At 72.2% G+C, this 57,473-nt stretch carries 46 protein-coding genes and 1 pseudogene (1 of these 47 running past the window's edge); 25 read left to right on the top strand and 22 right to left on the bottom strand.

Annotation, left to right across the window (positions count from 1 at the left end):
- Together ACZ61E_RS13155 and ACZ61E_RS13150 are read left to right on the top strand one after the other, a co-directional pair.
- Positions 1-575, top strand: partial view of a glycoside hydrolase family 130 protein gene (locus ACZ61E_RS13155; RefSeq protein WP_469699745.1) — the 3' portion only. The gene continues 442 nt to the left of window position 1, outside the view; the window shows 575 of its 1,017 coding nt (coding positions 443-1,017); the start codon falls outside the window, past its left edge; the stop codon is at positions 573-575.
- A complete protein-coding gene (locus tag ACZ61E_RS13150) occupies positions 572-2,227 on the top strand; it encodes a glycoside hydrolase family 13 protein (protein ID WP_469699720.1) in 1,656 nt (551 codons plus the stop codon). The genes ACZ61E_RS13155 and ACZ61E_RS13150 overlap by 4 nt, the downstream gene beginning before the upstream one ends.
- Before the next feature lie 67 nt (positions 2,228-2,294).
- Here ACZ61E_RS13150 and ACZ61E_RS13145 read toward each other — a convergent pair whose 3' ends face one another.
- Positions 2,295-3,089: a nucleotidyltransferase domain-containing protein gene (locus ACZ61E_RS13145; protein ID WP_469699719.1), complete on the bottom strand. Its 795-nt coding sequence runs from the start codon at positions 3,087-3,089 to the stop codon at positions 2,295-2,297.
- A gap of 235 nt (positions 3,090-3,324) precedes the next feature.
- Between ACZ61E_RS13145 and ACZ61E_RS13140 the strand changes: the two genes are divergently transcribed.
- Positions 3,325-4,395, top strand: a complete 1,071-nt coding sequence (locus ACZ61E_RS13140; protein ID WP_469699717.1) for a glutathione S-transferase family protein — start codon at positions 3,325-3,327, stop codon at positions 4,393-4,395.
- Positions 4,396-4,514: 119 nt separating this feature from the next.
- Here the strand turns inward: ACZ61E_RS13140 and ACZ61E_RS13135 are convergent, their stop codons facing one another.
- A complete protein-coding gene (locus ACZ61E_RS13135; RefSeq protein WP_469699716.1) occupies positions 4,515-5,237 on the bottom strand; it encodes a Clp protease N-terminal domain-containing protein in 723 nt (240 codons plus the stop codon).
- Between the two features lie 189 nt (positions 5,238-5,426).
- Here ACZ61E_RS13135 and ACZ61E_RS13130 point away from each other — a divergent pair, with 189 nt between their 5' ends.
- Positions 5,427-6,194 carry a MerR family transcriptional regulator gene (locus ACZ61E_RS13130; protein ID WP_469699744.1) on the top strand — a complete coding sequence of 256 codons (768 nt, stop codon included), beginning with the start codon at positions 5,427-5,429 and terminating at the stop codon, positions 6,192-6,194.
- Positions 6,195-6,272: 78 nt separating this feature from the next.
- Complete coding sequence (locus tag ACZ61E_RS13125; RefSeq protein WP_469699714.1) at positions 6,273-6,608, top strand: YnfA family protein; 336 nt, start codon at positions 6,273-6,275, stop codon at positions 6,606-6,608.
- 185 nt (positions 6,609-6,793) lie between these two features.
- On the opposite strand, the gene ACZ61E_RS13120 is transcribed toward ACZ61E_RS13125, so the two are convergent.
- Both ACZ61E_RS13120 and ACZ61E_RS13115 read right to left on the bottom strand, forming a co-directional pair.
- Positions 6,794-7,558, bottom strand: a complete 765-nt coding sequence (locus ACZ61E_RS13120; RefSeq protein ID WP_469699712.1) for a TetR/AcrR family transcriptional regulator — start codon at positions 7,556-7,558, stop codon at positions 6,794-6,796.
- Between the two features lie 27 nt (positions 7,559-7,585).
- A complete protein-coding gene (locus tag ACZ61E_RS13115) occupies positions 7,586-8,806 on the bottom strand; it encodes a Cmx/CmrA family chloramphenicol efflux MFS transporter (protein ID WP_469699710.1) in 1,221 nt (406 codons plus the stop codon).
- A 414-nt stretch (positions 8,807-9,220) separates the two neighbouring features.
- Between ACZ61E_RS13115 and ACZ61E_RS13110 the strand changes: the two genes are divergently transcribed.
- Positions 9,221-13,963, top strand: coding sequence for a HEAT repeat domain-containing protein (locus tag ACZ61E_RS13110; protein ID WP_469699708.1), 4,743 nt, complete (start codon positions 9,221-9,223; stop codon positions 13,961-13,963).
- 59 nt (positions 13,964-14,022) lie between these two features.
- On the opposite strand, the gene ACZ61E_RS13105 is transcribed toward ACZ61E_RS13110, so the two are convergent.
- Entirely contained in the window at positions 14,023-14,652 is a 630-nt protein-coding gene (locus ACZ61E_RS13105; RefSeq protein ID WP_469699706.1) for a histidine phosphatase family protein, read from the bottom strand.
- Between the two features lie 185 nt (positions 14,653-14,837).
- Between ACZ61E_RS13105 and ACZ61E_RS13100 the strand changes: the two genes are divergently transcribed.
- Positions 14,838-15,935, top strand: coding sequence for a medium chain dehydrogenase/reductase family protein (locus ACZ61E_RS13100; protein ID WP_469699704.1), 1,098 nt, complete (start codon positions 14,838-14,840; stop codon positions 15,933-15,935).
- Positions 15,936-16,008: 73 nt separating this feature from the next.
- Here ACZ61E_RS13100 and ACZ61E_RS13095 read toward each other — a convergent pair whose 3' ends face one another.
- The gene (locus tag ACZ61E_RS13095) at positions 16,009-17,037 is read right to left on the bottom strand and encodes a LacI family DNA-binding transcriptional regulator (protein WP_469699703.1); all 1,029 of its coding nucleotides are present in this window, start codon (positions 17,035-17,037) and stop codon (positions 16,009-16,011) included.
- A 273-nt stretch (positions 17,038-17,310) separates the two neighbouring features.
- Between ACZ61E_RS13095 and ACZ61E_RS13090 the strand changes: the two genes are divergently transcribed.
- The 7 genes and pseudogenes from ACZ61E_RS13090 (at position 17,311) to ACZ61E_RS13060 (ending at position 26,076) form a co-directional block, all read left to right on the top strand.
- On the top strand, positions 17,311-18,687 hold the full coding sequence (locus tag ACZ61E_RS13090) for an ABC transporter substrate-binding protein (RefSeq protein WP_469699701.1): 1,377 nt from the start codon (positions 17,311-17,313) through the stop codon (positions 18,685-18,687).
- A 211-nt stretch (positions 18,688-18,898) separates the two neighbouring features.
- Positions 18,899-19,969 (top strand): carbohydrate ABC transporter permease, encoded by a 1,071-nt coding sequence (locus ACZ61E_RS13085; protein ID WP_469699699.1) that lies wholly within the window; start codon positions 18,899-18,901, stop codon positions 19,967-19,969.
- 18 nt (positions 19,970-19,987) lie between these two features.
- Positions 19,988-20,914, top strand: coding sequence for a carbohydrate ABC transporter permease (locus tag ACZ61E_RS13080; RefSeq protein WP_469699698.1), 927 nt, complete (start codon positions 19,988-19,990; stop codon positions 20,912-20,914).
- Positions 20,915-21,052: 138 nt separating this feature from the next.
- Positions 21,053-22,498, top strand: a complete 1,446-nt coding sequence (locus ACZ61E_RS13075) for a GH1 family beta-glucosidase (protein WP_469699696.1) — start codon at positions 21,053-21,055, stop codon at positions 22,496-22,498.
- A 104-nt stretch (positions 22,499-22,602) separates the two neighbouring features.
- Complete coding sequence (gene tap, locus ACZ61E_RS13070) at positions 22,603-24,840, top strand: telomere-associated protein Tap (protein WP_469699695.1); 2,238 nt, start codon at positions 22,603-22,605, stop codon at positions 24,838-24,840.
- A 5-nt stretch (positions 24,841-24,845) separates the two neighbouring features.
- Entirely contained in the window at positions 24,846-25,403 is a 558-nt protein-coding gene (gene tpg, locus ACZ61E_RS13065; RefSeq protein WP_469699694.1) for a telomere-protecting terminal protein Tpg, read from the top strand.
- Positions 25,404-25,471: 68 nt separating this feature from the next.
- A pseudogene (locus ACZ61E_RS13060) lies at positions 25,472-26,076 on the top strand (HAD-IA family hydrolase).
- Here ACZ61E_RS13060 and ACZ61E_RS13055 read toward each other — a convergent pair.
- Complete coding sequence (locus tag ACZ61E_RS13055; RefSeq protein WP_469699692.1) at positions 26,051-26,767, bottom strand: class I SAM-dependent methyltransferase; 717 nt, start codon at positions 26,765-26,767, stop codon at positions 26,051-26,053. The pseudogene ACZ61E_RS13060 and the gene ACZ61E_RS13055 overlap by 26 nt on opposite strands.
- Positions 26,768-26,852: 85 nt before the next feature.
- On the opposite strand from ACZ61E_RS13055, the gene ACZ61E_RS13050 reads away from it, so the two are divergent.
- Positions 26,853-27,443, top strand: coding sequence for a helix-turn-helix domain-containing protein (locus tag ACZ61E_RS13050; protein WP_469699691.1), 591 nt, complete (start codon positions 26,853-26,855; stop codon positions 27,441-27,443).
- On the opposite strand, the gene ACZ61E_RS13045 is transcribed toward ACZ61E_RS13050, so the two are convergent.
- Positions 27,382-28,203, bottom strand: coding sequence for an SGNH/GDSL hydrolase family protein (locus tag ACZ61E_RS13045; RefSeq protein ID WP_469699690.1), 822 nt, complete (start codon positions 28,201-28,203; stop codon positions 27,382-27,384). The genes ACZ61E_RS13050 and ACZ61E_RS13045 overlap by 62 nt on opposite strands.
- 65 nt (positions 28,204-28,268) lie before the next feature.
- On the opposite strand from ACZ61E_RS13045, the gene ACZ61E_RS13040 reads away from it, so the two are divergent.
- Entirely contained in the window at positions 28,269-28,838 is a 570-nt protein-coding gene (locus tag ACZ61E_RS13040; protein WP_469699689.1) for a PadR family transcriptional regulator, read from the top strand.
- A gap of 6 nt (positions 28,839-28,844) precedes the next feature.
- On the opposite strand, the gene ACZ61E_RS13035 is transcribed toward ACZ61E_RS13040, so the two are convergent.
- Positions 28,845-29,393: a TetR family transcriptional regulator C-terminal domain-containing protein gene (locus ACZ61E_RS13035; RefSeq protein WP_469699743.1), complete on the bottom strand. Its 549-nt coding sequence runs from the start codon at positions 29,391-29,393 to the stop codon at positions 28,845-28,847.
- 314 nt (positions 29,394-29,707) lie between these two features.
- Here ACZ61E_RS13035 and ACZ61E_RS13030 point away from each other — a divergent pair, with 314 nt between their 5' ends.
- Positions 29,708-31,609, top strand: coding sequence for an RICIN domain-containing protein (locus ACZ61E_RS13030; RefSeq protein ID WP_469699688.1), 1,902 nt, complete (start codon positions 29,708-29,710; stop codon positions 31,607-31,609).
- 74 nt (positions 31,610-31,683) lie between these two features.
- Here ACZ61E_RS13030 and ACZ61E_RS13025 read toward each other — a convergent pair whose 3' ends face one another.
- Together ACZ61E_RS13025 and ACZ61E_RS13020 are read right to left on the bottom strand one after the other, a co-directional pair.
- On the bottom strand, positions 31,684-31,980 hold the full coding sequence (locus ACZ61E_RS13025; RefSeq protein WP_469699686.1) for a hypothetical protein: 297 nt from the start codon (positions 31,978-31,980) through the stop codon (positions 31,684-31,686).
- Positions 31,977-32,168, bottom strand: coding sequence for a toxin-antitoxin system HicB family antitoxin (locus tag ACZ61E_RS13020; RefSeq protein ID WP_229701224.1), 192 nt, complete (start codon positions 32,166-32,168; stop codon positions 31,977-31,979). Before ACZ61E_RS13020 ends, ACZ61E_RS13025 begins: the two co-directional genes overlap by 4 nt.
- 609 nt (positions 32,169-32,777) lie before the next feature.
- Here ACZ61E_RS13020 and ACZ61E_RS13015 point away from each other — a divergent pair.
- Together ACZ61E_RS13015 and ACZ61E_RS13010 are read left to right on the top strand one after the other, a co-directional pair.
- Complete coding sequence (locus ACZ61E_RS13015) at positions 32,778-33,794, top strand: alpha/beta fold hydrolase (protein ID WP_469699685.1); 1,017 nt, start codon at positions 32,778-32,780, stop codon at positions 33,792-33,794.
- 287 nt (positions 33,795-34,081) lie between these two features.
- Positions 34,082-35,089 carry an iron-containing redox enzyme family protein gene (locus ACZ61E_RS13010; RefSeq protein ID WP_469699684.1) on the top strand — a complete coding sequence of 336 codons (1,008 nt, stop codon included), beginning with the start codon at positions 34,082-34,084 and terminating at the stop codon, positions 35,087-35,089.
- Between the two features lie 60 nt (positions 35,090-35,149).
- On the opposite strand, the gene ACZ61E_RS13005 is transcribed toward ACZ61E_RS13010, so the two are convergent.
- The 8 genes from ACZ61E_RS13005 to ACZ61E_RS12970 form a co-directional block, all read right to left on the bottom strand.
- A complete protein-coding gene (locus tag ACZ61E_RS13005; protein WP_469699682.1) occupies positions 35,150-35,416 on the bottom strand; it encodes a DUF6296 family protein in 267 nt (88 codons plus the stop codon).
- Positions 35,417-35,518: 102 nt separating this feature from the next.
- Positions 35,519-36,304 (bottom strand): SAM-dependent methyltransferase, encoded by a 786-nt coding sequence (locus ACZ61E_RS13000; protein ID WP_469699681.1) that lies wholly within the window; start codon positions 36,302-36,304, stop codon positions 35,519-35,521.
- 88 nt (positions 36,305-36,392) lie between these two features.
- Entirely contained in the window at positions 36,393-37,259 is an 867-nt protein-coding gene (locus ACZ61E_RS12995) for a helix-turn-helix domain-containing protein (protein ID WP_469699679.1), read from the bottom strand.
- Between the two features lie 167 nt (positions 37,260-37,426).
- Positions 37,427-39,049, bottom strand: a complete 1,623-nt coding sequence (locus ACZ61E_RS12990) for an alkaline phosphatase D family protein (RefSeq protein WP_469699677.1) — start codon at positions 39,047-39,049, stop codon at positions 37,427-37,429.
- Between the two features lie 31 nt (positions 39,050-39,080).
- Positions 39,081-41,456: a beta-xylosidase/alpha-l-arabinosidase gene (locus tag ACZ61E_RS12985; RefSeq protein WP_469699676.1), complete on the bottom strand. Its 2,376-nt coding sequence runs from the start codon at positions 41,454-41,456 to the stop codon at positions 39,081-39,083.
- Positions 41,453-42,274, bottom strand: a complete 822-nt coding sequence (locus ACZ61E_RS12980; protein WP_469699675.1) for a carbohydrate ABC transporter permease — start codon at positions 42,272-42,274, stop codon at positions 41,453-41,455. Before ACZ61E_RS12980 ends, ACZ61E_RS12985 begins: the two co-directional genes overlap by 4 nt.
- A complete protein-coding gene (locus tag ACZ61E_RS12975) occupies positions 42,271-43,191 on the bottom strand; it encodes a carbohydrate ABC transporter permease (RefSeq protein ID WP_469699673.1) in 921 nt (306 codons plus the stop codon). The genes ACZ61E_RS12980 and ACZ61E_RS12975 overlap by 4 nt, the downstream gene beginning before the upstream one ends.
- A 14-nt stretch (positions 43,192-43,205) precedes the next feature.
- On the bottom strand, positions 43,206-44,507 hold the full coding sequence (locus ACZ61E_RS12970) for an ABC transporter substrate-binding protein (protein WP_469699671.1): 1,302 nt from the start codon (positions 44,505-44,507) through the stop codon (positions 43,206-43,208).
- Positions 44,508-44,636: 129 nt separating this feature from the next.
- On the opposite strand from ACZ61E_RS12970, the gene ACZ61E_RS12965 reads away from it, so the two are divergent.
- Positions 44,637-45,731, top strand: coding sequence for a LacI family DNA-binding transcriptional regulator (locus tag ACZ61E_RS12965; protein WP_469699741.1), 1,095 nt, complete (start codon positions 44,637-44,639; stop codon positions 45,729-45,731).
- A 73-nt stretch (positions 45,732-45,804) separates the two neighbouring features.
- Positions 45,805-47,166, top strand: coding sequence for an NAD(P)/FAD-dependent oxidoreductase (locus tag ACZ61E_RS12960; RefSeq protein WP_469699670.1), 1,362 nt, complete (start codon positions 45,805-45,807; stop codon positions 47,164-47,166).
- A gap of 100 nt (positions 47,167-47,266) precedes the next feature.
- Here ACZ61E_RS12960 and ACZ61E_RS12955 read toward each other — a convergent pair whose 3' ends face one another.
- Both ACZ61E_RS12955 and ACZ61E_RS12950 read right to left on the bottom strand, forming a co-directional pair.
- Positions 47,267-50,503 (bottom strand): alpha-L-rhamnosidase, encoded by a 3,237-nt coding sequence (locus ACZ61E_RS12955; RefSeq protein ID WP_469699668.1) that lies wholly within the window; start codon positions 50,501-50,503, stop codon positions 47,267-47,269.
- A 131-nt stretch (positions 50,504-50,634) separates the two neighbouring features.
- Entirely contained in the window at positions 50,635-51,624 is a 990-nt protein-coding gene (locus ACZ61E_RS12950) for a TIGR03557 family F420-dependent LLM class oxidoreductase (RefSeq protein ID WP_469699667.1), read from the bottom strand.
- A gap of 280 nt (positions 51,625-51,904) precedes the next feature.
- Between ACZ61E_RS12950 and ACZ61E_RS12945 the strand changes: the two genes are divergently transcribed.
- The 3 genes from ACZ61E_RS12945 (at position 51,905) to ACZ61E_RS12935 (ending at position 55,382) form a co-directional block, all read left to right on the top strand.
- Positions 51,905-53,206, top strand: a complete 1,302-nt coding sequence (locus ACZ61E_RS12945) for a PP2C family protein-serine/threonine phosphatase (protein WP_469699666.1) — start codon at positions 51,905-51,907, stop codon at positions 53,204-53,206.
- A gap of 191 nt (positions 53,207-53,397) precedes the next feature.
- Positions 53,398-54,936, top strand: a complete 1,539-nt coding sequence (locus tag ACZ61E_RS12940; protein WP_469699739.1) for a sensor histidine kinase — start codon at positions 53,398-53,400, stop codon at positions 54,934-54,936.
- A complete protein-coding gene (locus tag ACZ61E_RS12935; RefSeq protein ID WP_469699664.1) occupies positions 54,933-55,382 on the top strand; it encodes a response regulator in 450 nt (149 codons plus the stop codon). Before ACZ61E_RS12940 ends, ACZ61E_RS12935 begins: the two co-directional genes overlap by 4 nt.
- Before the next feature lie 102 nt (positions 55,383-55,484).
- On the opposite strand, the gene ACZ61E_RS12930 is transcribed toward ACZ61E_RS12935, so the two are convergent.
- Complete coding sequence (locus ACZ61E_RS12930; protein WP_469699663.1) at positions 55,485-56,000, bottom strand: MarR family winged helix-turn-helix transcriptional regulator; 516 nt, start codon at positions 55,998-56,000, stop codon at positions 55,485-55,487.
- 102 nt (positions 56,001-56,102) lie between these two features.
- Between ACZ61E_RS12930 and ACZ61E_RS12925 the strand changes: the two genes are divergently transcribed.
- Positions 56,103-57,338, top strand: coding sequence for a PP2C family protein-serine/threonine phosphatase (locus ACZ61E_RS12925; protein WP_469699662.1), 1,236 nt, complete (start codon positions 56,103-56,105; stop codon positions 57,336-57,338).
- Positions 57,339-57,473: the final 135 nt, after the last annotated feature.

Below are 57,473 nucleotides of genomic sequence, written 5' to 3'. Positions count from 1 at the left end.
CGGAGCCGGTACCGGGGCCGGACGGCCAGCCCGCGTACGCGATGCTGCACCGCCCGATGTGGGACCTCGGCTGGTTCCGCCCCGGCGAGGGCGTCCACCTGCCGGCCGGGCTGACCGACGAGCGGCCCGGCATCTGGATCAGCTATGTGCCCGCGGCCGAGGTGGAGCGCGACATCACCGCCCTGACCCGGCCGCGCGACCACCGGCTGGTCGCGCTGTCCGCGTACCCCTGGGAGAGCCTGAAGATCGGCGCGGGCCCCGCCCCGATCCGCGTCGAGGAGGGCTGGCTGCTCATCCACCACGGGGTGTCCGGCAGCATCGACGACCCCTTCGCGCAGAACCAGCGGGTCAGTTACGCGGCCGGCGCGATGATCCTCGATCCCGCCGACCCGGCCGTGGTGCTGGCCCGCTCGGCCGAGCCGCTGATGGCGCCCGAGACGGAGGAGGAACGCTCGGGCACCGTACCGAACGTCGTGTTCCCCACCGCGATCGAGGAGTTCGGCGGCGTGCGGCACGTCTTCTACGGGATGGCCGACGCGCACATCGGTGTCGCCCGCCTGGAACGCGTCGGATGAGCGTCGCGGGGGAGCGGGGGCGGGAGGGGGCGGCCGGGCCGTGGTGGCGCGACGCCGTCTGTTACGAGATCCACCCCCGCTCCTTCGCGGACTCCGACGGCGACGGCACCGGCGATCTGCCCGGTGCCACCGCCCGGCTGCCGTATCTGCGCGACCTCGGCGTGGACGCCGTCTGGCTCACGCCCTTCTACCCCTCCCCGCTCGCCGACGCCGGCTACGACGTCGCCGACCACACCGCCGTCGCACCCGATCTCGGCACCCTCGCCGACTTCGACACCTTCGCGGGCCGGGCGCACGAACTGGGCCTTAAGGTGCTGGTCGACCTGGTCCCCAACCACACCTCCGACGCGCACCCCTGGTTCCGTGAGGCACTGGCGGCGCCGCCGGGCGACGCCGTCCGGGACCGCTATCTGTTCCGGCCGGGCCGTGGCGCAGGGGGCCAGGAGCCGCCCAACGACTGGGAATCCGCGTTCGGCGGCCCCGCGTGGACGCGTACGCGCGACGGCGACTGGTATCTGCATCTACACGCGCCCGAGCAGCCCGATCTCAACTGGCGCCACCCCGACGTGGCCGCCGACTTCGAACGGATACTCCGCTTCTGGCTGGATCACGGTGTCGACGGGTTCCGTGTCGACGTCGCGCACGCGCTGTTCAAGGACCCCGCCCTGCCGGACGCGGGCCCCGGTCAGCACCGGGACCCGGCGCGCAACCATCTGATGCCGTACTACGACCGTGACGAGCTGCACCCCCTCTACCGGAGCTGGCACCGCCTGCTCGCCGGTCACCCCGCCGGACCGCCGGGCTCGGCGGCGCCGGGCGAGCGGCTCCTCGTCGCCGAGGCTGCGGTCTTCGACCCGGCCCGGCTCGCGCGCTACGTCCGCCCCGGTGAGATGGGACAGAGCTTCAACTTCGCCTTTCTGGAGTGCCCGTGGGAGCCGGCCGCGATCCGCGCCGTCGTGACGGAGTCCGTCGCTGCCATGGCGGCCGTGGGCGCTCCCGTGACCTGGGTGCTCTCCAGCCATGACGCGGTGCGCCCGGTCACCCGGTACGGCGGCGGGCCTGCCGGGGTGCGCCGGGCACGGGCCGCCGCGCTGCTCATGCTGGCCCTGCCCGGTACGGCGTACGTCTACCAGGGTGAGGAACTGGGCCTGCCCCAGGTGGAGTTGGCGGACGAATGGCTGCGCGACCCGGTGTGGCGGAGGTCGGGAGGCGTCGAACGGGGAAGGGACGGCTGCCGTGTCCCGCTGCCCTGGAGCGGCGCGCGACCGCCGTACGGGTTCTCCTCGGCCGCCGCGGCCGACTGCTGGTTCCCGCAGCCGGAGGGCTGGGAGGGGCTGACGGCGGACGCCGAGGCCGACGACAAGGATTCGGTGCTCGCGCTGTACCGCGCGGCGCTGCGGCTGCGACGGCACGGCTCCCCGCGGGCGGTCGCGGACGGCGCCGCGCTGCGGCTGCTGTCACCGCCGGACACCCCGCACCTGATGTTCGACCGGGGCGACGGGCTGCTGTGCGCCGTCAACTTCGGCGCGGAACCGCTCGCGCTCCCGGAAGGGGTCGGAGCGTCGGAAGTGGTGCTGGGGAGCGGGCGGTTGACGGACGAGGGACGACTGCCGGCGGACACCGCCGTATGGCTGCGAGGGACCGGGCGCTGATCCCCTGACCATTTCCGCCGTCCCGGTCAGCCCGGGCCGGCTGGTTCGCCCGGATCGCCGGGTTCGCTCAGTACGCCGACACCGAGGCGAACAGCGCCTCGGCCTCGGCGACCGAACCGGCGAGTTCCCCGGGGTCGGTGCTCAGCTCCGACGTGATCATGTCGACGTCCCGCAGTCCCGCCCGCCGCAGCAGCGTCTTCTCGTTCGTCACCCACTCGCCGCGCGCCGCGAGGACGGCGTGCGCCGTCTGCGTCGCCGCGATGGCGAGATTGCCCACGACCTCGGTGAGCCGCCCGTGAGGGACATGATTGGCCTTCGTGTATCCGAGCGTCATCCGCGCGTTGCCGAGCCAGCGTTCGGGCGCCGTCTCGCGGAGCGCCGCCGGATATCCGGGCCGGGGCAGTTCACCTCGCAGCACCCGGTTGATGCCGAGTTCGGCGACGACCAGATAGCTGGGAATGCCCGCGAGATGGAACATCAGCGGCTCCAGACGGAAGCGGCCCTGTTCCGCCTCGGCCAGTTCGTGCCCGACCACGGCCAGATCGCGGTAGTGCACGTCGACACTGCGGCCCTCGACCGTCAGCCACGCGCCGCCGTTGAAGATCCCACCGCCCCAGCCGCCGATCTCGGAGACCTCACCGGGCCAGCCCACGGCCCGCAGATCGGCCGGGTCGAAGACCTCGGGCCCGCCCGTCTCGTAGTAGACGGCCAAGTCCCAGTCGCTGTCCGGCCGTTCGGTGCCCTGGGCGCGTGAGCCGCCGAGCGTCACGGCCTTGACGGCGGGCAGCGCGGCGAGGCGATCGGCGGTGCGATCGAGAAACGCCCGGTTGTCGTCACCGGCGGTGTCATCGACTGCGTTCATGGGACGGGGGGAACCTCTCCGGGGAGCGTCAGGAGGAAGCGATCAAGAACTGAGGAAGCGAACAAGAACTATAGACCGGGCGCCCCGCGCCACCGCCGCCCCCGTCGCCCGCGCCTCCGTACGTGTGTTTCCCAGCATTCTGGACAGCGTGGAACAGAGCCCGGCAGCCCGGTCCGCCGATGATCGGGGTACGGCCCCGGGCTCTCGGCGGGGGCCCGACCGGGGAAGGACGGCCATGAGCGACGAGACCGGCACCACGGAATCCGCCAAGGCGGACGGCAGGACGGACGGAGAGGGGACGGACGGCAACGCCGCGTACGGCAGAAAGGCTTTCAAACGGTCCAGGAGTCACTTCGCCGACCGCGTCACCGCCGACGGCCGCGACGGCTGGCCCGTCGAGGCGGGCCGCTACCGGCTCGTCGTGAGCCGGGCGTGCCCGTGGGCGAGCCGCGCCCTCGTCTCGCGCCGCCTGCTCGGTCTGGAGGACGCGCTCTCCCTCGCCGTCACCGACCCGATCCAGGACGACCGCAGCTGGCGCTTCACCCTCGATCCGGGTGATCGCGACCCCGTGCTCGGTATCCGCCATCTCAGCGAGGCGTACGACGCGCGCGAGACCGGCTACCCCGGTGGCGTCAGCGTCCCGGCGATCGTGGACGTGCCGAGCGGGAAACTCGTCACCAACGACTTCCAGCAGCTCACGCTCGACCTGGCCACCGAGTGGACGGCCCTGCACCGGCCCGGCGCGCCCGACCTCTACCCGGAGCCGTTGCGCGACGAGATCGACGAGGTGATGGACGGCATCTACCGGGACGTCAACAACGGTGTGTACCGGGCCGGTTTCGCGAACGGGCAGCGTGAGTACGAGCGCGCGTACCGCGATGTGTTCCGCAGGCTCGCCCAGGTCTCCGAGCGGCTGGCCGGCCGGCGGTATCTGGTGGGGGACACCATCACCGAGGCCGACATCCGGCTGTTCACCACACTGGTCCGCTTCGACGCCGTCTACCACGGACACTTCAAGTGCAACCGTCACAAGGTGGCCGAGGACCCCGTCCTCCACGCGTACGTCAAGGACCTTTACCAGACGCCCGGCTTCGGTGACACGGTCGACTTCGACCACATCAAGCGGCACTACTACATGGTGCACACCGGCGTGAATCCCACCCGTATCGTCCCTCTGGGGCCCGATCTCTCCGGCTGGCTCACAGCCCACCACCGTGCGGAGCTGGGCGGCCGGCCCTTCGGGGACGGCACACCGCCGGGGCCGGTCCCCGCGGGCGAGGAGGTTCCGGCGGCGGGGCGCCCCTGACCGTACGCCGCCCCGGGTGTCCCGTACCTACGCACGCCGGCCGGTCCCGGCGCACCCCCTCGATGTGCGCCGGGACCGGCCGGCCGTGAGCCGTCTCCTCACGGAGCGCCCGCCGCGGACTACTCGTCCTCCTGCGCCGCGATGACGGCGGCCAGCGCCTCGGAAGTGAACGCCTCCACGGCCGGCTTGTCGACACCGAGCCCGCTGAGCACCCCCTTGCCGTCCTCCAGCTCCAGCAGGGCGAGCAGGATGTGCTCGGTCCCGACGTAGTTGTGTCCCATGCGCAGGGCCTCACGGAAGGTGAGTTCCAGGGCCTTCTTCGCCCCCGCGTCGTACGGGATCAGTTCGGGCACGCTCGGGACGGCCGGCGGCAGGATCGCCCCGACCGCTTCGCGTACGGCCTCGGGGGTCACGCCCTGCGCGGCGATCGCACGCGCGCCGATACCCTTCGGTTCGCTCAGCAGCCCGAGCGTGAGGTGCTCCGGCCTGGTCTGGTCGTTCCCCGCGGCCCGGGACTCCTCCTGGGCGGCCATCACCACCTTCCTGGCCCGCTCGGTGAAGCGGCTGAACCCCTGACTGGCGTCGAGGTCCGTTCCCTCGCCGGGGGTCTTCGCGACGAACCGCTTCTGCGCGGCCTGCCGGGTGACCCCCATGCTGCGCCCGATGTCGGTCCATGAGGCGCCGGAGCGTCGTGCCTGGTCGACGAAGTGACCGATCAGATGGTCGGCCACGTCGCCGAGATGGTCCGCGGCGATGACCGCGTCGGAGAGCTGGTCGAGAGCGTCGGTGTGGACCTTCTTGATGGCTTCGATCAGATCGTCGAGCCGGATGGGATGCGTCATGTGTCAACCCTAGGTTGACGCTCTCGGGAGTGTCAACCCGCCGTTGACGCTGGTTCGCGTCCGGCTGGCTCCGGCTCCCCCGGGGCCGGCCCGCCTTCGGCACAACAGCGGTCGGGCGGAGGACGCCGGTCCGGGTTCCGGCTTGACCTTCGACCCGGGTCGAAGGTCTACCGTCGAGGCGTGAGCACGATGCGGATCTCCGAGCTTGCCGAGCGCTCCGGCGTTCCGGCCACCACCCTGCGTTTCTACGAGAGCGCCGGGCTGCTGCCCGCCGGGCGGACCCGGGCGGGTCACCGGGTGTACGGCGAAGCCGCGGTCGAGCGGCTTGCGTTCATCGGCGCGGCCAAGCACCTGGGGCTGCCGCTGGGGGAGATCGGCGAGCTGCTCGGGGTGTGGGAGGCCGGTGCCTGCCGGGACGTCAAGGCCGACCTGCGCCCCCGGATCGCCACCCGCCTCGCCGCGGCGGAGTCCCGGGCCGCCGAGCTGGCCGCGTTCACCGCCTCCCTGCACACGGCGCTGGGGCACCTGGACACACTGCCCGACCGTGCGAGTCCCTGTGATCCCCAGTGCGGCTTCCTCTCCCCGCCGGCTTCGCCCACGGCCGGTACGCGGCTGGTGGACGTGGCCCTGTCGCCCGGCCGCCGGGCGTCCGATGCGGAGGATTGGCGCACGGCGCCGGTGGCCTGCTCGCTGGACGGCGAGGGTCTCGGCGAGCGGACCCTTCAGTGGCACGACGCTGTCGGCGGCGCCGTACGGACGGCCCTGCCCGAGGGGATGCGGCTGACCCTGCCGATCGAGCGGACCGCGCGGATCGCGGAACTGGCGGCGGCCGAGCAGCGCTGCTGCCCGTTCATGGACTTCCGCCTTCATCTCGACGGCCCGCGACTGCACCTGGAGGTCCGCGCGCCGGACGACGGGGCCGCGCTGCTCGCCGACCTGTTCGGCCCGACCGCCTGACACGTAGCGGCCTGACCTGACCGCCTGACCGCCTGACCGCCTGACCGCCTGTCCCTTCCGCTCCGGAGAGTCCCTGTCGTGCTCGTCGCCCGCTCCCTCGCCCTGTTCGCCGTTGCCGCGCTGTTCGAGATCGGGGGCGCGTGGCTGGTCTGGCAGGGCGTCCGTGAACACAGGGGCTGGATCTGGATCGGCGCAGGTGTCGTCGCGCTGGGTCTGTACGGGGTGTTCGCCACCTTCCAGTCCGACGACGACTTCGGCCGGATCCTCGCCGCGTACGGCGGCATCTTCGTCGCGGGGTCGATCGCGTGGGGCATGGTCGCCGACGGCTACCGCCCGGACCGGTACGACGTCGCCGGCGCGCTGGTCTGCCTGGCCGGGATGGCGGTCATCATGTACGCCCCGCGTGGCCACTGAGCCGCTTCCGGGCGGATCGACCCGAGTGGCGGAGGGCGGCGGGGACGTCGGCCCGTGGCGGGCGCGCGGCGAGGCGCGCGGCGGACCGGCTCCGGCCGTTCACCGGTCGTGCGCTCGTGCGCCGGGTCGCGAAGCCGGGTGAACGGGGCGGACCGGGGACAGGCCCCTGGCCGCCGCGCGTGCTGTCACTCCCGTCGGTGCCCTGCTCCCCGGGCAGGAGGGAGATCGCGACCGGGAGCCGGGTCCTGCGGCAGCCCGAGCGCGTCGGCGAGCGCGTCGATCTCCGAGGTGAACAGGGTGCTCCCGCGGTGACCCATGCCCCCGAACTGCCCCTGGATCTCCAGGCTTACCACTCCGTGCATCCGCGACCAGACGACGACCGACCCGGCCAGGACCCGGCCGGGATCCGCGCCGGGCGCGTTCTCCCGCACCCAGTCGGCGACCGCCGGTGTGCTCCGCGCCCACGCCCGCATCTCGGCCTCCAGCGCGCCGGCCGCCGGCCTGGCGGAGCCCTGCGCCAGCACCCCCAGGAACGGGCCGAGGACCGCCCGCGCGCTGTCGACGGTCTCGGCGGGCGCCTCGTAGCCGGGCGACGGCGAGCCCGCCAGCAGCTGGTACAGGTGCGGGGCGTCGACGGCCCACCGCCGGTACACGCCGGCCAGCGCGTGCAACCGCTCCCGCGCCGGCCGCTCGGCCGTCCGCGCGGCCTCGGCCCGTACGGCGGCGGCGACGCTCTCGTACCCCTCCAGGATCAGTTCGGTGAGCAGGGCGTCCCGGCCGGCGTAGTACTTGTAGAGCGCCGGTCCGGTGACCCCCAGCTCCCGGGCGATCGCGTTGAGGCTGAGCGACGCCGGCCCGCCTTCGCCGATCTGCCGGAGCGCGGCCTCTTTGATCTCCGCGCGTACGTGGTGGCGGTAGCGCTGCCGAGGACTGTCCTTGCCGACCGGCACGGGCGCGCCTTCCGTTGTTGAGAGGGTCTAGCTTTTCATGGCGACTGTAGCTTTCGTGAAGGAAGGCGGGCAAGCGAGACGGGTGGCGGCGGCCGTGGCCAGGGCGAGGGCCGTCAGCGCCCCGCTCACCCACACCGGCGACCGGAATCCGAAGCCCGCGTCGATGGCGAGCCCGCCGAGCCACGGGCCCGCCGCGGCACCGACGTTGAAGGCGGCCGTCGCGAACGAACCCGCCAGGGTCGGGGCCCCCGAGGCCAGTTGGAACACCTGCGAGATCATCGCCGACCCCGTGCCGAACGCCAGCATCCCCTGGAGGAGGACAAGCGCGACCGTGGCCGGCGGGCTCACCGCACCCAGCGCCAGCGCGACCCAGCCCAGCGCCAGAGACGCCATGCCGGCCACGACGAACGTGCCCCGGCGCGCGTCGCCGACGCGGCCCGACAGGGTGACGCCGACGAGCGACCCCACCCCGAACAGGGCCAGCAGGGCGGGCACCCACCCGGCGGCGAGTCCGGTGACGCGGGTGGCCAGCGGTTCGAGGTAGGAGAAGGCGCAGAACGTCGCGCCCTGGACGAGCGCCATCGTCAGCAGGGTGAGCAGCACGCGTCGGCCGGTGAGCGAGCGCAACTCCGCGCGTACCGAGGGGGTTTCGGGCACGTCGGTTGCGGCGACGGCAGTTTCGGGGGCGTCCGACGTGGCGGCCCGCCCGTCCGGGACCGACGTCACGATCGCCACCAGGGCCGGCAGCGAGACGAGCGCCACCGCCCAGAACGCGGCCCGCCACCCCAGATGCTCGCCCAACAGCGCCCCGGCGGGCACCCCCACCACGCAGGCCACGGTGACCCCGCCGACCACGACGGACGTGGCACGTGCCTGTGCGCCCGGCCCGGCCATCGCGACCGCGGCGACCAGGGCGACCGCCCAGAACCCGGCGTTCGCCAGCGCTCCCACGATCCGGGTCGCGAGCAGCACCTCGTAACCGGGGGTGAGCGCGCCCACGACGTGTGCGGCCACGAACGCGGTCAGGAAGACCAGCAGAGCCCGGCGCCGCGGCCACTGACGGCTGAACAGCGCCATCAGCGGCGCGCCGATCACCATCCCCACGGCGAACGCCGAGGTCAGGAGCCCGGCGTCGGGAATGGACACATCAAGGTCGGTCGCGATGCCCGAGACGAGCCCGGACAGCATGAATTCGGAGGTGCCCTGGGCGAAGACGGCGAGCCCGAGCACGTACACGGCGAATGGCATGAAGGAACCCCATGGAAGACAGCGGGAGTCGAGCAGGAGTGCGCGAACGCGCGAGGGGGAGGCGGGCCGCACCCGGCGCGCCATGACGGTTCGTCATGGCGTGCGGCGACACGGCGGAGATCCGAGAGCACCGTCAACTGACGTGACAGCCCGGTGGGTTCACGGGCGGACAGCCGGAGGACTTGAACGGATCAGAGGACACGAAGCGTGTCGGGAGCGGCCCACGCGACGGTGGACCGGTGGCAGCGGCGCTCACCGGGCGCTCGCCCACGACCGGAGAGGTCGTACGGCGTCAACTCGACGACGGATCAGCCACCGGCGACCGGTGGCCCGGGTCTGTCGGACTCGGGGCTGCTCATGATCGGCAAGGTACCAGCCCCGCCTCTCGACCTCCAGCCCTTAGTATCGACGCTCATGACGCCGGGGGACGAAGCATTCGAGGACGCGTTCCGGCGGGCCGACGTCCGCCGGCTGGCCCGGCTGGTCGATCCGGCGGGCTGCCCGCCGGAGGTCCTCGAACGGCTTCTGCGCCACGAGGACGCGCGCGTAAGGTCGTTGGGCCTGGTGTCGCTCCACGAGCACGTCGCCGTCGTCGGCGGTCACGCCGAGGCGTGCGGGCCACCTGCCGCCACACTGCTGCCCATGGCGATGCCGGCGGCGGCCCACCCCGACCGGTCGGTGGAGGACACGCTCGTCCTGGCCGAGCTGTACGCGCGCCTCGGACCGTACGCTCCGCTGCCCTACGCCCTCGCCGACCGCGTCCCGCCGTGGCGCGCCGCCGCGCTCCCCGCACGGGTACGGATCGCCTGGCTGCGCGCCGAGATCGCCAACGACCCGGCGCTCGTACGCCGCGAGCCCGCGGGCGAGACGCTCCGCCAGGCCGTACGCGGGACGGGCATCGCGGACGTCCGCCGGCCGCGCCGGCTCGTGGCCGAGCTGTGGGAGAGCGGCGACCCGGTGCTGGTGGGCGAGTCGTTGCGGCTGGCCAGGGAGGGACTGCACGCCGGAACCCTCCCGGTCGCGTTCGTCCGCGCCCATCTGGTGCGGCTGCTCGATCCCGACACCGAACGCGCCCCGGGGTCCGCGACCGTCGTCGCCGCGCTGACCGAACTCTCCGAGCCCTGGGCGGTGTTGGAGCCCCTGCCGCCGCACCGTCCGGCCGGGTTCCTGACCGCCGCCGGGGCGGCCGAACAGCCCGAGGTGGCCGACGCCGCGCTCACCGCGCTCGCCCGGCACGGCCACGGGGGCGCGCTGCGGCGGATCGTCGAGGACCCGGACCTGCCGCCCCGGCCGCGCCGCCGGGCGCTGGAACTGCTCGGCGGGCTCGCGACACGTGACGACATCCGCGAGCTGACGGAGGTGGCCGGCCGCGACCCGCTGCTGTTCGGCGAGCCGGCCGTGGCCTGCCTGCGCGGGCTCCACCGGCGCGGCCACTTCGTGACCGCCCCCGACGTGCCCGCCGTCATCGCCCTCGCGCTGGCCGACCACGCCATCGCGCCGTCCGAGACGGCGACGATCCTGTTCACCTGCCGACAGGACATGTTCCGGCTGCTGACCGACGCCCCGGCCGACGATCCGAGCTGGCCGCGCAGACTCGCCCTGCTGGTCGCGCTGGCGGAGCAGGGCACCGGTGCCGCGGGCGAACCGGGCGAACTTCCGGTGGGCGACGCCGTCACCCGTACGCTCGAAACCCTGCCGCTCGAAGCGGCTTCGTCCCCGCGGCCGTTCCTCGACGCGCTGCGCGCGCTGCGGCACACGCCCGCCGAAGCCGCGGTACTGGCCCGCCTGGCGACCGAGCCCACGGCCGCCCTGCGCACCCTGGAGGCCGTCGGGGGACGGCGGACCGTGTCCGCGCTGCGGGAAGGGCTCGGCCTCGCCGCGGCCGACGGCGGGGGCGTCATCGCGCCGCACCTCCCGCCGGGGACGGTCGCACCGCACCTGCGCGCCGTACGGCACCGGGCACTCGAACTGCTCTGGCAGCTCACCGAGGACCCTGCGGACCGCCGTGCCCTTCTCGTACGTCTCGACCCCGCCGAACTGCCCGCACGGATCGCCGCCGATCTCGGCGGCCCCGACGAGGAAGAGCTGGCTCTGCTCGGCGCCCGCGCGAACCTGGACGAGCCGGTGGCCGCCTTGTGCGGGCTGGCCGCCCACGGCGGCGCGGGCACCGTCCCGGTCATCGGCGACCTCCTTCTGCGTATCGTCACCGAACTCGCCCTGGCGGAAAGGACATTGGCCCAACGGCCGCCGTACCGGCAGCCGGAAGGAGGGGGCACCGGCCAGGGGGCGACCGGTGAGCCCGTCGTTCCCGGAGAAGTCCTGGAAGCCGTACGCGATCTCGGCCGCAGGCTCCACGCACGGCGCAGGATCCGGCCGGTCTGCCTGCTCGACGCCGCGGACGCGGAGGCGGCGGGCAACGCGCTCGCCGCGACGACGGTCCTCGACCTGCTCGACCGTCCCGGGCCGGCCGACGGCGAGCGGGCGATCCTCCTCGAACTGCTCACCCGGATCCCTTACCCGCACACCCGGCCGCGCGTGCACCGGCTGCTCCGCCACCGCGACCCCCGGCTGCGGAAACACGTGATCGCGCTGCTCGCCCGGGACTCCGACGGCGCCGACGCTCGGGCGCTCTCGGCGAGCCTGCTGACCCTGACCGCGGCCGACGACATCCGGACCGTACGGCAGGCGCTGCTCGCCCTCGGCCACGCCCGGGCCCGGTGGGCGGCGGGCGCGATCGCCGCCTGCCTCGACCACGCGAACATGAACATCAAGAAGACCGCGGCCGGGGTGCTGGTCCGCGCGGGCACCCCCGCGGCCGTGCCCCGCCTGCTCAACTGGCTTGAGCGGCACGACAATCCGGGGTTCAGGACCGCGCTCGCCGACGCCCTGCGGGCCATCCTCGGCGACGCCTTCGAGGCGACGCTGCGCGCGGCCGTCGACCGCGCGGACGAACCGCGCGCCCGCCGGCTGCTGAGCGAGTGCCTCGCCGGGCCCACGGCGGACGGCGCGACGATCTCCCCCGGCGCCGACATCGCCGCGCTGGAGTCCGGCGGCTGGCGGCCCGCGATCGCGCTCCGGATCGCCGGGCGCGGGGGACCGCCCGCGCCCCACCGGTCGCACCGGCTGCGGCCGACGCTGGCGGACTGGCTCGCCCTGGCCGACGAGACACGGGACCCGGCGCGGACGCGGTTGGTGCGCGCGGCGCTCAGGATCTGCCCGCCGCCGCTCTCGGACGCCGAGCGGCGGACGTACGCGCGGTCCACCCCGCTGCTGCTCGGGTCTCTGACGGACGCCGCGAGCTGGGACGACGGCGGGCGGGACCTGGTGCGCGTGCTCGAAGAGGTGGCGCCCACACTGCCGGCGACCCAGAAACGGGCCGTGGCCGAAGCCGTACGCGCGCTGCCCGGCTCCGCACCCGCACGGACGCTGACCCTGCTGCGCCACTGCGGCGCGGTCCTCACCCGTACCGACCTGGACCGGGCGCTCGAAGCGGCGGCCGGCGGGTGGGCTGCCGGCGGACGGGAGACACGGGCGGGACAGCCCGAACTCGCCGTGCTGCGCGAGGCGTTCGGGATCACGGACGTGGCTCTCGCGGCGGACGCACGGGCGTGGCGCGCCCAACTGGGCGCCGCCGTGCGGGGACCGTCCGAGGCGGAGCGGTTCCGCCGGGCCGAGGAGTCACGACCGGGCGGGACGAGGCCCGACTCCCGTGCCCGACTGGCCGCGCTGGCCGACGCGTACCCCGCCGCCGACACCGTGACCCGGTCCGTGCTCCTCGACTGGATGACGGCACTCCAGCCCCTGGACACGCCGCCCTGGACCCTGGGCGAGACCGTCGCCGAGGGTGCGGCCGGAGCGTCGGCGACGAGCCGTACGGTACGCGCCGACGATCTGGATCAGCCGCGTTCGGCGGCCCTGCGCGCGCGGCTGCTGCACATGCTCGACTCCACCGACCCGGGCCGGCGCCGCACCGCCGCCCTCGCGCTGCTCAAGTGGCCCGATCCGGACCTCCGTTCGGCTGTGCTGCGCGCGTATCTCCACGGCCGTGTCGACGTCGATGTCCCTCTCCCGGCCGACGCCGAACCGCCCGGTCCGCTCGCCGCACTCGCGGACGCGGAGGGCGACGGCGCCGGGATCCGGTACGAGCGACTGGCCCGGCTGGCCGGACAGCTCGACCCGTCCGCGCTCCAGCCGCTCGTACCGCGGCTCCTGGAGTGGTGGCAGCGGGCTCCGCGAGCCGTGCGGCCCGTCCTGGACGCCGTACCGGCCGATACGCTCGCCGTCGTCCTCGGCGAGCGGATCGACGCGGGCGCCTGGGGGTACCTCGACCTGCTCGCCGGTCGTACGCTGCTCCGCACGCCCGCCCTCACCGAGATCCGCCGCAGGCTGCGCGCCGCGGGCCGGGACGCCCTCGCGGACAGCCTCCGCCTGGTCGACGGGCCGCTGCGCGACCCCGGCGCCGGACGACAGGACACCGGTGAGCGGGCGAGGTCGACGGCGCCGGTCGAAGTCCAAGACGAGCCCTCCCGGCGGGAGTTGCTGCTTCTGGCCCGTACCGGCGGCCCCGACCAGATCCGCCGGGCGCTCACCCGGCTCGCCGCGGAACACCCCGGCCGCGACGCGCGGTCACCCCGTGGGCCCGCTTCGCCGGGGACCGGCGACGACCCCGAACTGTGTGCGCTCATCGACGAGTTGCTGCACCATCCCCGGCCCCGCGTCCGGCTCCACGCGCACCGGACCTCCCGTGCGCTGTTCGACCGGGAGACCTACCTCCGCCATACGGCGGCGCTGTTGGGCGACGCGCAGCCGGACGTGGTGCGCTCTGCTGTCCGCACCCTCACCCACGCGGCCTGGGAGCCCGCCGCCCCGGCGATCGTCGCGCTGCTCGACCACCCTCACCCGGCCGTGCGCGCGGCGGCGGTCGACGGTCTCGCGCATATCGGCCGGCGGGCCGTCCCCGCGCTCCGGCACGCGGCGGACCACGCCCGCCCCGACAAGCGGTCGGCCTACACCACCGTGCTCGACCGGATCACGGCCACGGAGGAGACCACGCGGACGGCCACGGAGGAGACCACGCGGACGGTCACGGAGAAGACGCGGACGACCGCCACGGCGACGCCCACGGAGGGAGCGGGAGCGCAGGGGCGTGCGACGTGAGGCCCCGCCCGGCGAGCGGGCACCGGCACGGCTCCGCACCGGTGCGCACGGTGCGCTGATCAGACGCGGGACTCCGCCGGGAAGCCCGTCCAGCGGAGTTCGGCCGGCAGATGACCCATGTCGTTGTAGAGCAGTACCGACGACGGCCGGTCCGGCGCGTAGCGGATGACGGTCAGCGCCGCGTTGCAGTGGTTGAGCCCCATCCAGCGCCAGGGCGGGGCGTCCAGGGCGTCACGGACCAGCCAGCCGATGAGGAAGTTGTGGGTCACGACCAGCTCGTGGCGCGGCTCGTCGCCCTCCACCGGCCCGGTGAACCGTGCCAGTGCCGCCTTGGCCAGATCCGGCCCGCGCAGGCGGTCCTCGGCGGGGAACTCGGCCAGGCGCCCGAGCATGGCGGCGGCCGAGTCCGCCGGTAGCTCCGCCTCCCGCGGAACGTACGGGATGTAGTCACCGGCGGGCTCCGACGGCACCAACTCGCAGGGAATGTAGCCCAGTTGCTCCCGGATCAGCCGGGCGGTCCGCTCCGCCCTCGGCAGCGGTCCGTGATGGATCGCCGAGAGCGGGCTGCCCCGCAGCCGCTCGCCGAGCAGTACGGCCTGTCGGCGGCCGTTGTCGGTCAGGTCGCTCTCGTCGGCCGAGGCCTCACCGTGCCGCGCCAGATAGAGATGGCGGATGGCTGTTCCGGGCATGCGCGTGGTCCTCCGGCGGTGTGGTTGATCATGCGGACACGGCTGAGGGACGCGTGTCCGCCCCCGCCCGGTTCCGCCCCGTTCTCCCCGGCCCGCTCGGACCCCGCTTGACAGCGCGCGGCAATGGGCCAACACTTTGGTTATAGATTCTAACTGAAGCGTGATGATCAAAGGGGTCGAGTGTCATGAACGAAACGCGGCAGGCGGGCGACCGGGCAGTGCTGACCGAGGTCGTCCTTCCCGGGGTCGTGGAAGCGGCGGGACTCCAGATCCGGCAGCGGCCCGTACCGGCTCCCGGGCCCGGGCAGGTCCTCCTGGTGATGGAGGCCGCCGGCGTCTCCTTCGCCGAACAGCAGATGCGGCGGGGGAAGTACTTCGACCAGCCGCCCTTCCCCTTCGTACCCGGCTACGACGTGGTGGGCACCGTCGCGTCGGTCGGGCCCGGCGGGGACGCCGCGCTCGTGGGGCGCCGGTTCGCCGTACTGACCAAGACCGGCGCCTGGGCGAGCCATCTGCTCGTACCGGCGGCCGATCTGGTCGAGGTGCCCGCCGGCGTCGACCCGGCCGAGGCCGAGACCCTGGTGGTCAACGGCATCACCGCGACGCAGATGCTGCACCGCGTCGCCCGGGTCGGGGCGGGCGCGACCGTGCTCGTACTGGGAGCGAACGGCGGCGTCGGATCCACCCTCGTGCAGCTCGCCCGCCGCGCCGGCGCGCGCGTCATCGGCACGGCCTCGCTCCGGCACCTCGAAGCCGTCCGGGAGCTGGGCGCCGTCCCCGTCGACTACCGCACGCACGACCTCGCCGCCGAGGTCCGCCGGATCGCCCCGGACGGGGTCGACGCGGTATTCGACCACGTCGGCGGCGAGGGCGTGGTCACCTCGTTCGGGCTCCTCGCCCCCGGCGGCACACTCGTCTCGTACGGCACGGCCTCCACCCGCGACGTGGCGGGCTCGTCCAAGTGGCCCATCCTGAAGGTCGTCGGCCGGCTCCAGCTCTGGAACGCGCTGCCCAACGGCAGGCACGCCCACTTCTACAACATCTGGGCGGGCAAGCGGCGCGCCGACGCCTTCCGGGCCCGGCTCCGGGCCGACCTCACCGAGGTGCTGACCCTGCTCGCCGACGGGGCGATCACCGCGCGGGTGGCGGCGCGCGTACCGCTGTCGCGGGCCGCCGACGCGATGGCCCTGGCCGAGTCCGGCACCGTCACCGGAAAGGTCGTACTGGTCCCGGACGCCGCCGGGACCGGTGATGGCGGCGACGCCGGCGGGAGCCCCGCGTAGACCGGCCGGTACACCACCGCCGGGCCCCGGGCCCGGCCGGCACCGGACGCGGCCCCCGCGAACGGCCCCGCCCTCACGCCGAGTCCCGCACCACCAGCGTCGTCGGAAGCAGCAACTGCCGGTGGGCCGTCGACGGGTCGGCGATCTCCTCCAGGAGCAGTCTCGTGATCGAGCGGCCGATCGCCTCGATGGGCTGACGCACGCTGGTCAGCGCCGGTGTCGTGTGCCGGGCGATGACCGAGTCGTCGAACCCGATCACCGCCACGTCGTCGGGCACCCGGCGCCCCCGCTCGCGCAGTTCGGTCAGCGCGCCGACCGCCATGACGTCCGACGCCGCGAACACGGCGTCGATCCCCGGGGCGCGGTCGAGGAGGTCGCGCATCGCCGTACGGCCGCCCTCCTCGGTGAAGTCCGAGACCGCGACGAGCCGTTCGTCCGGCGCCGTGCCCCGCTCGGACAGCGCCTCGCGCCAGCCCCTGAGCCTGCTGTTGCCGACGTCCATGTCGAGCGGGCCGGTGATCGTCGCGATCGTCGTGCGTCCGGCGTCGATCAGGTGCCGTACGGCTGTCGCGGCGCCGCCCACGTTGTCGGAGTGGACATGGCTCAGCGACTCGTCGGGCGAGCGCCGGCCCGCCAGGACGGTCGGCATCCGCATCTCTTCGAGCAGGCCCGGCAGCGGGTCGTCGTCGTGGATCGAGACCAGCAGGACGCCGTCCACCCGGCGCGCCGCCGCGAAGCGCGTCAGCCGGTCGAGTTCGCGCCGGTCGCGCACCAGGATGAGCAGCAACTGCATCTCGGTGTCGGCCAGTTCCGTGCTCACGCCTCGGATCACGGCCGAGAAGTACGGCTCCGCCGCCAGCCGGCTCTCGGACTCGGGGATCACCAGCGCGACGCAGTCCGTCCGGCTCGTGACGAGACTGCGCGCCGCCGGGTTGGGTACGTAATTCAGCTTCGTGATGGCCGTCTCGACCGCGGCGCGGGCCTTCGCGCTGACGCCCGGAGCCCCGTTGACGACCCGCGAGACCGTCCCGCGCCCCACCCCCGCGAGCGCCGCGACTGCTTCAAGAGTTGGCCGCTGACCTCGGTGTTTACGGCTGCTCAACGCTTCTCCTCGTCTCCGCCCCGGAGGGCCGCCCTGTTCCCGCCTGCGCAGGGCACTTGACCCGCGACGCACCACGGCGCACCGGTCGGCGCCGGACATCTCCGGGCAACGGAAACGTCTTCAACTCTTGACACGGTGCGACGTTCTCCGCAGAGTCTTCCACAACCGACTGGGAGCGCTCCCATTATCCCGTTCACCGGATGCCGGGCCCGCGTCCGGTGTGTTCAGTTGAGTCACTTTCGGCGCGTCGAGCGCCCCGCAAGGAGGAAGCACATGGGCACCGCCCGTCATCGCTTCGGATCCACCCTCTCCGCTCTCCCGTCCCGCTTCCCGCACCGTTCCCGCAACCGGTCCCCGAAGCGTGTTCCGACGCTCGCCGCGGTCGCGGCGGCCGGTCTGTCCCTCGTCCTCGTCGCCGGCTGCGGAGGTGGCGGTGACACGGGCGAGGCGAAGACGAAGGACGGCAAGACCGTCATCAGCATGGGGCTGTTCGGCGTCATGGGGTTCAAGGAGTCGGGGCTCCTCGACCGGTACATGGAGGAGAACCCCGACATCCTCATCGAGGCCGACGTGGCCGGCGACGAGCAGACGTACTACACCGCGCTCCAGACCCATCTGGCGGCGGGCAGCGGCCTCAAGGACATCCAGGGCATAGAGATCGGCCGGGCCAAGGAGCTGGTCGACACCCGCTCGGACAAGTTCGCCGACCTGTCCAAGACCCCCGGCCTCGACCACTTCCTGCCGTGGAAGTCGAGCCAGGTCACGACCGAGGACGGCAAGCTGCTCGGACTGGGCACGGACATCGGCCCGATGGCGGTCTGCTACCGCAAGGACCTCTTCGAGCAGGCCGGTCTGCCGACCGAGCGCGCCGAGGTGGAGAAGCTGTGGGCGGGCGACTGGTCCAAGTACGTCGACGTCGGCCGGGACTTCAAGGAGGGCAACAAGAAGGCCAAGGTCGCCTTCATGGACAGCTCCAGCGGCCTGTTCAACGCGATGATCTACGGCGATGAGAAGCAGTTCTACGACAAGGACGGCGAACTCATCTACAACGACAACCCCGTCGTCAAGGACGCCTGGAAGCTGGCCGCCGACGCCGCCGAGTCCGGACTGACCGCCAAGCTGCGGCAGTTCCAGCCCGGCTGGGACCCCGGACTGGCCAACGGCACCTTCGCCACGGCGGTCTGTCCGGCGTGGATGCTCGCGCACATCAGCGAGAAGGCCGGCCCCGCGAACCAGGGCAAGTGGGATGTCGCCAGGGCGCCCAAGGGCGCCAACTGGGGCGGCGCGTTCCTCGGGGTGATGGAGAACAGTCCGGTGAAGGAGGAGGCCGCCGACCTCATCGCCTGGCTGACCGCGCCCGAGCAGCAGGCCGTCATCTTCGAGAAGCTCGGCAACTTCCCCTCCTCCCAGGCGGCACTGGACATACCCGAGGTCGCCAACGGCAAGTCCGAGTACTTCAGCGACGCGCCGATCGGCCAGATCTTCGGTGACGCGGCCAAGGAGATCCCGGACGAGCAGGTCCTCGGACGCAAGGACGGCACGATCAAGGACACGTTCTCCTCCGGCCTCCAGCTGATCGAGGGCCAGGGCAAGAGCCCCGACGAGGCGTGGAAGACGACGGACGAGCGCATCAAGAAGCTCACGCGCTGAGTCCACGGGGGAGGACCCGGCGGCCGGCGCCCCTGACCGGCCCGGCCGCCGGGTCACCCACCGGAGACCCGGTCCCCGCCCCTCCAGCAAGCCGCACACCAGCACCGGCACGCACCAGCACCGGCACGCACCAGCACCTCACGCATCAGCACCTCATGCACCAGCACCTCACGAACCAGCACCTCACGAACCCCAAGGAAGGACGCCCCGCGTGGCCACCTCCACCCCGGCAGCCCGCACCGACGGGCAGCCGCCCCCGACACCGGACGGCTCCACCGGGAAGGGCGGCGCCGGCCGCGGCACGGCCTCCGGCCAGTCGCGACGCAACATCCTGCACCGGCTCGACGTACGGGCGGTGCCCTACGCCTTCATCGCCCCGTTCTTCCTGATCTTCGGGGCCTTCGGCCTCTACCCGCTCATCTACACCTTCTGGATCTCGCTGCACCGCGTCGAGCTGTCCACCATGGACATGATGGAGTGGCAGGGGCTCGCCAACTTCACCGAACTCATCGACGACGAGCGGTTCTGGAACGCGCTGACCAACACCTTCACCATCGGGGTCATCTCCACCGTCCCGCAGCTGCTGATGGCGCTGGTCCTCGCCCATCTCCTCAACTACCGGCTCCGTGGCTCCACGTTCTTCCGGGTCGCCGTCCTCACCCCGTACGCCACCTCCATCGCCGCCGCCGCACTCGTCTTCACCATGCTCTTCGAGCGCGACTTCGGCATGATCAACTGGGGCCTGAGCTTCTTCGGCGTCGAGAACGTCGACTGGGAGAACCAGAAATGGCCCGCCCAGTTCGCCATCTCCGCCATCGTCATCTGGCGCTGGACCGGCTACAACGCCCTGCTCTATCTCGCGGCCATGCAGGCGATACCGAGGGACCTCTACGAGGCCGCCGCCATCGACGGCGCGTCACGCTGGCAGCAGTTCCGCCAGGTCACCGTCCCCGGCATCAGCGCCACGATCGTCTTCACCATCGTGCTCTCCACGATCGGCGCGACCCAGCTGTTCGGTGAGCCGCTGATCTTCGGGCAGGGACCGAACGGGATCAGCGGAGGCGCCGACAACCAGTACCAGACGCTGGGACTGCTCCTCTACGAAGAGGGCTGGAAGAACTACCAGATGGGCCGGGCCGCGACCATCGCCTGGGCCATGTTCCTGATCCTCGTCCTCGTCTTCGTCCTCCAGCGCGTCGCCGCCCGCGTCAAGGCGGGCCGGCCGGCACGGGCCGCCAAGGCCGCGAAGAAGGCCAAGTCCACGCCGTCCGCGACGTCCTGACCAGGGAGCAGCAGCCGCATGACCATCGACACCGCACCCGTCCGGGCGGACGCCCGCGACGGGGCTCCCGAGGCCCCCGCGATCCCCGGCCGCCGGAAGCGCCTCGCGCTGCGCCCCGGCGCCGGACGCCAGCACCACGCCGGACCGCTCGCCTACATCCTGCTCGGCATCGCCGCGCTCGTCTCCCTCTTCCCGCTGTACTGGACGGTGGTCGCCGCTTCCACCGACAACACCCGGGTGTCGCAGACCCCGCCGCCCTTCCTGCCCGGCCCGAACCTGCTCAAGAACCTCGGGATCGCCTGGCAGGACGCGGCCATGGGCAAGGCGATGATCAACAGCCTGATCGTCGCCGGCGCCATCGCCCTGTCGACGGTCTTCTTCGCCACCCTGGCCGGCTTCGCCTTCGCCAAACTGCGCTTCCGGGGGCGGAACCTCCTGCTGCTGCTGGTCATCGGCACGATGATGGTGCCGCCGCAGCTCGGAGTCGTCCCGCTGTTCATGATGATGGCCGAGCTCGGCTGGGGGCAGACACTCCCGTCCGTCATCTTCCCGACCCTGGTCAGCGCCGTCGGCGTGTTCTTCATGCGGCAGTACCTCAAGGAGGCGCTGCCCGACGAACTCATCGAGGCGGGGCGCCTGGACGGCGCGCACTCCCTCCGTATCTTCTGGAGCATCGTGCTGCCGATCGCCCGGCCGCCCATGGCCGTCCTCTTCATGATCACGTTCGTGCACGCGTGGAACGACTTCTTCTGGCCGTTCATCGCACTCGACATGACCAACCCCACGGTGCCCGTCGCACTCACCCAGCTCAGCGCGGGCTATGTGCGCGACCAGTCCGTGATCATGGCGGGCGCGCTGCTCGGCACCCTGCCGCTGCTGGCGATGTTCATCGTCTTCGGCCGTCAGATAGTCGGCGGAATCATGCAGGGAGCGGTCAAGGGCTGACTCCCCGGCTCCCGAGCCCCCGCCCCGCGCGCTCCGTGCTGCCTCCTGTCCCCCTCGCCCACACGGGCGCCACGGAGGGCACCGCGCGGCCCAACACCCGGCACACGGCACACAGTTCAACTCCTGAAAGGGGCCCTCGTGGCCACATCCCCCTCCGTCAGAGTCTTTCCGCCCGAGTTCCTCTGGGGCACCGCGACCGCCGCCTACCAGATCGAGGGCGCCGCACGGGAAGCCGGCCGCACCCCCTCCATCTGGGACGTCTACTCCCGCACCCCGGGCAAGGTCCGCAACGGCGACACCGGTGACATCGCGGCCGACCACTACCACCGCTGGCGCGAGGACACCGCGATCATGTCGGACCTCGGCGTCGGCGCGTACCGCTTCTCGGTCTCCTGGCCACGTGTCCGGCCCACCGGCACCGGCCCGGTCTCCCAGGAGGGCCTGGACTTCTACCGCCGTCTCACCGACGACCTCCTCGCCAAGGGCATCGAACCGGTCGTCACCCTCTACCACTGGGACCTCCCGCAGCACCTGGAGGAGGCCGGCGGCTGGCCCGAGCGGCGTACGGCCGAACTCTTCGGGGAGTACGCGGCCCTGGTCGCCGACGCGCTCGGCGACCGGGTCAAGACCTGGACGACACTCAACGAGCCGTGGTGCAGCGCGTTCCTGGGCTACGGCTCCGGTGTGCACGCCCCCGGCCGTACCGACCCCGTCGACGCGCTGCGCGCCGCCCACCACCTCAATCTCGGCCACGGGCTGGCGGTACAGGCGCTGCGCGACCGGCTCCCGGCGGACGCGCGGCTCTCCGTCACGCTCAACCTCCACCACGTACGGCCCCTGACCGACAGCGAGCCGGACCTCGACGCGGCCCGCCGGATCGACGGGCTCGCCAACCGGGTCTTCACGGGACCGATGCTGGACGGCGCGTACCCCGAGGACGTCATGGCGGACACCGCGTCGCTCACCGACTGGTCCTTCGTCCGGGACGGCGACACGGCGCTGATCAACCGCCCGCTGGACTTCCTCGGCGTCAACTACTACTCGCCGACGCTCGTCTCCCACCACGCGGGACCCCCGGCCCACGGGTCGGACGGTCACGGTATGAGCGACCACAGCCCGTGGCCGGGCGCCGACAACGTGGCCTTCCACCAGACACCCGGTCCGCGGACCGCCATGGGCTGGACGATCGATCCGCAGGGCCTGTACGAACTGCTGATGCGGGTACGCCGCGATCACCCCGGACTGCCGGTGATGATCACGGAGAACGGCGCGGCGTTCGACGACTACGCGAACCCCGAGGGCGAGATCAACGACCCCGAGCGGATCGACTATCTGCGCGACCACCTCACCGCCGTGCACAGCGCCATCGAGTCCGGGGCCGACGTACGCGGCTACTTCCTGTGGTCGCTGCTCGACAACTACGAGTGGGGCTACGGGTACAGCAGGCGCTTCGGGGCGGTGTACGTCGACTACGCGACCCAGCGGCGCACCCCCAAGGCCAGCGCCCACTGGTACGCCAAACTCACCCGCAGCGGCAGTCTGACCGCCGTCGCCCCGGGTGACGCGGCGGCCGCCGGACGGTAGAACCCGGCCACGCGCGCTACGATCCGGTCATGTCCCGGATCGTCCTGGCCCCGCCGTACCGCACCACCGCCGACCAGGGCTGACGCGCGAAGGAGCGAGTGCCGATGCCCAAGAAGCCCGACCCCGTCGACGCCCTCCTCAGGTCGGGGCCGCGGCGTACGCGGCTGCCCGGACCGGCGGAGCGGGCGAGGCTGCGCGGCGACTACGGCCTCACACAGGCCGAGGTCGCCGCGGCGCTCGACGTGACACGGGCGACGGTCGCGGGGTGGGAGTCCGGCCGCAGCGAGCCGCAGGGCGCCACGCGTGCCGCGTACGCGAAACTCCTGGAGGGCATGGCGGCCCAACTGGCGCCCGCGCAGCCGGAGCCGGGGGCAGAGCCGGGGCAGGGGCAGGAGCGGGTACGGACGCCCGCCCCGGCCCGCGCGACGGCCCCGGCTCCGGTACGGGCACCCGCCCCTGCCCCGGAGCCCTCGGCCGGGACAGCGCCCGCCCCGGCCCCGGCCTCCCCGGGGCCTCCCCGGCCGGCGGTCGCCCGGCAGGGGGCCGCACCGAGGAGGAGCGCGCCACGCCGGCCCGCCACCGCCCCCACCGCCGAACTCCCCGCTCCCGGGCCCCAGTTCGCCAACGGCCCGCTCGCCGTGCTCGACGGCGACAGGAGCGCCTACTGCGCCGGCGGCCTCGTCCTGAGCTGCCCGGCCGAGGACATCCCCGCGCTCGTCGAGTGGGCGCTCGGCGACGCCGCGCTCGGCGCGCCCCGGCTGGACCGCTACGGCAGGGACTCCGATCCGCTGATCGTCCTCACCGAGTCCGCCGCGGTGCGCCTCGGTCTGCCCGCCGTACTGGAGGACCGGCGCGGTCTGCGGCTGCCCGACGACCACAAGGTCAACAAGCAGCTCGCCAGGGCCAAATGGACGCTGACCAAGCGTGGCTTCGGCCCCTGGGCCCGTATCTACCGCCCGGCACGCGAAGGGCGCCGCCAGTGCGTGCAGCTCGCCGTACTCCCGTGGGACGCGCTCGACCAGCGCGGCTGGCCCGGCGCGGCGACTCTGCCGCCCGCCGAACTGGCCCATGTGCTCGGCGCGTACGCGGCGAGGGTCATCACCCCGTGCGGCTCCACCGCCGTCTCCGGACTGGAGCTGATGACCGCCCTGCGCCCGCCGACCCGGCCGGTGAAGGACGCCGCGACCGGCACCTGGACCTCCGGCCCCGTGCCCGGCTCCCTCACCCGGGCCGTGGACCCCGCGCCGCCCGAGGCACCCGACGAACACCCCGTCGTCGCCGCGCTCCACCCACGAGGCCACTGGCGCACCCCCGACGAGGTCATCGACGAGGAGGCACACGACTGGATCCGCGATCCGCAGCTGCTCACCGACGCCGAGTGCGCCAGGAAGTACGCGGTCGGCATCGACGTGAACACCGCCTTCCTCGCCGCCGCGAACCGCCTGCCCGTCGGCCTCGGCGAGCCCGTCCACCTCACCTCGCCCGCCTTCGACAAGGCGCTGCCCGGCAGCTGGCTGATCGATCTGTCGGGCATCGAGATGGACCCCCGGCTGCCCTCGCCGTTCACCCCGCGCGGCAGCCGCCCCACCGGACCTGCCTGGTATGCCACGCCGACCGTCGCGTACGCGCACGAGCTGGTCGCCACCTACGGACTGCCCGTCACCCTCCGCCCCCTCGAAGCGTGGGTGCGCCCCGACCACGGCCCGTACCTGGACCCCTGGTACAAACGGCTCGCCGACGCCTACCGGACGACGATGGCCGAACTCGGCGTCACCGGCGACCTCGACGAGCACGCCTTCCTCGCCGCGATGGAGACCCACAAGCAGACCGACCCCGCGTCGGCCGCCGTCCTCGCCGCGATCAAGTCGACGGTCAAGGGCGGCATCGGCAAGCTCCGCGAGCGCCCCCAGGGCGCCGGATACCGTCCCGGTGAGCGCTGGCCCGCCCTCAAACGCCCCACCTGGCGGCCCGACATCCGCGCCGCGGTCATCGCCACCGCGCGCGTCAACATGCACCGCAAACTCCTCAGAACCGCCGTCGCCAGCCAGTCCGCGCCGCCGCCGGCCGGACGGCTGCACTTCGCCGACGACGCGCTCCTGCCGGTCGCGCTGCTCTCCGACGGTGTCGTCTTCCTCTCCGACAGCCCGAGCCCGCTCGGTCTGCTGCCGCGCGCCGCCGACGGCAGACCGGCCCCCGGTGCCTTCCGGCTCGGCGTCAGCCCCGGCATGGTCAAGCACGAGGGCACCAAACCACTGCTCTGGGCGGCCCAGTTGCTGGACGAGGGCCTCAACCCGGCGCGGCACATCAAGGACGGCGTCGACGCCGTCGCCGAAGGGGAGTAGCGGTCGTGGGCATCGTCGGAGACAGCATCACCAAGGCCGCGGAGAACACCGCGACCCGTCCGATCCCGAAGTCGGCGGGCGCGCGGATACGGTTCCTCGTGAAGAAGGAGAAGGGTTCCACCCGCGCCGTCGCGCGCCGGCTCGGCTGCTCCCAGCGCACCGTCGAGCGCTATCTGCGGGGTGACCTCAAGCGTCCGAGGGCCGCGCTCGCCGAACGGCTGGCGGCGGAGGTGCGCAAGGACTGGCAGCCCCGCATCCGCAAGGAGGCGATGACGAAGGCCGCCACGAGCACGGGCATCGTGGTCGAGACGCGTGCCCGCTTCGGCTTCACGGCGGCGGCCGGCTCCACCGACGACCCCCGGATGCGGCGCATCACCCAACAGCTCCCGCCCCGGGTCGCCGCCCGCCTCCTCGCCGCGCACGAGACCGGCGCGAACGAGGGTGAACTGCGCGGCATCGTCGCCGAGGGGCTCCAGGAGCAGTACTTCAAGGACAACGGCCGCCGGGCGACCGGCCTCGAAGTGGAGTTCACCGACCTGGACTACGTCGAGATGGGCCTCTGACGAGGCGTACGGAGCACCCGTCGCCCGCCGGAGAACAGCCGCTCGGAGCGGCCCGGCCCTTCGACGCGGTGCTCTGTGACGTCGACGGGGTCATCCGTTTCTTCGACCTGTCCGGGGTGACCCGTCTCGAACGGGCTGCGGGACTACCGGAAGGCACCACGGCGTCCGTCGCGTTCGCGCCCCAGAACGATCTGCCGTTGCTGCTGGGGCGGATCACCCGCGAGGAGTGGGCGGACTCGATCGTCCGGGGTCTGCTTCCGCGCGTCGCGCCGTACGAGGCCGGGGCCCTGGCACGGGCGTTCAGCACCGCCGGCTTCCGGGCGGACGAGACGGTCGTGGAACTGCTCCGGCGGGTCCGGGAGCACTGCCCGCTGGTGCTCGTCAGCAACGCCCCCGGTGGCTCGACGACGATCTGGCCCGGCTCGGGCTGACCGGGCTCGCGCACAGTGTCGTCAACAGCTCACTGGTGGGCGTGGCCAAGCCGGACCGCCGGATCTACGAGATCGCCGCCGGGCGCGCGGGCGTGGCCCCGGACCGCTGCCTCTTCGTGGACGACCGGCGGGAGAACGTGGACGCCGCCGTCGCGCTCGGCATGACCGGGGTGCTGCACCGCGACGCCGCCGATCTGCGTACGGCGCTGCTCCCGGTCACCGGGCGAGGCGGCGCAGCTTGAGGGTGTTGTCCGTGCGCGTGCCCGACCGGCCGTCGGGCCTGGTCTGGATCCGCTCGTGCTCGTCGCTGAGCAGCACCTCCCACCCCCCGTCGGGCAGTTCGAGCGATTCGAGGACCTCGGCGGGCGTGGGGAGGTGCACCTCGGGGTGCGGGCGGGGCTCCCAGGACGGGAGTCCGGCGTGCCCCACGATCAGGAGCACCCCGCCGGGCGCGACGGCCGCGGCGGCGTCGCGCAGGATCCGCTCGCGGGGCATGTCGCCCGGTGAGTGCAGGAACTGCGCCGAGACCAGTTCGAACGTCCCGGCGGGGAAGGAGACCGCCAGATCGTGCCGCTGCCAGTCGATTCGGCCGGCGGCGTCCGGGTCCGCCGCGACGGCGTGCCGCCCGGCCCTGGCGAGGGCGACCCCGGAGACGTCGACGGCGGTGACCCGCCACCCTCGGGCGGCCAGCCAGATGCTGTCGGCGCCTTCGCCGCAGCCCAGGTCCAGGGCCCGGCCGGGCTCCAGTCCGGCGGCCTCCCTGACCAGGACCGTGTTGGGGTCACCGCTCCAGATCCGGTCGCTCTCGCCGTAACGGGAGTCCCAGAACTCCTGGTTGGTGCCGCCGGCCGTCCCCCTGTCGGTGCCGCCGGCCGTTCCGCCGTCCGTAGCCGCACCGGTGCGGACGTCCGCACCGCTCTGACCCTGGGCCATCGATGTCTCCTCACGTCTTTTCGGAGATGCTCGGTCCAGGGCCGGCGGATTGACAAACCTTCTTGCCGAGGTGGCAAATGGAGGGATGGCTGACGACGACCTCTCGACCGTCCTGGACGGTGTGGGACCGCGACTGCGGGCCCTGCGCCACGACCGCGGGACGACGCTGGCCCAGCTGAGCGAGTCGACCGGGATCTCGGTGAGCACCCTGTCCCGGCTGGAGTCCGGCGGACGCAGACCGACCCTGGAACTGCTCCTGCCGCTCGCCAGGGCGTACGGCGTGCCGCTCGACGAACTGGTCGACGCGCCGGCGACCGGCGACCCCCGGGTGCACATGCGCTCCTATCAGCGGCACGGCATGACCATCGTGCCCCTGACCCGCCATCTCGGCGGTCTGCACGCGTACAAGCAGATCATGCCCGCCGGACGGCAGCAGACCGGTGAGCCGGAGCAGCGGGTGCACGAGGGCTACGAATGGCTCTACGTACTGGCGGGCAGGCTCCGGCTGCGGCTGGGCGAGCACGACCTGGTGCTGGGCGCGGGGGAGGCCGCTGAGTTCGACACCCGTACCCCGCACGGCTGGGCCAACGCGGGCCCGGAAGCGGTCGAGTTCCTCAGTATCTTCGGCCGGCAGGGGGAGCGGATGCACGTACGTGCCCGGCCCGCCGGGCAGTGAACAGCGCCCCGGCCAGGGGCCGTAGGAGATGCCGGGCGATCCAGAGCGTGTGCCGCGCCCCGGAGGCGATCCGCTCGCGCAGCGGATCCGCGTCGGGGACCGCCGGCCCCGGTCCCGCTACGGCGGCGCCGCCCGCGCGCAGGACATCACCGGCGAGTGCGGCGAGATAGCGGTGGCCGCGCCGGTTGGGATGCAGCCGGTCGACGGAGACGATCCCGGCCCCGTCCACACGGGCCGCCGTGCGCGCTTCCACCATCCACGCCCCGTGGCGGCGCGACACCCGCTCGATGACCTCGTTCGCCTCGGCGGTCCGGCGCCGCAGCTCCGCCCGTCTCGCCCGTGACACGGGCAGTACGGCGGCGACGTCGTGCAGCGTCATGGTCAGCACACCGACCGTCGCCGCCCCGCTGAGCCCGGCGAGCACTTGCGCGTAGTCCTCCTCGAAGCGCGCGATGTCGAAGTGCCCGGCGATGACGTCGTTGACCCCGATCACGCATGTGATGTACGCGGGCGCGAGCGCGACGGCACGCTCCAGTTGACCGGCGCGCAGGGCGGCGACGGTGGAGCCGCTGCGCGCGAGGTTCGCGGCGAGTTCCGGCCGCGGGGCCGGTACGCCGATGTCGCCGGGGCGCCGCACCGGCTCCGTCGTCAGATAGTGGATCCAGCCCCTGAGCGTGCCGCCCCGGTTCGGATCGCCGACTCCCTCGCTGAGGCTGTCGCCGACGGCGACGAGACTCCCCGCCCGCATAGTCATATCCATGACTAATAAAGTAGGTGAGTAATCACGCTTCGGGAAGCCCGGGACCGCCCGGATAGGGTGACGCCATGTCTCTGCGGCACGCCGTGCTGGCAGCCCTGATCCAGGGCGAGGCCAGTGGTTACGAACTCACCAAGCGCTTCGACGTCGGAGTGGCCAACTTCTGGCACTCGCGGCCCCAGCAGCTCTACGCGGAGCTCACCCGGCTGCACGCGGACGGGCTGGTCCGGGCTACCGAAGTGGTGCAGGAGTCCCGGCCGAACAAGCGGCTGTACTCGCTCACCGACACGGGCACCCGGGCACTGGTCGACTTCGCGGCCGGGCCGCTGCGGCCGACGAACCTGCGCGACGAGCTGACCGTGGCCGTGCAGTGCGCCGACGTGGTCGAGCCCGAGGCGCTGCTCGCCCACCTCGGACGCCGGGCCGACGAGGCACGGGAGAAACTGGCCGCGCTCCGCCGTACGGAGACCTCGATCCTGTCGGGCCGCGACGAGGAGGAGTTCGTACGGACCACGGGCCACCTCGGGCCCTATCTGACCTGCCGGCGCGGCATCCGCTACGAGGCCGACACACGCGAGTGGTGCGAGTGGGCGGCCGGCCTGCTCCGTGCCCGGCAGCGGGCGGCGCGCCCCTCCTGAGACCCCTCAGCCCTCGGCGGGCGCGATGGACGCGAGCAACGAGGACACCACACGCTCCGTCGACGCCGCCATGTCCACCGACTCGGGCGACAGCAGCCACTGCACCTGGAGCCCGTCCATCACGGCGATGATCGCGTTCGCCACGTTCTCGACGTCCAGGTCCTCACGGGCCTCGCCCAGTTCGGCCGCCTCGCGCAGCGCGTCCGCCACGAAGGCCCGCAGCCCGGTGTACCGGTTGCGGAAGTAGTCCTGCGCGGGGTGCCGGTCGGTGACGCTCTCCGCCGAGAGCACCGCGTACAGCCGCACGATGCCCTCACGTTCGGCGTTGCGGCGGGTGGTGTCGATCAGATGGCGCAGGAAGGCGAGACCGCGGGGGCGGTCGGGGCCGAGCTGCTCTATGTCGGTCTGGTCCCGCAGTTCGAGGACGCTCGTCAGAAGCAGTTCCTTGGAACGGAAGTAGTGCAGCACTCCCGCCTGGGTGAGTCCCGCGCGATCCGCGATCTCCGCGAGTGACGCGTTGTTGTAGCCGCGCGCCGCGAACGTCTCCATGGCGATGCGCAGGATCTCCTCGCGCCGCTGCCGCGCACCCGGGCTGCGCGGCTTGCGCGGCTGGGCGGACCCTGTCGGGGCGCCGGCCCGTTCCCCCGCTCGTCTGTTGCTCACCGGGCGCAGTCTACGGCTCTCCGGATCACCGTCCGGGCCCCGGCGGGGCGCCGGGAGTCCCGTCCGCAACAAGTTCCGCACGACGACTTACTAAGTACTTAGTAAGCGTGCTTTCATGTCGCCGATGCGCCACCCCGGCCACGGCGCGGGACACCCCGGGCCGCAGGCGATTCGTTCGACACACGAACCGGCAGGAGCCCCCACGTATGCGAAGAACCCTGCACAGAAACGTCGTTCGCAAAGCCGTCGTCGCGCTCAGCGTGCTCACGCTGGGCGGCAGTCTCGGACTCACCGCGTCCGGGACCGCGCAGGCCGCCGATCCCACCGCCCAGGTGTGGATCTCCACGGCCGACGGGAGCCGCAAGCTGACCTCGGCGGGCCAGATCACCTTCAACTCCTCGCCGCAGGCGGTCGACATCAACGTCAACCCGGCCCAGCGCGAACAGCAGTTCACCGGCGCGGGCGCCTCCGTCACGGGCGCGGCCGGCCATCTGATCAACCAGCTTCCGGCCGCCCAGAAGAACGCGCTGATGGCCTCGCTCTTCTCCTCCCAGGGCGACGGCATCGGCATCAACTACCTGCGCCAGCCGCTGGGCGGCACCGACTTCAACCAGGGCGCCGCCTACACCTACGAGGACAACCAGGGCGACTTCAACCTGGGCCGTGACCACGAGGCGATCATCCCCGTCCTCAAGCAGGCCGTGTCGATCAACCCCGCCATCCGCTTCATGGGCAGCCCCTGGACGCCGCCCGCGTGGATGAAGACCAACAACAGCCTCAACGGCGGCAGTCTGCGCACCGACCGCTACCAGAACTACGCCGACTATCTGGTGAAGGCCATCCAGGGCTACCAGCAGCAGGGTCTCAAGCTCACCGACCTCACCGTGCAGAACGAGCCCGAGTTCGCGACGAGTTACCCGTCGATGAGCATGACCGCCTCCGAGCAGGCGGCGTTCTTCAAGGTGCTCGACCGCACGCTCACGGCGGCGAACCTGCCCACCAACCTGCTGGCCTACGACCACAACTGGGACCACCCGAACTACCCGCTCCAGGTCTTCTCCGAGACGCCCGGCATGAACCGCGTCATCGGCGCGGCCTTCCACTGCTACGGCGGCCAGCCCACCAGCCAGTCGCAGATCAGGCAGGCCGGCAAGCGGGTCTTCTTCACCGAGTGCTCGGGCACCGACAGCGACAACCCGGCCAACACCTTCGCCGACACGCTGAAGTGGCACGCCGAGAACCTCGTCGTGGCCAATATGCGCAACGGCGGCGAGACCACGATCATGTGGAACCTCGCGCTGAACCAGAGCGGCGGCCCCCACCAGGGCCACTGCGCCACCCGCTGCAACGGCGTGGTCGAGATCAACGGCGGCACGGTCACGCGCAACGCCGAGTACTACGTCCTCGGACATCTGACCAAGTTCGTCAAGCCCGGTGCCACCCGCATCGGTTCCACCAGCCAGGGCGCGGGCGGCGTGCAGAACGTCGTCTGGCAGAACCCGGACGGCGGAAAGGCGGCGTACGTCGTCAACGGCGCGAGCGCGGCCAGGACCTTCTCGATCACGGACGCCGGACGCTCGGCCACCTACACGCTGCCGGCGGGTGCCGTCGCCACCCTCGTCTGGACCGGGACCGACAGCGGCAACCCGGGCAACGGGAACATCGACCCGGCCACCTGGTACCAGGTCGTCAACTCCGGCTCCGGCGCCTGCCTCGACGCGACCGGCTGGGGCACGGCGGACGGTACCGGACTCCAGCAGTGGTCCTGCTCCGTCCCGGCCGCGAACAACCAGACCTGGCAGTTCAGACCCACCAGCAACGGCTACTACCAGGTCGTCAACCGGCACGCGAACAAGGTGTGGGACATCGACGGCGGCCCCACCGCCACCGCCGACGGAGCACGCGCGCATCTGTGGAGCTACACCGGCGGCACCAACCAGCAGTGGCAGCCGCAGCGGATCGGCACCACCGACCGCTACCGGTTCGCCGCCAGACACAGCAACAAGTGCCTGACCGTGAGCGCCGGCACGGTCAACGGCGCCACGCTCACCCAGCAGCCCTGCACCGAGGCGGCCGGCCAGACCTTCCGGCTGGCAGCACAGGCGTAGCGCCCGGCGGCCGGTGAGCCATGGTCAAGGGCTCACCGGCCGCCGGACGACAGAGCCCGACGACAGCCCGGGGATCAGAGGTCGAGCACCGCGCGCAGGGCCTGGCTGATGCGGTCCATCACCGCCTTGTCGACCGAACCGAGCGGCTTCGCACCGTCGAAACGGGTGACTCTCAGCTGCTGGAGGTTGACCGCGACGGCCGTGGACGGCAGTGGGTGGTCGATCACCACGGACATCGCCGTGTCGGGGTAGCGCCCGGCGTCGTGCAGGACGACGGTCAGGACCGCCCCGTACGCCTCCTCCAGACCCTCCAGCGAGACGATGAGGACGTTCCGCCCGTCGCCGAGCGTCCAGATCTCACCACGTTTCACAGGGCGTCGCCCTCGCCGCCCAGGTCCTCGCCGAGCCCGAGCGACGCCAGCCGGCGGGCGGAGTCCAGTACGGCCTGCCGCTGGGCGGCCCGCACGATGTAGGCGTTCAGGGACAGACCGGCCGCCGCCGCCCCCGCTTTGATCGATGCGTTGATCTCGTCCGGGATACGGAGCGTCATTGCGGTCATGCGACCGACCATAGCAACCGGGCGACGGTTGCACCATGCGGTGTCATCCGGTGGCACCGTGGAACGGTTCTCCGGCGGGTGGCAGGCCCGCCGCACAGGGCCTGGAGCGCGCCGTCGAACGCGTGACCGGGCGGGGCGCCGAAGCCGATCACCAGCCCCTCGCGCGGTGGGATCGTGCTGCCGGGTGCCGGAACCCCGGCGCGCGGTGAGCAACCCCTCGGCGACGAGTTCGGCGTACGCCTCGCCGACGGTGTCGCGGGGGAACCCAGATCCACGGCGACCGTGCGGTGCGGGGGCAGGCGCGTGCCGGGCGCCGGCCGGCCCGACGCGATGGCCTCCCAGGGCGAGCGTCGACCGCGCACGGCGCGATCCCCGCCCGCTCGGCTCCGGATGGAGATCCGTCCCCACGGCGGGCCCGCGTCGGCGGAATCGACCCGCCGGTCCGACAGGGGAACGCACCGTACCCAGCGGCTCGTCCGTCACCCGGGCCGGGCGCCGGCGCGGCACACGCCCCCGGAGGCGATTTGCCGACCCGGCAAGTTCCCTTGGCCGCGAAGCGACGGCCGCCGAATGATGGTCAGCGGAAACGATCACCCCGAGGAGGAGCACATGCCGGAGCCCACCACGCCGCACGCGGCAGCCCCCGCCGCCGCCCCGGCGGGCGCCGAACACCGTCTCGTGGACGTCCCCGGCGGCCGTATCCACCTCGTGGAGCAGGGCACCGGCCCCCTCGTCCTCATGGTCCACGGCTTCCCCGAGTCCTGGTACGCCTGGCGCCACCAGCTGCCCGCCCTCGCCGCCGCCGGATACCGCGCGGTGGCCGTCGACGTACGCGGCTACGGCCGCTCCTCGAAGCCCCCGGCCGTCGAGGACTACCGGATGCTCGCCCACGTCGCCGACAACGCCGGAGTCGTCCGCGCGCTCGGCGAGGAGACCGCCACGATCGTCGGCCACGACTGGGGGTCGAACATCGCCGCGAGCTCGGCGCTGCTGCGCCCCGACGTCTTCACGGCCGCGGCGCTCCTCGGAGTCCCCTACGCGCCGCGTGGCGGCCCCCGCCCGACCGAGGCGTTCGCGCGGATCGGCGGCGACGAGGAGTTCTATGTCGGCTACTTCCAGACCCCCGGCCGCGCCGAGGCGGAGATCGAACCCGACGTGCGCGGATGGCTCGCCGGGTTCTACGCGGGTGTCTCGGGCGACACGATGCCGCCGGAGGGCGAGGGCGGTCTCTTCTTCGTGCCGCCCGGCGGCAGACTCCGCGACCGGTTCCCCGCCGGCCGGTTGCCCGCCTGGCTCTCGGAGGCCGATCTCGACCACTACGCGGGCGAGTTCGAGCGGACCGGGACGACCGGGGCGCTCAACCGCTACCGCAACGTCGACCGGGACTGGGAGGACCTGGCCGCCTGGGACGGCGCCCCGCTCACCCAGCCCTCCCTCTTCATCGGCGGTGGCCGCGACGCCTCCCTCACGTGGATGTCCGACGCCGTACGGGACTTCCCCCGCACCCTCCCCGGCCTGGCCGCCTCGCACATCCTCGAAGGCTGCGGCCACTGGGTTCAGCAGGAGCGCCCGGCAGAGGTCAACGCGCTCCTGACGCGGTGGCTGGACGCGCTGCCGGCGCGCTGACCCCCGGCCGCGGGCGGGCGCGACCGTCCGGTCGCCCCCATCGACCGGTCCGATCACCCGAACGGTGGCACCCGGGCGCCACGGCTGAGCCCGGGAACCGGGCCACCCCGCGGACCCGGAACGGCGGGCCCCCCGGGGCGGTCGCGAGGCGCCGCCGGACGTTACCCGGGGTCCGGACACCGCCACCGACCAGACCGGAACGAAAGGGGGAAACGGCGCGGAACGGCGAGAATGAGCGAACCGAACGCGACTGATCAGTTCGATCAGGTCAAGGAGTGAACTCAGTGGTGAACGCCGACGTCCGGCCGACGGGGCCGGCTCTGCCGACGGGCCGTGGCGACCTCAGCTACGGAGTCGTACGAGCCCTGCGTGGCCGCCCCGGTTCCAGGACCCCCCTTCCGCCGGGCGCCGCGGCGGACGCCGCCGACCCGTACGGCGAGGACCTGCACCTCGCGCTCTACCTCTGCTACGAACTGCACTACCGCGGGTTCTGCGGCGTCGACCCCGGCTGGGAGTGGGACCCGGCGCTGCTCGCCGTCCGCGCCGATCTCGAACGCCGCTTCCTGGACGCCCTGCGGGCGGACACCAAACGCCGTACCGACGTCGGCGAGGCGCTCGCCGATCTCCTCGTCGAACCGCCGGACGGCACGAGCACGTCCCACTACCTCAAGGACGAGGGAGAGCTGTGGCACCTGCGTGAGTACGCCGCCCAGCGCTCCGTCTACCACCTCAAGGAGGCCGACCCGCACGCCTGGGTGATCCCACGGCTGCGCGGCAGGGCCAAGGCGGCGATGGCCGCGGTCGGGTTCGACGAGTTCGGCGCGGGCCGGGCGGACCGGATCCACTCGCGCCTCTTCGCCGGCCTCATGACGGACCTGGGCCTGGACACGGCGTACGGCCGGTACCTCGACGCGGCGACGGGGGAGATGCTGGCGAGCGTCAACCTCATGTCGATGTTCGGTCTGCACCGCGCGCTGCGCGGCGCCCTGGTGGGGCACTGCGCCGCCGTCGAGACGGTCTCCTCGCCCACGTCCCGCAGACTGGCGGAGGCCATGCGCCGCACGGAGGCCGGAGAGGCGGCCGTGCACTTCTACGCCACCCATGTGGCGGACGACGCCTCCCGCGGACGGCTCGTCCGCCACGAGGTCGTCGGCGGACTGCTGGAGGACGAGCCATGGCTGGAGGGGGACGTGGCCTTCGGCGTCGACGCCACCGGCGTACTGGAGGCGCGCCTCGCCGACAAGCTGCTCCCCGCCTGGCGCGACGGCCTCTCCGGCCTGCGCGCCCCCCTGTGAGCACCCCCCTGTGAACCGCGTCGTCCCCGCCCCCTCACCGAGAGGGCGGGGACAGCCTCGTCACGAACCGAGCGACCGCGCCGTGACCGGCGTGCTGAGCGCCTGCTGGCCTCCGCTGGCCAGCATCCGCACCTCGCCCCGGTCGCTGATCTCCGCGCGCACGATCCCCGTGTCGTCCTCGTAGACGGGAAACCCGCCCGCGCCGGCCCTGGCCGTACGCCGCACCGTCACCACGTCCCGTTCGACGTCCTCCCGTGGCACCGGCGGACCGGCCGGGTCCGCCGGCGCGGGTTCCTCGAACACCAGCTCGTAGCGTTCCGGGTACATGGGGCCTCCTCCCGCGATGGGCACCACCACCCATCGTCACCCCGTCGGGCGATCCTCGCCTCCGGCGCGGCGGGGGGCGGCCGGGAGCGCCCGGCCGTGCCCTCAGGAGACGCGGGCGACTCCCGCGTACACGGCGTTCTCCTCGGCCTCGGGAGCGGCCGTGTCCTTGTACCAGTCGGGCCCGGTGACGAGTCCGGGCTCGACGAGGTCGAGACCGTCGAAGAACCGCGCCACCTCGTCGCGGGTACGGAACCTCAGCTCGATACCGCCCTTGCCGTAGGTCCCGGTGATCTGGGCCTCCAGCTCCTTGTGGAAGTCGAAGGTGCCGTGCGACAGCACCAGATGGCTGCCGGGCGCCAGCGCGTCGACGAGGGTGCGGGTGATGTCGTACGGGCCGTCGCTGTCCGGGATGAAGTGCATCAGCGCGATGAGGGAGACCGCCACCGGCCGGTCGAAGTCCAGGTGCCCCCGCGCGTGGTCGAGGATCGCCTTGGGCTCGCGTACGTCCGCCTCGATGTAGTCGGTCGCGCCCTCCGGGCTGCTGTAGAGCAGCGCCTCGGCGTGCCGCAGGACGATCGGGTCGTTGTCCGTGTAGACGACCCGCGCCCTCGGGTTGATCTCCTGGACTATCTGGTGGAGGTTCGGGGCGGTCGGGATACCGGTGCCGATGTCGAGGAACTGGTCGACGCCCTGGCCGGCCAGCCACGCGGACGCGCGGTGCATGAAGGCGCGGTTCTGTCTGGCGCTGCGCTTGCCCAGATCGGGCAGCTGCTCCCCGACGGCCCGGTCGACGGGGTAGTTGTCCTTGCCGCCCAGCAGCCAGTCGTACACCCGTGCCGGGTGGGGCTTGCTCGTGTCGACCTGGGACTTGGGTGTACCTGCGTTCATGCGGTGCTCCGTTGGCTTTCTGATCCGGGGGAGGGGGGCGGGAACAGGGAGTGGCGGGCCGGCGGGGGTTCGGCACCGGGCCCGCCGGTCACAGCGTGGCGCGGAAGTCGGACAGTAGCTGCTTCGTACGGCTCGCGGACTCCGCGTGGGCCACCATCCGGTCCATGGCCTCCATGTGTTCGGAGACCTCGCTGTCCTCGTCGAGATAGAGCGCGCCGGTCAGATACTCGATGTAGACCATGTCCCGGACCTCGGGGATGCCGAAGCGGAACAGCACGAAGGGGCTGTACGTGCCGGGGTGGTGTCCCGCGGCGAACTCGGCGATCTGGAGCGTCACGTTCGGCAGCTCGCTCGCCTCGATCAGCCGGTCGACCTGCGCGCGCATCACGTCCGGCGAACCGACCCGGCGCCGCAGCACCGTCTCGTCCAGCACGGCCCAGAAGACGGGTGCGCCGGCGCCGGTCAGCAGCGACTGGCGCTCCAGGCGCAGCGCGACCTGCCGGTCGATCCGCGTCGGGTCGGACATCTGCTGCCCCAGGGCGCCACGGGTCAGGATCTGCCTCGCGTACTCCTCGGTCTGGAGAAGCCCCGGCACGAAGTGCGGCTCGTAGCACCGGATGGTCACCGCGGCCTCTTCGAGGCTGACGTAGCCGCTGAACCAGTCGGGGAGCACATCGTGGAACCGCTGCCACCAGCCGGGCTTGTTGGCCTCGTCGGCCAGCCGGAGGAAGACCTCGATCTCGTCCTCGGGGACGTGGTAGGCGGGAAGCAGGATCTGGAGGTACGGGACCTTGAGCGCGACCTCCGCCATCTCCATCCGGCGCACGGTCGCGGCCGTGACCCGCAGCAGCTGACCTGCCTGGTCCCGGGTCAGTCCCGCCTTCTCGCGCAGCGCCAACAACTGCCTGCTGAGGACGATCTGACCGATCGTCGGAGCCGACCGTGGCTCGCTCATCGCACACCCCCGAGCACCGCCGCAGCCATGGCGGACAGTGTGCCACAGCAACTGCCCACCATGGCGGGTCTGTTGATCATTACCGGTCTTCGGGCGGTCCCCAGGACCGCCGCGCTCAGTCTTTCCATTTCCTCAGCTCGATCCTGGCGTCCGCGGGCTCCGCCCGGTCATGCGGGCTTCAGTCCCGGACTACCCGCTTCCGTGACGAATGACGCCGCTCTGGTGAGTGCGGAGCCCGGTTTCGTCACGGCGGTGAGCGTGTTGAAGGTGACCGTCGCCCGGTCGTCGGTGAGTGTGAACGTGGTGTAACCCCGGCGCCCGTTGTAGTACTTCAGGTGCGGGTTGGCGGTGGTGAGGTTGGACCAGTTGGACGGCTTCTCCGCGCCGTCCATGCCGCTGCTCACCGATGTCGTGGCGATCTCCGTGCCCACCACACGGGAGCCCGGGTCGTCGAAGTCCTCCTTGAGGTCGAAGCCGTAGCCGACGTGCACATCGCCGGTGAGCACCATCAGATTGTCGAGGCCGGCCGCCTTCGCGCCGTTGAGGACGCGTGTGCGGGAGGCCGTGTAGCCGTCCCAGGCGTCCATCGAGAGCTTGAAGTCCGCGCGGGGCACGTCGCGCCGCTGGGCGAACGTCACCTGCTGGGCCAGCAGGTTCCAGGTGGCGGTCGACTCCTGCCAGCCGTCGAGCAGCCAGCGCTCCTGGGTCTCGCCGGTCATCGTGCGCTTGGGGTCCTTCGACTCGGGCCCCGGGACCTGCCAGTTGGCGCCCTGCACCTGGTTGGAGCGGTACTGGCGGGTGTCGAGGATGTCGAACCGCGCGAGCTGTCCGAAGTCGAGTCTGCGGTAGAGCCGCATGTCGGGTCCTTCGGGCCGCTGGGGGGTGCGCAGCGGCTGGTTCTCCCAGTAGGCGCGGTAGGCGGCGGCCCTGCGGAGCAGGAACTCCTCCGGCGGCACGTCGTTCTCGGGGGTCTCGTCCGCGTAGTTGTTCTCGGTCTCGTGGTCGTCCCAGGTCACGATGAACGGGTGGGCGGCGTGCGCGGCCATCAGGTCCGGGTCGGACTTGTAGAGGCCGTAGCGCAGCCGGTAGTCCTCCAGCGTGACGGTCTCGGAGTTGTAGTGCGCCGGGAGCTTGCGGTCGGTGTAGTCGCGGGCGCCGCCGGCGGACGTCACGGCGTACTCGTAGAGGTAGTCGCCGAGGTGGACGACGACGTCCAGGTCCTCGGCGGCCAAGTGGCTGTACGCGGTGAAGTAGCCGTGGTAGTAGGCCTGGCAGGAGAGGGTGGCGAACTTCAGCGCGGTGATCCGGGACCCGGCGAGGGGAGCGGTGCGGGTACGGCCGACCGGGCTGATCCATGTCCCGGCGCGGAAGCGGTAGTAGTAGACACGGTCGGCGGCCAGCCCCTCGACCTCGACGCGCACGCTGTGGTGGAACTCGGGGTGGGCGGTCGCGGTGCCGCTCTTGACGGGTACGGCGAAGAGTTCGTCGTGGGCGACTTCCCACTCCACCTCGACGCGCTCGGCGGGCAGGCCGCTGTCCGCCGCGTAGGGCTCCGGTGCGAGACGGGTCCAGAGGAGTGCGGTACCGGGCTGCGGGTCGCCCGAGGCGACGCCGAGTGTGAACGGGTCCTCGGTGATGGCCCTGGGGTTGAGCCGGCGTGCGGTCGCCGCGCCGGCGGAGGGCAGGTGCGCCGAGAAGGCGAGCACGGCCGCGGCGCCGGCGCGGGTGACGAACTGACGGCGGCCGATACGGCGCGCGGCAGCGCGGAATTCCGGAAGATGATTTGCCATTATGACGAGTCATATGCCCTGTTGTTCAGGTTTACTGACCGCGCATCAGAGTGATCTGTTCCGTCTCCCGGCATATCCGGGCGTGCAGCGCGCGTGTGTGGTCCACCTCCCGTACGGGACCCGTCAGGACCGGCCGGGCGGTGAGCCTCGTGTCGGTGCTGGAGGCGGCGAACCGCAGCTCCAACTCGCCCGGTTCCACGACCCGCCGCCCGTCGCGGCCGGTGAAGGAGGCGAGATCGGCGGGCACGGTGGCACTGATCCTGGCCGCTTCGCCCGGTTCCAGCGGGACACGCAGATAGCCGATCAGACGCTGGACGGGCTGCACGACCGAGGCGACCGGATCGTGCAGATACAGCTGCACCACTTCCGTGCCCGCCCGGCCACCGGTGTTCCGCACGGTGCAGGACAGCCGCAGCTCACCGTCGGTCGGCGCGGTGTCGTCGGCCGTCAGGCCGGACCAGGCGAAGGTGGTGTACGTCAGCCCGTGCCCGAACCCGAACTCGGGTGTCGGGTCGATGTTCGACGAGTCGCCCGCCTGCGCCAGCCTCGCCGCGAGATACGTCGACGGCTGCCCGCCGGGGCGCCGGGGAACGCTCACCGGCAGCCGCCCCGACGGCTCGACCCGGCCGCTCAGCACGCCCGAGAGCGCCCGCACGCCCTCCTGGCCGGGGAAGAACGTCTGCACGATCGCCGCCGACGCCCCGACGGCCGCACCGCCCAGCGCGTACGGCCGCCCGGCGAGCAGGGTGACCACCACCGGTGTGCCGGTGGCCAGCAGGGCGTCGAGCAACTGCTGCTGCACACCGGGCAGGGCGAGGGACTCCGCGTCGCAGCCCTCCCCGCTCGTCCCCCGGCCGAACAGTCCCGCCCGGTCGCCGAGAGCCGCGACGATCACGTCCGCGCCGCGGACCGCCCGCAGCGCGGCGGCGAATCCGTCGGTGGCCGGCGAGTCGATGCCGCAGCCGGCCGCCGTCACGATCTCGCAGCCGGGGAACTCCGACATCAACCCCTGGAGCAGCGTGGGCAGTCGCACGCCCGCCGGGGTGTCGGGGTGCTGGGACCCGACATGGACGGGGAAGGAGTAGCAGCCGAGCACCGCCGTGGGGGTGTCGGCCTGCGGCCCGACGACCGCGATCCGGACGGGCCGCTCCAGCGGCAGGACCCCGTCGTTGCGCAGCAGGATCACCGAACGCTCCGCGAGGCGGCGCGAGATGTCCCGGTGCGCGGCGGAGTCCAGGTCCACGGTGCCGCGCAGCCGGTGCGGCGCGTCGAGACCGGCGCCCTCCAGCGCGGGCGGAACCGGGCTCCAGCCGGGGTCGAGCAGACCGAGTTCCGCCTTCTGGGTCAGCACCCGGCGCAGCGCCCGGTCGACCAGCGCCTCCGGCACGTCCCCGGCGGTGATCGCCTCCCGCAGCGGCCGGCCGAACGTCTTCACGGTGGGCAGTTCGACATCGACACCCGCGGTCAGCGCCGTGGACGCCGCCTCGCCCCAGTCGGCCGCCACGCCGTGCAGCGTCCTGAGGAACGCGATGCCGAAGTAGTCCGCCACGACGGTGCCCCGGAAGCCCCAGACGTCCCGGAGCAGCCCGGTGAGCGACTCCTCGTCGGCGGCGCCCGGCATGCCGTCGGTGTCGGTGTACGCGCTCATCACCGACCGGGCGCCGCTCTCCCTGACCGCCATCTCGAACGGCGGGAGCATGATGTCGGCGCGCTCCCTGGGGCCCATGCTCACCGGGGCCAGATTGCGGCCGGCGCGGGATGCCGAGTAACCGGCGAAGTGCTTCAGGGTGGCCACGAGGCCGGTGGACTCCAGACCCTGCACGTACGCGGTGGCGATGGTGCCCACCAGATACGGGTCCTCGCCGATGGTCTCCTCGACCCGGCCCCAGCGCGCGTCGCGCACCACGTCGAGTACGGGGGCCAGCCCCTGGTGGACGCCCACGGACCGCATGTCGCGCCCGATCGCGGCCGCCATCGTCCGGACGAGCCCGGGGTCGAAGGCGGCGCCCCAGGACAGCGGCACCGGATAGGTGGTGGCTCCCCAGGCGGCGAAGCCCGCCAGACACTCGTCGTGCGCGAGAGCGGGGATGCCGAAGCGGTTGCCCGCCACGATCCGTTCCTGAGTACGCATCAGGGAGAGGGCGCCGAGGGCGGGATCGACGGGCACGGTGCCGAACGGCCGGGTCAGCTGGCCGAGTCCGTGGGGGAGCAGCTCGTCCAGGGACGGGGGCTCGTCCATGTCGTGCTGGTGCGGGGCGACTTCGGCGCCGTCCGAGGAGGCGCCCGCCCACAGACCGTACAGCTGGGCCAGTTTCTCCTCCGTGGTCATGGCGGCGATCAGTTCCTCGACCCGGGCGGCGCGGGCGGCCCGGGTGGCGGGGGCGGCGGTGGTCACGTTGTCGGTCACTTTCCTCCGACACCCATCAGCCCCTGGACCAGGGCGCGGCGGGCGAACAGGTAGACGAGCAGGACGGGCACGGTGGACAGGACCACGGCGGCCAGCAGACCGGGGATGTCGACGCCGTACTGGGTCTGGAAGTTGTAGAGGCCCAGGGTGATCACCTTGGTCTCCTCGGACTGGGTGAGCACGAGCGGGAACAGGAATCCGTTCCACGCCTGGAGCGCGGCGAACACCACGACCGTGGACAGTCCGCCTTTTGACAGCGGCAGCACGAGCCGGAAGAACACCCGTCGTGCGTCGGCCCCGTCGATGGCCATCGCCTCGAAGAGGTCGCCGGTGATGTCGCGCATGGCGCCGGTCAGGATGAGGACGCAGACCGGCATGCAGAACGCGGCCGTCGGCAGGATGACGCCGATGAGGTTGTCGTAGAGCCCGGCCTCGCTGATCACGTAGAACATGGGCACGATCACCGCCTGGGCGGGGATCGCCAGGCCCAGCAGGAAGAGCCGGAGGACGCCGGAGGTGGTCCGGCCCCGGTTGCGGACGATCGCGAACGCCAGCGGTGGCACGAGGAGAACGACGATCGCCACCACGCTGGCCGTCACGATCAGCGTGTTGACGAAGTACCGGCCGAATCCGTTCGAGAAGCTGTCGAGGTAGTTGGAGAGGGTGAAGTGGTCCGGGAGGCCCAGCGGGCCGCTCGCGGCGTAGTCGGCGCGCGACTGCACACCGGCCCCGAGCATGACGTACAGCGGCAGACCGACGACCAGCAGCCAGAGCGTGACACCCACGCCCGCCAGGTAGTTGGGGCGGCGACCGGTCACATGCCCTCCTTGGTGCCGGCCATCCTGTCGTAGCCGGAGACCCGCACCACGATCAGCGAGACGGCCGTGGCCACCACGACCAGCAGGAGCGCGATGGCGGCGCCGGCGCCGAACTCGAAGCCCTTGAACGCCTTCTGGTACATGTAGTAGGCGGTGATCGTGGTGTCGGTGCCCGGCCCGCCCTGGGTGAGGATCAGTACCGTGTCGAAGGTGGTGAGGCCGCCGACCGCCATGAGGATCACCGATGTGATGACCGCGTTGCGCAGCTGCGGCAGGGTGATGTGGAAGAACCGGCGCACCCGCCCGGCGCCGTCGATCTCCGCCGCCTGGTACAGCACGGCCGGGATCGCGCGGGCGGCGCCCTGGTAGATGAGCGCGTGGAGCGGGGTGAACTGCCAGGTGCTGACCAGGACGAGTACGGCTATGGCTCCCGTGCGGTCGCCCAGGAGGTTGCCGTCCCCGAACAGCCAGGTGGCCTGTGACGGGATGCCGAAGTTCGGCTCCAGCAGGGCCCGCCAGAGCACGGACACGGCGGTGGCCGACAGCAGCAGCGGGACGAAGAAGACCGCCGACAGCACGGCCCGGTTGCGCTGCGGGCCGGCCGCCCAGACGCCCAGCAGGATGCTCAGGGGCGTCTGTACCACCACCCCCAGGGCGGTGAGCAGCACGCTCAGCCAGAGACTCTTGATCATCACCGGGTCGTGGAACAGGGTGACCCAGTTGTCGAACCCGGCGAACTCCGGTGAGCCCAGGCCCGACCAGGTGGTGAAGGACAGCACGGCCACCAGGACCAGCGGCACGACGGCGAACAGCGCGAAGAACACGACGGCCGGCAGCGCCCAGCCGATACCGGGCCGGCCGTACCGCGCGGGGGAGACGGGGGAGAGGCGGGTGGCGGGGGAGACGGAAGAGACCATGGAGGACGTCACCCTCAGACGGTGGTGAGGGCCTGCATGGCCTTGATGAAGCCGTCCGAGTCGAGCTGTCCGTTGAAGAACTGCTGGACCGCCACATAGATGGGCGTCATGTTCTGCGGCGGATACGCCTGGTCCCACGACAGCTGGAACGCCGGTGCCTTGTCGACCAGGTCGTACTGGTACTTCAGGTACTCCGGGTTGTCGGCGGTGTCCAGGAACTCGTCCGTGTTGGTGGTGGTCGGGAGATTTCCGATGGACAGCTGCTGCTCCACGAACTCGTCCGAGTACATGAGCTTGAGGAACTCGGCGATCGCGTCGGCGTGCCGGGTCGACTTGCGGACCGAGTAGAAGTTGTTGGTGTTGCCCACGAGGTTGGCGGCGTCGCCCTTGCCGCCCTCGACCGAGGGGAAGGTGCTGTAGCCGAGATCGTTCTTCGCGAAGTCGGGGTCCGCCTCCCGCTGTGTGGAGTACGCCCAGGAGCCCATCAGTTCGAAACCGGCCTTGCCGCTCGCCAGCAGCGCGGGGGAGCTGCCGTCGGTGAACTTGACCGAGTCGTAGTTGCCGCCGAAGGCGCCCGCGTCGATCAGCTCCTTCAGCATGTCCAGCGCCTCGCGGCTGTCCGCGCTGTCCCACACGTCCTTCTCGCCGGCCAGCGCCCTCTTGAACAGCTCCGGGCCCGCCACGCGGTCGTACAGATACTCGAACCACATCATCGTGGTCCACTTGTCGCCGCCGCCGAGCGCGATGGGCGTGACGCCCCTCCCCTTGAGCGTCTTCACCGCGGCGAGCAGATCGTCCCAGGTGCGGGGCGCCTCGACGCCGGCGTCCGCGAGCACCTTCCTGTTGCTGAACAGCAGCACCGGCTGGGTCCCTCGCATGGGTATCCCGTACGACTTCCCGTCGACCTGCGCGGTCTCGAAGACCGACGGCAGGAAGTTCGATTTCAGCCCCGGCTCCTTCGCCATCATGTCGTCCAGCGGCAGCAGCAGATCCGCCTCGACGAAGGGCTGGATGCTGCCGCCGCCCCAGTTGAAGAACACGTCGGGCGCCTGCGGGGTGTTGATGACCGTCTGGAGCTTCTGCTGGTAGTCGGCGCCGGGGACGGTGTCCAGGACCGCCTTCACCTCGGAAGTCTTGTTGAACGTCGCCACGATCTGCTTCTCCACCCGGTTCGCGGCGTCGCCGTAGACGAGTACGTGGAACTCGTCCGGGTCGCCGGAGGAGGAGCCGTCACCGCCACAGGCCGCCAGGCCCAGACCCAGAACCAGCGCCGCGCCGCCTGCGACGGCCCGGTGGAACCGTGCGCGTGTCTTCATCGGTCGACCTCTCGAAAGTATCGGGAATCTGCTCGAAAGTCTCTGTGGGGAGCGACCGTAAGGTCCCCTCAAGGGCCGGTCAACATCGCTGTCAGCACTCGGCGAAACCGTTACACAAGGCCGTGCCTTATCCTTCAGCCCATGCGAGATGACAGGAGTACGGGGCGAGTCACCCTCGCTCAGGTGGCTTCCCAGGCGGGCGTTTCCCTCTCGACAGTTTCGAAGGTGCTCAACGGGCGCCCCGATGTCTCCGCCCCTACGCGCGTCAAGGTCGAGGAACTGCTGGAGACACACGGCTACCGGCGCTCCGCACCGTCCGTCCCCGAGGCGCCGCTCATCGAGATCGTCTTCCACGAACTGGACAGCGCCTGGTCGATGGAGCTGATCCGGGGCATGCAGAACGTCGCCAAGACCGCCGGTGTCAGCGTCGTACTCACCGAGACCGGCACCCGGCACTCACCGGGAGCCGAGTGGGTGGAAGGGGTGCTGCGCCGCCGCCCGCTCGGCGTGGTGCTCGTCTTCTCCACCCTCCCCGACGAGCTGAAGCAGAAGCTCTGGTCACGGGCCGTCCCGTTCGTGATCATCGACCCGGCCGGCGACCCGGAACCCGACGTACCGTCCGTCGGATCGGCCAACTGGGCGGGCGGACTGGCCGCCACCCGCCATCTGCTCGACCTCGGCCACCGGTCCATCGCGGTCGTCACCGGTCCCGAGGACATGCTCTGCTCCCTGGCGCGCCTCGACGGGTTCCGCTCCGCCATGGCGATGGCCGGCGCCGAGGTCGATCCGCGCCTGGTGAGATTCGGCGACTTCCACGTCCAGGCCGGTTACGACCACGCGATGGAACTGCTCCGGCTCCCCGAGCCGCCGACCGCGATCTTCGCCGGGAGCGATCTCCAGGCGCTCGGCGTCCTGGAGGCCGCGCGGGTGCTGGGGGTCCAGGTGCCGGAGGACCTGTCCGTGGTCGGGTACGACGACATCCCGCTCGCCCAGTGGTCCAGCCCCGCGCTGACCACCGTCCACCAGCCGCTGGTGGAGATGGCCGAGGAGGCCGCCCGGATGCTGCTGCGGCTGCGGCGCGGGCACCAGGGCTCCGGCCCCGGGGCGGACCGCTCCGGCGCACGTCCCGACACCCGCCCCGACCAGGCCGACACCCGGATCGAGTTCGGCACCCGGCTCGTCGTCAGGAACAGCACCGCGGTGGTGAAGTCCGCGACGGAGTGAATCCCTCCGTGAGAGAGACCGGTCCCGGGGAAGGTGAAGGGGCGACCCAGCAGGACCGGAAGGGAAGGACACCGTGGCACGATCGAGGATTCTCGTAGTGGGCGCAGGCTTCGGCGGCGTGGAGTGCGTACAGCGCCTGGAACGCAAGCTCGGGCCGGAAGAGGCGGAGATCTCCCTGGTCACGCCCTTCTCGTACCAGCTCTATCTGCCGTTGCTGCCGCAGGTGGCCGCCGGCGTGCTGACCCCGCAGTCGGTCGCCGTCTCCCTGCGCCGCAGCAGGAAACACCGCACACGGATCATCCCCGGCGGGGCCATCGGAGTGGATCCGGAAGCCAAGATCTGTGTCATCCGCAAGATCACCGGTGAGATCACCTACCAGTCCTACGACTACATCGTGCTGGCCCCCGGCAGCATCACCCGCACCTTCGACATCCCCGGACTCGTCGACAACGCGCGGGGGATGAAGACCCTCGCCGAGGCCGCCTACGTACGCGACCACGTCATCGCGCAGCTCGACCTCGCCGACGCGAGCACGGACGAGAAGGAGCGCGAGGCCCGCCTCCAGTTCGTGGTGGTGGGCGGGGGATACGCGGGCACCGAGACGGCCGCCTGTCTGCAACGCGTCACCAGCCACGCCGTACGGCGCTACCCGAGGCTGGACCCGAAACAGATCAAGTGGCATCTCGTCGACATCGCCCCCAAGCTCATGCCGGAACTCGGCGACAAGCTCGGGGCCACCGCGCTGGGCATCCTCCGCGGGCGCGGCATCGAGGTCTCGCTCGGGGTGTCCGTGGCAAAGGCCGGCCCCGACGAGGTGACCCTCACCGACGGCCGGGTGCTGCCCTGCCGCACGCTCATCTGGACGGCGGGCGTCGTCGCGAGCCCGCTGATCGCCACCCTCGGCGCCGAGACGGTGCGCGGCAGGCTCATGGTCTCGCCCGAGCTGCGGGTGTCCGGGCTCGACGGCGTCTTCGCGCTCGGCGACGCCGGGGCGGTGCCGGACCTGGCGAAGGGCGACGGCGCCATCTGCCCGCCGACCGCCCAGCACGCCCAGCGGCAGGGCCGCACGGTGGCCGACAACGTCATCGCGACGGTGCGGAACCAGCCGCTGCGGCCCTACGAACACAAGGACCTGGGCCTCGTCGTCGACCTCGGCGGACGGGACGCGGTCTCCAAGCCGATGGGTGTCGAACTGCGCGGACTCCCGGCCCAGGCCGTCGCCCGCGGCTACCACTGGTCGGCGCTGCGGACCAATGTCGCCAAGGCGCGGGTGCTCACCAACTGGGTGCTCAACGCCCTCGCCGGGGACGACTTCGTGCGGACCGGGTTCCAGGCGCAGAAACCCGCCTCACTGCACGACTTCGAGTACACCAACGCCTATCTGACGCCGGAGCAGGTGCGTGAGCACACGGCGGCACTGACCGTACGCGGCTGAGCGGACGCCGGCCGGCTGCCCTCCGCCACGCGGCGGCCGACGCGCCCCACCGGGGACGGGCGCCCGTACCCGGTGGAGCCCGCCGCGACCGGTCCCGCGATCAGGTCGTGAACCGGTGCCGGCCCGACCCCACCGCGAACACCGCGCAACCGTCCTCCATCCGCAGGAACCTCGCCCGCGTACGCCTGACGTCGCGCTCCCTCGCGGCCGGTACCCACACCTCGGCCGTGGTGTTGGGCGGTACGGAGCACTCCAGCTCGAAGCCGCCGCGCCCCGTCGTCTCCCAGTGCGTGGTGATCGGGCCGTAGACCGAGGCGTACCGCCCGCCGGCCCGCCTGACCTCACCGCCGGGCCGCGGCCGGACCACGATCTCCTTGAACCCGGGCCGGCCGGGCGCGATGCCGGAGACGTTCGCGTACATCCACTCGCCGACCGACCCGTAGGCGTAGTGGTTGAAGGAGTTCATCCCGGCGTCCTGGAAACCGCCGTCCGGCCTGATCGAGTCCCAGCGTTCCCACATCGTGGTCGCGCCGTTCTCGATCTGGTAGCCCCAGCCGGGGAACGTGCGCCGGTGCAGCAGCCGGTAGGCGACGTCGTTGTGGCCGGTCGCGGTGAGCACGGGCAGCAGCCGGGGCGTGCCGAGGAAGCCCGTCGACAGATGCCAGTCCTTCGCCTCGATCAGCGCCACCAGCCGGTCGGCGGCGGGCTTCCGTGCCGCCTCGGGCAGCAGATCCATGGACAGGGCGAGCACGTACGCGGTCTGGGTGTCGCCCTTCACCCGGCCGTCGGCGCTCACGTACGCCGCCCGGAAGGCGTCCCGTACCTGGTCGAACAGCGTGTCGTACGGGGCGGGGTCCTTGCCGAGCACCCGCGCCGTACGCGCCGTGAGATCGGCGCTGTGCGCGAAGTATGCGGTCGCGATGACGTCCTTGGGCGTCTCGTCCTCGATGTTGAGCCAGTCGCCGAAACCGTCCGCCGGGCGCAGCAGGCCGTCGCTGTGCGCGCGCAGGTAGTCCAGCCACCCGACCATCGAGTCCCACGACGTGCCGAGTATCCGCTCGTCCCCGTACGCCTGGTACAGCGCCCACGGCACGGTCACCCCCGCGTCGCCCCAGCCGGCCGACCCGTCGCCGACGCCCCCGACGTCCGGAGCGACGTGCGTGAACGAGCCCGCTCCGGTCTGCGCGTCCCGCAGGTCCTGGAGCCACTTGGTGAGGAAGCGCGCCGACTCCATCACATAGGCGGCGGTGGGCGCGAAGACGTTGATGTCACCGGTCCAGCCGAGCCGTTCGTCACGGGCGGGCGTATCGGTCGGGACGGAGAGGAAGTTGCCGCGCTGACCCCAGCTGATGTTGCTGTGGAGCTGGTTGAGCATGGGGACGTCGGACTCGAACTCGAAGGTGAAGGGCGCCGACGTGTGCATCACTCGACCGGTGACCGCGCTCGCGCGCGGCGTCCCCGGGAAGCCGGTGACCTCGACGTAGCGGAAGCCGTGGAAGGTGAAGCGGGGCTCGTACGTCTCCTCACCCCCGCCCCTGAGGGTGTAGGTGTCGGTGGCCCGTGCCGTGCGGAGATTGGCGGTGTAGAGCGAACCGTCCGGGTTCAGCACCTCGGCGTGCCGCAGCCGTACGGTGGTGCCCGCCTCGCCCGACACCCGGAGCCGTACCGAACCGACCATGTTCTGGCCCAGGTCGAAGACGAAGACGCCCGGAGCGACCCGCGTGACCTTCTTGGCCGGCAGTTCCTTGGCCACCCGTACCGGGCCGTCCAGCTCCGCGACGATCTCCGTGGCCACGCCCTCGACCGGCTCGGCCGCGAGCCAGCCGGTGTCGTCGAACCCCGGTGACGTCCAGCCCCTGGTCTCCAGCCGCGCGTCGTACTCCTCGCCCGCCTGCATGTCGGTCGACACGATGGGCCCGGCGGCGGCCCGCCAGCCGTCCCCCGACACGACGCGCTCGCTCGTCCCGTCCTGGTAGGTGACCTCCAACTGGGCCAGCAGCGCGGGCCGGTCACCGTAGTGGTGCGGTCCGAACATGCCGAGGTTGCCGCCGTACCAGCCGAGCGCGAGATGCGCGCCGAGCGCGTTGGCGCCGCGCCGCACCAGCCCGGTGACGTCGTACGTCTGGTACTGCACCCGCTTGCGGTAGTCGGTCCAGCCGGGCGCGAACCGGTCCTTGCCGACCCGCTGTCCGTTGAGGTGCGCCTCGTAGTGGCCGAGGGCCGTCGTGTACAGCCGGGCGCGGGCGACGGGCTTGTCGGCCAGCCGGAAGCCGTGCCGCAGCTGGGTGGCGGGGAAGACCGCGGGCGCCACCGCGCCCCACGGCCCCGAGCCCCACGCCGGGCCCTCCTTCGCGGCGGGCCAGGCGCTGTCGTCGTAACCGGCCTGCCGCCAGGCTCCGTCGGGGCCGGACGGCTCCGCGTCCGTCGTCCGCCAGAGGCCGTCGGTGGGGACGGTGACGGTGGTGCCGTCCGCCGAGGTCAGTTCCAGGACGGCGATGAGACCGGCCGGGCTCTCGGTGGCGTTGACCGCGGACGCCGCCAGCACGCCCGCGCCGGCGCGGAGCCGGTCCGTGACATCCACGACGGCCGGACGGCGCCAGTTCTCGGCGGGCCCGTCGGGCTCGGTCCCGGCGACCTCTGTGCCGTTCACATGGATGGTGTAGGCGTCGTCGGCGCTGATGACGAGCCGGGCACGGGTGATCCCGGCCGGGACGTCGACGGCGCGGCGGAAATAGCGCGTCCCGGCGGGCAGGTTGGCGGTGGGCTCCCCTTCGGGGAACCAGATCCAGTGCGCGCCCCGCAGGCTCGGGGCGCCGCTCAGGGCCGCCGGCGCCGCGATCCACTCGGCGGACCACGCCGCCGTGCTCATCAGCCCCGTCTCCCACGAGGCGCTCTCGCTCCAGCCCGAGACCTCACCGGCGGCGTTCCACACGCGCACCGACCAGTGATAGGGCGTCAGGGGCTTGAGGGCGGGACCGGCGTACGGCACGAGCACCGACCGGTCGGAGCCGACCCTGCCGCTGTCCCACACATCGGGCTCGGCCAGCTTGCCGGGGTGGGAGGCGACCCGGATCTGGTACGCGCTCTGCGTCTGGTCCGGCGCGTCCGAGAGCAGGGGCCAGCTCAGCCGGGGCTCCGGGGTGTCGATGCCCAGCGGATCGCGCACGTACTCGACGGTGGGCGAGCCGACCCGGAGCGCGCCCGCCCGGCCGGGACCCGCCGGGGCGCCGGCCGGGATCCGCTCGGCGGCCTGCGCCGACGGCGCGTTGGCCGTCGCGAGGGAGGTGCCCAGTGCGGCTGCGGTCGTGGTGGTGAGCATGCGGCGTCTACTGATCACGTCAACCCCAGAGGAATTCGACAATGAATCGATTCATTGCGTGAAAGTAGGGGTGCCGCCTTGGCCCGTCAAGGTGTCGCGCTCAGATTGCCGTGCCGCACAGGGGATTTGGCCGACTCTGCTGAACCCTTTCAGTGGGATCGGGTTCCCTGGTCCCTCGGTGTGAGCCGCCGCAGCGGACCGTCGAGTTCGCTCGTGTAGAAGTCGAGGAAACCCTCCGGGTCCGGCCCGGCGTTCATCAGCACGAGCCGGTCGAAGCCCGCGTCGACATAGCGCTGGACGGCCTCGACGATCCGCGCCGGGTCGGGCCCGCACGCGAACTTCTCCAGGATGTCCTCCTCCCGGACGGTGGCGGTGGCCGCCTCGAAGTTCACCGGGTTCGGCAGCTCGCTCATCACCTTCCAGCCGGTCACCGCCCAGCGTGTGGTGTCCAGCGCGGCCCGCGCCGCCGTGTGCTCGTCCGCCGCCCACGCCACGGGCACCTCCGCGTAACACGGCCCGGTCCCGCCGGCCGCGCGGTAGCGCCCGACGATCTCCGGCTCCGCCTCGGTGGCGAACAGACCGTCACCGAGCTCCGCGGCGATCCGCGCGGACGGCGGTCCGCTGGCCGCCACCGCGATCGGCGGCGGTTCGCCGGGCAGATCGAAGATCCTCGCGTCCTCGACGCTCAGATGCCTGCCCTCGTAGCTGCGGTAGCCGCCGCTCCACAGCAGCCGGATGATGTCCAGGGCCTCCCGCAGCAGCTCGTGCCGGGTGTGCACGTCCGCGGGGAAGCCGGGGCCCACGACGTGCTCGTTGAGGCGTTCGCCGGAACCGACGCCGAGGACGAAGCGGCCGTCCGAGAGCAGCGCGAGCGTCGCCGCGGCCTGGGCGATCACCGCGGGGTGGTAGCGCACGGTGGGACAGGTCACACCGGTCGCCAGTCCGAGGCGTTCGGTCCGCGCCGCGATCGTCCCCAGCACCGTCCAGGCGAAGGGTGAATGCCCCTGGTTGTCGAGCCAGGGGTGGTAGTGGTCACTGATCTCGGCGAAGTCGAAACCCGCGCGTTCGGCCAGTACCGCCTGGCGCACCAGCTCCTTCGGTCCGAACGCCTCGGACGCCAGTTTGTAACCGATCCGCATATGTGGTCCTCGTCTCTGTCAGGATCTCTTCCGGGGGACCCGAAGGCCGGACGCCGACCCGGGCCCGCGCACAGGTACCCGATGTCCCCGGGCCCGTAACGGGGCCATCGGCCACCGGGAGGACGACGGCGTCGGTCCCGTGGCGCGGGCGATCGTCCGGGGCCGGCCGAGGCGATCCCGGAAAATGTTGTCATGGGGTAACTGATCGCTTTAGTCTCAACGCGGACGCACCCGGAGGTCCCACGGGCGCGGCGCCTGTGGCGAGAGGAGAACAACTGCCATGGGCACCGGCCCGAACACTGCCGTCAGATCCACCTCAGGCAGACCCGGAACCCCCTTGTCGTCCGGCACCCGGGGCCATGTCCCGGTGAGCCGGGACCCGGCGCGGGGGGACGACGCGGTGCAGGCACTGTGGGACGGCCGCCCGCCCACGGTGCTGCTGATCGAGGACGATCCCGGTGACGCGCTGCTCGTCGAGGAGCTCGTGGCCGACAGCGAGGTCCCGCTGCGGCTGACGCTCGCCAGGACGCTCGCCGAGGCGGTCGTCGCGCTGGAGGCGGAGGTGCCGCAGTGCATCCTGCTCGACCTCCATCTGCCGGACGCCCAGGGACTGGAGGCCCTGGAGCGGGTCCTCGTCCACTCCGGCGGCTCGGCCGTCGTCGTGCTGACCGGGCTCGCCGAGGAGCAGGCCGGTCTCGCGGCCGTCGCCGCCGGGGCCCAGGACTATCTGATCAAGGGCAAGGTGGAGCCCGACCTGTTCGTCCGCGCGATCCGGTACGCGATACAGCGCAAGCACACCGAGCAGGCGGCGTCCGCGCTCCAGACGAGCCGTCTGCGCGCCCAGGAGAACGCCCGCCTGGAGCGCGGTCTGCTGCCCACCCCGCTGCTCCTGGACTCGACGGTCGCCGTGTGCGCCCGCTACCAGCCCGGCCGCTCCCAGGCCCTGCTCGGCGGCGACTTCTACGATGTCGTCCAGACGCCCGACGGCACCACACACGCGGTCGTGGGCGACGTGTCCGGCCACGGCCCCGACGAGGCGGCGCTCGGGGTGTGTCTCCGGGTGGCCTGGCGCTCCTTCGTCCTGGCCGGCGCCCGGGGGCAGCAACTGCTGACCCTGCTCGAACAGATACTGGTCGCCGAGCGGTCCGGCCCGGAGATCTTCGCTACGCTCACCTGTCTGACCCGGTCGCCCGCCGAGGAGCACATGAACCTCCAGCGCGCCGGCCACCCCGGCGTGCTGATCCGCTCGCCCGAGACCGGCGTGAGCCTGGAGGAGGTGCCGGGCGGTCCTGTGCTCGGACTGCTGCCCGGCCGGGCGTCCTGGCCGGTGACCGCGGTCCCCGTCCACCGGCGGGGCGCGGTGATGATGTTCACCGACGGACTCATCGAGGGCCGGATCGGTGCCGGTCACGAAAGGCTCGGTGAGCACGGACTGCTGGAACTCGCCCGGCGCCACGAGGGCGAGGCCGCCGACGCGTTCGTCGACACGCTGATCCACACCGCGCAGACCCTCGCGGCGAGCGGCGGTGGCCTGGCCGACGACGTAGCCGTGCTTCACCTCGAATGGAACGGTGCCACCTGATGTCCCAGTCCACCCGGCTTCCCGCCGGGCCGCCGCCGTCCTCCGCGGACGAGGCGCCGCCCTCCGGCGACCCGACGCCGCCGGCCACGCCGCCCCGGTCCCTCCGGCCACCGTTCGGCCACCGGGTCCGGATACTCCGGCGGCTGACCGTCCAGGGCTGGTTCCTGCTGGCCGTCGCCGCGCTCTGCACCATGACGCTGGTCGCCGGGGGAGTGGCCGCGGCCATGCTCTCGCGCACGACCGACACCGGGGACCATCTCATCGACGAGGTCTCCCCGGCCCGTACCCAGGCGTTCCGGCTCCAGGCCGCCCTGCTCGACCAGGAGACAGGCATCCGCGGCTACCTCCTCACCAGGGACGAGGACGTGCTGGAGCCCTACCGGCGTGGCCTCGCCGCCGAGGCCACGGCCCGAGAGCGCCTGAGCGAGCTGGTCGACGGGCTCGACCGGCCGGTCGCGGACCTGCGTGCGGTGGACCGCGCCGCGCGCGAGTGGCGTACGAACTTCGCCGATCCGGTCCTCGCGGGGGACGGCGGCCCGGGGGGTGAGGACGCCGCCTCGGTGACCGAGGCGAAGCGGGCGTTCGACCGGGTGCGCGCCGCCCTCGCATCCCAGCAGGCGCACCTGGGGGACGAACAGCGCGCGGCGCGGGCCGCGTTCGCCGACGCCCGTTCGGACCGGGACCGGGCGCTGGTCGCCGCCCTGGTGGCGTTCCTGCTGACCGGCGGCGCCATCACCGTCCTCGTGCACTTCACCGTGGTGCGGCCGCTGGACACCGTGCGCACCGCGTCCCGCCGCGTCGCCGGCGGCGACTTCGACCACGAGATCCCCTCCCACGGACCCTCCGATCTGCGCACGCTCGCGGAGGCCGTGGAGGGCATGCGGCTTCGGGTGGTCAGCGAACTCGCCACTTCCCGGCGCAGCGAGGTCGAGCTCGCCCGCCAGGCGGCCGATCTGGACGCCGCCGCGGTGGAGCTGCGGCGGTCCAACGCGGAGCTGGAGCAGTTCGCGTACGTCGCCTCGCACGACCTCCAGGAGCCGCTGCGCAAGGTCGCCTCCTTCTGCCAGCTGCTGGAGAAGCGGTACGCGCAGCAGCTCGACGACCGTGCCGCGCAGTACATCGGCTTCGCCGTCGACGGCGCCAAGCGCATGCAGGTCCTCATCAACGACCTGCTCACCTTCTCCCGGGTCGGCCGGGTCCAGGACGCGCAGGAGGAGGTCGCGCTCGACGCGGCCCTGGACCGCGCCGTACGCAACGTGTCGGCGAGTATCGAGGAGACCGGCGCCGTCGTCGAGCGCCCGGCGGAGCTGCCCGAGGTCATGGGCGATCCGACCCTGCTGACGATGCTCTGGCAGAACCTCGTCGGGAACGCGGTCAAGTTCCGCCACCCCGACCGCGTCCCGCGCATCACGATCGCCGTGGACCGTGAGGAGGGCGCCGACTCCTGGACGTTCAGCGTCACCGACAACGGCATCGGCATTCCCGAGGAGTTCGCCGAGAAGGTCTTCATCATCTTCCAGCGGCTCCATGCCAGGGACGCGTACGCGGGAACCGGCATCGGTCTGTCACTCTGCAAGAAGGTCGTCGAGCACAGCGGCGGCCACATCTGGATCGACACGGCCCACACCGGTGGCGCCCGTATCGCCTTCACCCTCCCCGTCCAGCCCTCACCGTCCGCCGCCGAACCGGCCTCGCCGGACATCACCACCACCGAAGGAAGCACCGTATGAGCACCGCTCCCCAGCCGCACCCCGTCGAAGTACTGCTGGTCGAGGACGACGCGGGTGACGAGCTCATGACGCGTGAGGCCTTCGAGGACAACAGGATCGGCAACACGCTGCATGTCGTGCGGGACGGTCTGGAGGCGCTCGACTTCCTCTACCAGCGCGGTGACCACCCCGAGGCGCCGCGTCCCGATCTCATTCTGCTGGATCTGAACCTGCCCAAGTACGACGGCCGGCAGGTGCTGGAGAAGGTCAAGTCGGACCCCGACCTCAGCCATATCCCGGTGGTCGTCCTCACCACGTCGGCGGCCGAGGAGGACATCCTGCGCAGCTACAAGCTGCACGCCAACGCGTATGTGACCAAGCCCGTCGATCTCGACCAGTTCATCAAGGCGATCCGGGACATCGACGATTTCTTCGTGACCGTGGTCAAGCTCCCGCGGGCGTTCTGACGCCGGCCCGCGGCGGGGTAGGCTTCACCGGGTAAACGAATGTTTCCCTATGGCAACATTCCCGGTCGCGCGCGTAGCACGCGGAAATGAGGCGTGATGACGTCAGGCGCTGTCCGCCGCGGTGCCCCCGTCGTCCGCGGAGCGCGCGCCCGCCGCCGCGTCGAGCCGGGCGGACGCAGCCTCGTGGAAAGCCGTGAGCCCCTCCGTGAGCGCGACCACGGCCGCGGGGCTCATGCCGTCCAGCACGGCGCCGACCTCGCGGGCGCGGATGGCCCGGTACTCGTCCAGCACCTTGCGTCCGCGCGGGCTCAGCCGCAGCTCCACCTCGCGGCGGCTGGTCACGCTGGTGCGCCGCTCCACCAGGCCCAGGGCCTCCATCCGGTCGCACAGCCGGCTGACCGACGGGGGACGGGAGCCGAGCGCCCTGCCGAGCGAGCGCAGGTTCGTCCCGTCGTACTTCTCCAGCACGAGCAGGGCCCTGAGCTGCGAGGGCGAGACCGTACCCGAAGGCGCCGCCTCCTGGCCCCGTCCCCACAGCACTTCGAGCAGCTCCGAGGCGGTACGGGCCGCCTCGGCCATCGTCTCGCGCTGACGTGGCTGACCGGAGAGGGGGGGCATTCCCCCACTGTGTCACCCGACAGCCGCCCCTGTCAGCTCCGGGCCCCGGACGACTCCGCCCGTGCGGCCACCTCCGCCCCTACCAGGAATGTCTGAGAGACCGTGACACAACGCGACGAAGTACTCGAAAGATCGGTGCGCTCGGCCGCTCCGTACGCGCTCGTGGACAAGGTCCGCGACGCGCTCGCCGCCTCGCTCGGTGCCAGGCGTGTACAGCTGTTCCTCGCCGACTACGGGTTCACCGTCCTCACCCCGTACGACCCGCTGCCGGGCAAGGAGCAGCCGCTGTCGCTCTACAACAGCCCCGAGGGGCGGGCCTTCGGCAGCCAGGAGCCGCGTGAGCAGCAGGTGCGGCACGGCGACGCCGTGGACCACCATCTGCCGGTGACCGTCCGGGGGGAACGGATCGGCATCCTCTCGGTGCGGCTGCCCGGCGACCGGTCCACCCCCGAGGCCGTCGAGGAGCTCACGCACGTCGCCGATCTGCTCGGGCACGAGATCCTGGTGGCCGAGCGCGACACCGACGCCTACCAGCAGGCCCGGCGGATCAGCCGGCTCACGCTCGCGGCCGAGATGCAGTGGCAGTTGCTCCCCGGGCGGGCCTGCGGCGCCGAGGAGTTCGCCATCGGCGCCCAGCTGGAGCCGGCCTACGCCATTCACGGGGACAACTTCGACTGGGCGATGGACGGCGAGCAGCTGACCCTCGCCGTCACCAACGGCATGGGCGAGGGCATCCAGGCGTCCCTGCTGAGCAATCTCGCCGTCAACGCCCTGCGCAACGCGCGCCGCTCCGGCGTCGACATCGCCGGTCAGGCCGCCCTCGCCGACCAGGCCATCTACGAGCAGCACCGGGGCGCGTCCCATGTGTCGACGCTGCTCATGCGTTTCGAACTGGCGACCGGCCGGGTGGAGGTCGTGGACGCGGGCTCGCCGCAGCTGTGGCGCCGCCGGGGCCGGACCGTCGAGCGCGTCTCCCTCGACGCCCAGCTGCCCCTCGGCATGTTCGAGGAGTCCCACTACGAGGCCCAGGAGTTCCACGTACTGCCGGGGGACCGGCTGTTCATGCTGAGCGACGGCGTGTACGAGGCGCTCTCCCCGGAGGGCGAGGTGTACGGCGAGCGGGCGCTGGCCCGCGCGATCAACGCGACCGGTCTGCTGCCGGCGGCCACGGTGCCGCGCGCCGTGCTGCGCGCGCTGGCCGAGTTCCGCCAGGCGGAGACGACGGACGACGCGCTCGCGGTCTGCCTCGACTGGCACGGCCGGGCGGACGGCGATACGCCCACGGCCCCGCCGCTCCTCCCGTCGGACCCCGCTCCGATGCCGCCCGCGCGGGACTGAGAACGGGGTGGGGGGGGGGGGGGGGGGGGGGGGGGGGTAGGGGGGGGGGGGGGGGGGGGGGGGGGAAGGACGTGGGGGGGTCGGCCGCGTCGGGGTGCGGGTGCTGCTCTAGGACCCCCAGCGCCATCTGCTCGG

This window comes from Streptomyces sp. NPDC104581, assembly GCF_055583685.1.
This window is presented reverse-complemented; position numbering and strand designations above follow the sequence as displayed.

What these genes read in the sequence shown, in the direction of transcription:
- ACZ61E_RS12975 (WP_469699673.1), bottom strand. Translation starts at nt 43,191, where the DNA reads ATGGTCTCTTCCGTCTCCCCCGCCACCCGCCTCTCCCCCGTCTCCCCC.
- ACZ61E_RS13005 (WP_469699682.1), bottom strand. Translation starts at nt 35,416, where the DNA reads ATGTACCCGGAACGCTACGAGCTGGTGTTCGAGGAACCCGCGCCGGCG.
- ACZ61E_RS12945 (WP_469699666.1), top strand. Translation starts at nt 51,905, where the DNA reads ATGGGCACCGGCCCGAACACTGCCGTCAGATCCACCTCAGGCAGACCC.
- ACZ61E_RS13100 (WP_469699704.1), top strand. Translation starts at nt 14,838, where the DNA reads ATGAACGAAACGCGGCAGGCGGGCGACCGGGCAGTGCTGACCGAGGTC.
- ACZ61E_RS13000 (WP_469699681.1), bottom strand. Translation starts at nt 36,304, where the DNA reads ATGAACGCAGGTACACCCAAGTCCCAGGTCGACACGAGCAAGCCCCAC.
- ACZ61E_RS12930 (WP_469699663.1), bottom strand. Translation starts at nt 56,000, where the DNA reads ATGCCCCCCCTCTCCGGTCAGCCACGTCAGCGCGAGACGATGGCCGAG.
- ACZ61E_RS12935 (WP_469699664.1), top strand. Translation starts at nt 54,933, where the DNA reads ATGAGCACCGCTCCCCAGCCGCACCCCGTCGAAGTACTGCTGGTCGAG.
- ACZ61E_RS12940 (WP_469699739.1), top strand. Translation starts at nt 53,398, where the DNA reads ATGACGCTGGTCGCCGGGGGAGTGGCCGCGGCCATGCTCTCGCGCACG.
- ACZ61E_RS13145 (WP_469699719.1), bottom strand. Translation starts at nt 3,089, where the DNA reads ATGAACGCAGTCGATGACACCGCCGGTGACGACAACCGGGCGTTTCTC.
- ACZ61E_RS13030 (WP_469699688.1), top strand. Translation starts at nt 29,708, where the DNA reads ATGCGAAGAACCCTGCACAGAAACGTCGTTCGCAAAGCCGTCGTCGCG.
- ACZ61E_RS13040 (WP_469699689.1), top strand. Translation starts at nt 28,269, where the DNA reads ATGTCTCTGCGGCACGCCGTGCTGGCAGCCCTGATCCAGGGCGAGGCC.
- ACZ61E_RS13020 (WP_229701224.1), bottom strand. Translation starts at nt 32,168, where the DNA reads ATGACCGCAATGACGCTCCGTATCCCGGACGAGATCAACGCATCGATC.
- ACZ61E_RS13045 (WP_469699690.1), bottom strand. Translation starts at nt 28,203, where the DNA reads ATGGATATGACTATGCGGGCGGGGAGTCTCGTCGCCGTCGGCGACAGC.
- ACZ61E_RS13080 (WP_469699698.1), top strand. Translation starts at nt 19,988, where the DNA reads ATGACCATCGACACCGCACCCGTCCGGGCGGACGCCCGCGACGGGGCT.
- ACZ61E_RS12995 (WP_469699679.1), bottom strand. Translation starts at nt 37,259, where the DNA reads ATGAGCGAGCCACGGTCGGCTCCGACGATCGGTCAGATCGTCCTCAGC.
- ACZ61E_RS13105 (WP_469699706.1), bottom strand. Translation starts at nt 14,652, where the DNA reads ATGCCCGGAACAGCCATCCGCCATCTCTATCTGGCGCGGCACGGTGAG.
- tap (WP_469699695.1), top strand. Translation starts at nt 22,603, where the DNA reads ATGCCCAAGAAGCCCGACCCCGTCGACGCCCTCCTCAGGTCGGGGCCG.
- ACZ61E_RS12990 (WP_469699677.1), bottom strand. Translation starts at nt 39,049, where the DNA reads ATGGCAAATCATCTTCCGGAATTCCGCGCTGCCGCGCGCCGTATCGGC.
- ACZ61E_RS13135 (WP_469699716.1), bottom strand. Translation starts at nt 5,237, where the DNA reads ATGACGCATCCCATCCGGCTCGACGATCTGATCGAAGCCATCAAGAAG.
- ACZ61E_RS12970 (WP_469699671.1), bottom strand. Translation starts at nt 44,507, where the DNA reads ATGAAGACACGCGCACGGTTCCACCGGGCCGTCGCAGGCGGCGCGGCG.
- ACZ61E_RS13140 (WP_469699717.1), top strand. Translation starts at nt 3,325, where the DNA reads ATGAGCGACGAGACCGGCACCACGGAATCCGCCAAGGCGGACGGCAGG.
- ACZ61E_RS13015 (WP_469699685.1), top strand. Translation starts at nt 32,778, where the DNA reads ATGCCGGAGCCCACCACGCCGCACGCGGCAGCCCCCGCCGCCGCCCCG.
- ACZ61E_RS12950 (WP_469699667.1), bottom strand. Translation starts at nt 51,624, where the DNA reads ATGCGGATCGGTTACAAACTGGCGTCCGAGGCGTTCGGACCGAAGGAG.
- ACZ61E_RS13090 (WP_469699701.1), top strand. Translation starts at nt 17,311, where the DNA reads ATGGGCACCGCCCGTCATCGCTTCGGATCCACCCTCTCCGCTCTCCCG.
- ACZ61E_RS13110 (WP_469699708.1), top strand. Translation starts at nt 9,221, where the DNA reads ATGACGCCGGGGGACGAAGCATTCGAGGACGCGTTCCGGCGGGCCGAC.
- ACZ61E_RS13150 (WP_469699720.1), top strand. Translation starts at nt 572, where the DNA reads ATGAGCGTCGCGGGGGAGCGGGGGCGGGAGGGGGCGGCCGGGCCGTGG.
- ACZ61E_RS13055 (WP_469699692.1), bottom strand. Translation starts at nt 26,767, where the DNA reads ATGGCCCAGGGTCAGAGCGGTGCGGACGTCCGCACCGGTGCGGCTACG.
- ACZ61E_RS13115 (WP_469699710.1), bottom strand. Translation starts at nt 8,806, where the DNA reads ATGCCATTCGCCGTGTACGTGCTCGGGCTCGCCGTCTTCGCCCAGGGC.
- ACZ61E_RS13050 (WP_469699691.1), top strand. Translation starts at nt 26,853, where the DNA reads ATGGCTGACGACGACCTCTCGACCGTCCTGGACGGTGTGGGACCGCGA.
- ACZ61E_RS13130 (WP_469699744.1), top strand. Translation starts at nt 5,427, where the DNA reads ATGCGGATCTCCGAGCTTGCCGAGCGCTCCGGCGTTCCGGCCACCACC.